The organism is Mesorhizobium sp. CA7 (assembly GCF_020165015.1).
Taxonomy (GTDB): domain Bacteria; phylum Pseudomonadota; class Alphaproteobacteria; order Rhizobiales; family Rhizobiaceae; genus Mesorhizobium.
On sequence record NZ_JAIUHH010000012.1, the window covers coordinates 112,693 to 167,423 of the forward strand.

Here is a 54,731-nt window from a genome sequence, read left to right on the forward strand (position 1 = left end):
CGAGAAGCTGATCCATCAATGGTACATCCAGCGTTTCATGCGGCTGCGCGAAACCGCCTTCCGCAATCCGGATTCCTTCTTCCACCGCTATTCGCAGCTCTCCGAGGATGCCGCGCGGGCCATCGCCGAGGGGCTGTGGGCCAACATCAACCTGAAGAACCTGCGCGAGAACATCCTGCCGACCAGGGCGCGGGCCGACCTCATCCTGCGCAAGGGCACCAACCACCTCATCGAGGAAGTGGCGTTAAGGAAATTGTGACCCCTTAACGACGCCTTAGGCAATCCCGACTAGCGTTGCCAGCCAAACTCCAGCGGGTGTCGGGAGGCAACCGGTGATCAATGCGGGCAATGCCGCGGGACGCGAGCCCCGGTCTATTCACTGGTCATTTCGGGCTTCAATGCAGAGGCGGCGCTGCCGCTATTTGTCCGGCGGGATGAGCCTAACTCGACAAGCTCGACGCCAGCGCCGGAGCAGCGTTTTCCTATTGCGGGCATCGCTGCGTGACGTTCATGCCTGACGGTGCGCTTGGCGTCGAAATCTTCCGCTTCGCCTGTGCAACCGGGGCCGGATTCCTCCTCTCCGTTGGGCTGGCCGCAATTCTCACCGATCTTGCCGGATACCTGTCATCGGCGCCGGTGGCGCTGGCTTCCATTCTAGCGCCGGTTCTGAACTTCGCAGTCTTACGCAAGTTTGTCTTCGGCGCTCCCATAGGCGCCAACGGCCCCCTCTGCCCCGAAGGAGAGAGCCGATGACCGCCGTGCTCGACAGACCGACAGCAGACGCGCCGATCGGCGAAGCGCGCAATACGTGGGCATGGACCGTGATCCTTTGCCTGCTGGTCCTGGCGGCCGCCATTCCCTGGCAGATGCGATGGGGCGTCATACCAGACACGAGTTGGGTGATCACCCTGTGCGAGAAGATCCTTGCCGGATCACGGCTCTATGTCGATATTTTCGAAGTCAATCCGCCTTTCACGCCTTGGATGTTCATGCCGGTCGTGGCACTGGCGCACAAGGTCGGCATGTCGCCGGAGGTGGCGGTTCATGCCTACAGCTATGCGATTTGCCTGGCAGGATTGGCGTTTGCCGGGCTGATCGCCAAGCAGGCCGGTCTTGCCGAGAACCGCGCTCTGTTTCCAATGTTGCCGCTGTTCCTGGCCCTGCTTGTCATCTTCCCGGGCAATGCTTTCACCGAACGGGAACAACTGGGGATCGCGTTGTTTTCGCCGATGTTGGTGCTGACGGCGTGGCGCGCGGCACCTATCGAAGGACGCGTGCCAAGTATCCTGACGGCGGTTCTTGCCGGGCTTAGCGGCAGCGTGCTGGTTCTGGTGAAGCCCTATTATGCACTGGTCGTGCTCGTTCCGGCGCTCTACGCGGCCTGGAGCCGCCGGTCGATCCGGATGCTTTTCGCCGTCGAGAACTGGGCGATCGGCCTGGTTTGCCTCGCCTATGTCGTTGCCGTCCAGTATTTCCATCCGGAATTCCTGAGCGTCGTCTATCCGATGCTGGCCGACACCTATATGCGGATGCAGAAGATGCAGGCGCTGCTGGAAACCTATGTGCCGATCTATGTGGTCGCTCTTGCCGCGCTGTATTTTCTTAGACCGGGATTGCCTTTGTCGCCACTGGTCACCGTGTTCACGCTTGCTTCGCTGGCTGCGACCGTGCCGCTGATCTACCAGGCAAAAGGCTGGCCCTATCACGCGTTTCCGGCCTTCAGTCTGATTCTGGCGGCCCTCCTGCTGAGGATGGCGCAAGCTGCCCCGGCGACACACAAGTCGCCGGGCACGGCAATGGAACTGGTGCGCAAGGTGCTGCTGGCTGTCATCATTGCCGCCGCCGCAATCCCGTTCATGCAGACACAGAAGCTCAGTGCAGAGTTTGTCGCCAAGCTTAAGGCCGCTGCTCCTCAGCCGACCGTCGCGCTAGTCGGCGCCGACATCTCGGGGGGCCATCCACTTACCCGCATGCTCGGCGGGACATGGATTTCACGCCATTGCAACGACTGGCTGGGTGAATCGGCGCGTTATCTTTCGGGCATCGCAAGCCGGGACGGCGACCAGGAGGCGGCGTCCCACTACCGGCAGATCGCCGATCGCTACATCGAGAGCAAGATCGCCGAACTCGAGACCCAGAAGCCTGCCATGATAATCGTCGAGAAAAAGGACAGGGACTGGAATGCGGAGCTTGCCCAGTGGCAAGACTACACCAACTTCCTGCGACGCTATCAGCAGATTGCCGAGGATGACGAAGTGCAGGTGTTGCTGCGCAATGCAGGAACTGCCCAGGCAGAGTGATCCGCAGCCGTCCTTTCGGGAGAGGTCGCGAGGAAATTTTGAACGGTGGCTGCCGGTTAAAGCGCGCTTAACTGCCGGTCCGTTAGAAACTAAGCCACAAACGCTGTACTGCTATTGAGGCTCCCGGCATGGATGCGCCATTGGTTGCTTCAGGCGAGCAGGCCGATCTGCGGCCCCGTCAGGCCGGAACTGCATTTCGCCTTGGCCTGCCGGCTGCCGCAACATTGTTGATCGCTCTCTATGCGATCGTCGTCTCGCGCCTCTTGCCGGGCAATGTCGACGTATCGTGGCTGCTGACCGTCGGCGACCGCGTGCTGAGCGGCGAACGCCTCTATGTCGACGTCGCCGAGGCCAATCCGCCCTTTTCGACCTGGCTCTATCTGCCATTCCTGATTCTTGAGCGGTTGACCGGGCTTTCGGCGGAGCTCTGGGTGGGGCTCGGCATGCTGGCAATCGGTTCGGTCTGGCTTTCAGCTCGAATCCTTGTACGTGCCGACCAAACGCTGACGCGATTCGTCTGGGCAGTTCCGGTCCTGGTGTTTCTTCTGATTGCGCTGTCGCCGGCGGATTTCGGCCAGCGCGAACAAATCGCAGTCATCTGCCTTTTGCCTTGGCTGGCGCTGCTTGCGGCACGCGACCGGACAGCGGATTTCCGCGCCGGCAGCACGGCCGAGCGGCTTGCCGCCGGGATTGGCGCCGCGATTTTCGTCATGATCAAACCGCCCTTCAGCGTGCTGGCGCTGGCTGCGCCGGTGCTGGTCCTTGCCGCGCAGCGACGCTCGGCGCGGCCTCTGCTGACAACCGAGAATGTCTTCGGCGCTGTGTTGACCGTCGCCTATCTGGTCGTGCTTGTGGTTTTCATGCAGCCCTTCATCACCGATGTCCTGCCTTTGCTGCGCGAGGTCTATTTGCCGATGCGCTTGCCGGTCGTCGACATGTTGAAGCTCTTGCCGGTGAAGATTTTCGTGGCCATGGCCGCGGCAACGTTGGCCATGGCCTACCCTGACCGGCCCGATCGCGATGCGAAGATTCTGCTGCTGGCAGGTGTTGGCTATGTCCCTGGGTTTGTCGTCTTGGGCAAAGGCTGGACCTATCAGGCGATGCCGTTCCTGACGCTCGGCATGTTGGCCTTTGTGCTCCAGTTTATCCGGTTGCGGCCACAGCGCGACCTGCCTGTGCTGGCAAAGGCGGGTGTCGGGTTCGGGCTGCTTTTGCTCGTAACGAGCGTCGCGCCACGGCAAGGCCTGGCATTCGTCGAACCGCGTGGCGATCTCGACGCGGCGACGGCCGCCATCAACCGGATCGCCGATCACCCGACCTTTATATCGATCGGCTCGGCGCTGCAGATCGGCAATCCGCTCGTCCGGATGACCGGCGCTCGCATGGTTGGGCGCCACCCGTCCGGCTGGATGGTCAATGATGCCCAGGTCCTGATCGAGTCTGGGCCGGATATCGCGACCCGCCTCAGGCTCGAAGCCTTGCGCGCGGATTACACGCAGGCGATCGCCAGTGAGTTGGCCACGAAACGGCCGGATATCGTTGCCGATGACGGAACCGCAGGACCGGACGTACCGATAAAGCTCCGTCTGACGCAGCCGCACGCAACGGCGCCGTTGCGTGACAGCCCTTTGATCGCAAAGGCTTTGCAGGACTATCGTCTGCTCTATCAGAACGCCTCCGTAACCCTGTTCATCCGCAGCGATATCGCCGAACGCAATTAGGACGGCACTGGCTGATCGAAAACAATTGGCGCTTAAAGGATGTCTCCTTTCTGGCTGCCCTGGCGGGACTGATGCTGGCCGCCGCGGGGGTGCACCGCCCGTTTCAGGGAAGGACCGGCGCTTCTCGCGCTTGCCCCCGCCGCCTATGCGATGCCGGCGCTGTTTCCCGGCAATGTTTCAGCGAGCGTGAGCATATCGGCGTCGCGCTTTTCCTGCCGCTGATGTCATTGATGGCGTGGTGCGCGCGGGGCGAGGTACGGGTGCTACAGCGCAACGCCCGAATTAGCAGGCACGAGGACCCGCGACCGCCTCAAATTGACATGGCCGTCATTCTTCATACTTCCAGCGGCGAACGGAAGGCTGCGGCAAAGCCGCCGAGCCTATCGCTGCGCACGTATCCTGGAATTGCTTCAGGCTAGGGACGGTTCTCCCGAGAGTTCAGCCTTCCGGCCTCTCGTCCATATCGAATGCAGCATCCACGCGGCAAGAAACAGCGGGATCAGGACAGCGACGCAATATCCGCCCCAGGTGAAAAAATGCACGACGAAAGGCGCGAGCCAGCAAATCGCCAGGATCAGCCGAGGCGGCCTGGAAACCATCGCGGCGAGCATCGCCACCGCTACGGCCACACCGATCGCGTCGTAGGTGTAGCCATAGGGCGTGGCAAGGATTGCGAGGACAGCGGTAAGCACCACGCGTTCCTGATGGGAGACCACGCGGCCCGGCCGCCAGAGCCAGATCGCCGCGGCGATGGAAGCGATGGCTGCGACCGCCTGCACACCATAGGCGGAGGTCACCCCGGCGCCGAAAGCTCTCGCCGTGAAGAACACCGTTATCGCGTTGTACTGATAAGGCTGCGGATAAGGCACCTCCATGATCGCCGTCATCAAGGGGCGGGTTTCGGTCAGGAACAGGCGCCAAACATCGAAGCCAAAGAACAGGCCGGTAGCGAGGGCGATCACGACGCTGGTGCCGATCGCCGCGAGAATGGCGCGCCAGTTGCCGCTGGCGAGCAGGCAGAAGGGCACGAGAATGCCGAGATGCGGTTTGATCGTCAGCAGGCCGAACAGGATTCCGGCCAGCAGCGGACGCCTTGGCGCCACGGCGAGGCCTCCGATCAACAGCGCGGCGGTCAGCGCGCCGTTCTGGCCGAACAAGGAGTTCCAGATAACCGCCGGGCTCAAGACAATCGCCAGTTCCACGGCCGCTCCGAGCTTCAGCGGCCGGACAGCTAGCCACAGGCACAGCACGGTCCCGAACGTCCAGATCAGATAGGCGGGCAGAATCGGCAAGGTGGCAAGCGGAACGCCGAGCAGGAGGATGTTCGGCGGATAGCTCCATTCCTGATTTGGAAGGTCGGGTGAGAACATCGCGCGCAGCGCCGCGCGGTAGGCCTCCACGTCGAAGAGAACGGCAACGTGGCCCTCGATGGCCATGCGCGAACCTGCCCAGAGGTTGGTGAAATCCCAGTAGGGGAGCCTGTGCGACAGCGCGGAAAAGCCTCGGCTGTCCAAGGTCCACAGAAAGCTCAGGTAGAACCAAGTCATCCATGCGGCGATGATCGACACGACCGTGACAATGGCCACGTCCAAAAGGCTTCTGGTCCTGATCCAATCCGGTTGCATGGCGATCTCGGTTATAGCAACCGCGATTGTAGCCCAGGTGTCCTTAAGATCGTCTTGCCCCAATATGCTCAGCCAGGCACCGTCACCCGCCGCAGCGTCAGATTGATGCGGCCGCCGTTCTTCAGCAGCGCCGATGTCGCCGGATAGATGCGGTCGACACCGTGGAAGGCGAGGCGGCCTTCGCCGCCAAGCACGACGACGTCGCCGCTCTTCAGCCTGAACGACTTGGTGCCGCCATCGCGCCTGTCCTGGCCGACCCGGAACAGGCAGTCGTCGCCTAGCGAGACCGACACCACGGGCGCGGCGAAATCCTGTTCGTCGCGGTCCTGATGCAGGCCCATTTTGGCATCCGCCGAATAGAAGTTGACCAGGCATGCCTCGGGCGGATGCGGATAGGCCGAGACCTCGCGCCATAATTCCAGCAGGGCTTCCGGGATCGCCGGCCAGGGCTCGCCGGTCACCGGATGCGTCGGCTGATAACGATAGCCGCGCTCCTTGTCGGTCACCCAGCCAAGCGCGCCGCAATTGGTCATGCGCACGCTCATCTCCTTGCCGGTGCGCGGCATGGCCGGCACGTAGAGGGGTGCGGCCTGCACGACGCGCCTGATCTCCTCGACCAGCGCTTCCTGGGCCGGGCGCGGGAGGTAGCCCGGCATATGGCGGACGCCTTTGGGCAGAACGAGCATGAATCGATCCGTTGCTCCCTAGAGCCGGATGGTTTCGGGTCTGTTCGACATGAAATCTGAATCCGTCTCTAAAATCAGAGAGATAGGGCATGATGTCCCGAAAACCGCTTCACACTGTTCGGCATCATGCTCCAAGCCATGCCATCCTTCAAAGAAGGCGGCGACCCGAAACCAGCGGCTTTGGCCGGATCAGTCGCTTTCCACCCGACCGCGCAGCTTCTTCACCGTCGACCGGCCTGCCTTGCTCTTCAGGCGCCGCTCCACGGCGCCTTTGGACGGCCTGGTCTTCTTGCGCGGCGGAGGCGGCGGCTCGGCCGCCTTGGCGATCAATGCAGTCAGCCGCGCCCGCGCGTCGGCGCGGTTCTGCTCCTGGGTGCGAAAGCGGCCTGCCTCGATGACGATGACGCCGTCCTTGGTGGCGCGCTGGCCGGCCAGCTTGATGGCGCGCTCGCGCACGCGCTCGGACAGGCCGGACGCGTTCGCCGCGTCGAAGCGCAGCTGCACGGCGGTGGCCACCTTGTTGACGTTCTGGCCGCCCGGACCGGACGAGCGGATGAAGTCCTCATGCAGGTCGCCAGGACGGATGACCGCTTCACCGGAGATGGTGATATCGTCGTCGCTTGCCATGCACGCACTCATGACGCGACGGCGGCAAAAAGAAAAGGCCCGGCGCGAGCCAGGCCCTGGAGGAAGACATTGGCAGTGACTGCTATTCAGCCGCTTCCTGCATCCGCGGCGCCGCGCCGAGGATGGTCGCGTCGACATGGCGTTCGAACTTCTCGAAATTGACGGCGAACATGTTGACCAGCTTCGCTGCCTGGCGGTCGTAACCGGCCTTGTCCGCCCAGGTCGAGCGCGGGTCGAGAATGGCGCCGTCGACACCCGGGACCGCCACCGGCACCTCGAAGCCGAAATTGGCGTCGGTACGGAACTCGGCCGACTTCAGCGAACCGTCGAGCGCGGCGCCCAGCAAGGCGCGCGTCACCTTGATCGGCATGCGGCGCCCGGTGCCGTAGGCGCCGCCGGTCCAGCCGGTGTTGACCAGCCAGCAGTCGACGCCATGGCCGGCGATCAGCTCGCGCAGCAGATTGCCGTATTCGGATGGATGGCGCGGCATGAACGGGGCGCCGAAGCAGGTCGAGAACGTCGCCTCCGGCTCGGTGACGCCCTTTTCCGTGCCGGCAACCTTGGCGGTATAGCCCGACAGGAAATGGTACATCGCCTGCGCCGGCGTCAGCCTGGCGATCGGCGGCATGACGCCGAAGGCGTCTGCGGTCAGCATGATGATGTTCTTCGGATGCCCGGCGCGGCCGGTCTTCGAGGCATTGGGGATGAAATCCAGCGGATAGGCGCAGCGCGTGTTCTCGGTCAGGCTGCCATCGTTGAAATCCGGAACGCGGCCGGCGTCGAGCACCACGTTCTCCAGCACCGTGCCGAAGCGCTGCGTGGTGGCGAAGATCTCCGGTTCGGCCTCCGCCGACAGCCTGATCGTCTTGGCGTAGCAGCCGCCCTCGAAATTGAAGATGCCGTGCGGGCCCCAGCCATGCTCGTCGTCGCCGATCAGCGTGCGCGACGGGTCGGCCGACAGCGTCGTCTTGCCAGTGCCGGACAGGCCGAAGAAGACGGCCGCGTCGCCGTCTGCACCTTCATTGGCGGAACAGTGCATCGGCATCACGCCTCTTGCCGGCAGCAGATAGTTCAGCATGGTGAAAACCGACTTCTTCATCTCGCCGGCATAGGAGGTACCACCGATCAGAACGATCTTGCGGGTGAGGTCGACCGCGATCACCGTTTCGGTGCGGGTGCCGTGACGCGCCGGATCGGCGCGGAAGGAGGGCAGGTCGATGATCGTCAGCTGCGGCACGAAACGCTCGATCTCCGCGGCTTCGGGACGGATCAAAAGATTGCGGATGAACAGCGAATGCCAGGCGAATTCGGTGATGACCCGGGTCGGCAGCTTCAGATTGGCGTCGGCGCCGCCGACGAGGTCCTGCACGTAGAGGTCCTTGCCGGCTGCATGTGCCTTGAAATCCGCCAGCAGCGCTTCGAACTCACCCGGCGAGATCGCCTTGTTGTTGTCCCACCACACCTGGCCGCCGGTCGCCTCGTCGCGCACGACGAATTTATCCTTCGGCGAACGCCCGGTGTGCTGGCCGGTCTCGGCGACCAGCGCGCCCTGCGCGGTCAACCTCGCCTCGCCGCGCCGGATCGCTTCCTCGTAGAGTTCGGCCGCGCCAAAATTATAGCGTACCATGCCCATTGTCTTCAGGCCGATCGCGTCGATGGCGCAGTCGGGGTTGCGTTTGCCGGCTTCCGACATCAAATTTCCTCTCTGGATTTGGCCGCATCTGACGGGTTACTTCCCGGAGCCCGCGCTGGGGCCGTCAGGTTCAGAACCAGAAAAGCCGAATGATATCAAATCATTAATCGATTTAAAAAATTTGAAAGTTGTTTAAATCGTTTATATGTGCAAAAAACCGTAGAGGTTGCCCAAAGGATTGGCAGGCTCGGTTCGTCCAATCCCACTATGGGTGCGATGGCGTGTGACGGCAGGCCGCCCGTGACTTCGGACAAGGCCCGTGCCACATTTTGTACCCAATTTGTCCTGCAAAAGCCCCTTCTCGACGACAGAAGGGACAGCTCATGAGGGAGCCGCTTGAAATGGCAACAATCGCGCTTGTCGACGACGACCGCAACATTCTGACCTCGGTGTCGATCGCGCTCGAATCCGAGGGCTATCGGGTCGAAACCTACACCGATGGCGCGTCGGCGCTGGAAGGCCTTGCGGCGCGGCCGCCGAACCTCGCCATCCTCGACATCAAGATGCCGCGCATGGACGGCATGGAGCTGTTGCGCCGCATGCGCCAGAAGTCGGATCTCCCGGTCATCTTCCTGACGTCGAAGGACGACGAGATCGACGAGTTGTTCGGCCTCAAGATGGGCGCCGACGACTTCATCCGCAAACCGTTCTCGCAGCGCCTGCTTGTCGAGCGCGTGCGCGCAGTGCTGCGCCGCACCAGCGCCCGCGAGGCGGCGGCCAAGGCGCCCAGCCAGCAGGCCCGCTCGCTCGAACGCGGCCAGTTGGTGATGGACCAGGAGCGGCACACCTGCACCTGGAAGGGCGAGCCGGTGACGCTGACAGTGACCGAATTCCTCATCCTGCATTCGCTGGCGCAGCGCCCCGGTGTGGTAAAAAGCCGTGATGCGCTGATGGATTCAGCCTATGATGAACAGGTCTATGTCGACGACCGCACCATCGACAGCCACATCAAGCGGCTGCGCAAGAAGTTCAAGGCCGTCGACGACGACTTCGAGATGATCGAAACCCTTTACGGAGTCGGGTACCGGTTCCGCGAAGCGTAAGATAGGCAGTAGGGAATAGTCAGTAGTCAGTTTTGAATGATGCGGGCGGCCACCCATGGCCGAAGTCAGCCAACCACTTCCCTACTGCCTACTCACTACTCACTAACTAAACAGGGCCTGCTATTCGATGGCAGTGGAAGTAGAGCGAGGCAGACGGGCGGGCGCGGCAAGGCGTCCGCCGCGGATCGTGCCTGCCTTCGTTTCGAAAATCACGGTGCCGATGCGCCGGTTTCTCGGCCATCACATCTTCTCCAGTCTGACGCGGCGCATCCTGTTCCTTAACCTGGCCGGCCTCGCCGTGCTGGTCACCGGCATCCTTTACCTGAACACCTTTCGCGACGGGCTGATCGACGCGCGCGTCGAAAGCCTGATGACGCAGGGCGAGATCATCGCCGGCGCCATCGCGGCTTCGGCGACCGTCGAGACCGATTCGATCAGCATCGATCCGGAAAAGCTGCTGGAGCTGCAGGCGGGCGAAAGCCTGGGGCCGGGGTCGGACCAGCTCGACAACCTCGATTTCCCGATCAATCCCGAGCGCGTCGCGCCGGTGCTACGACGCTTGATCTCGCCGACGCGCACCCGCGCCCGCATCTATGACCGCGACGCCAACCTGCTGCTCGATTCGCGGCATCTTTATTCGCGCGGCCAGATCCTGCGCTACGACCTGCCGCCCGTCGACGAGGAGCAGCCGGGCGTCGTGGAGCGAGTGGAGAAGTTCATCTTCGACTTCTTCCGCAACAAGGACCTGCCGGTCTACCACGAGCAGCCCGGCGGCAACGGCGCGGCCTTTCCCGAAGTGGTCAAGGCGCTGACCGGCAGCCCTTCGACCATCGTGCGGGTGAGCGAGCAGGGCGAACAGATCGTCTCCGTCGCGGTGCCGATCCAGCGCTTCCGCGCCGTGCTCGGCGTCTTGATGCTGTCCACCGAAGGCGGCGACATCGACAAGATCGTCGCGGCCGAGCGCAAGGCGATCCTGCGCGTGTTCGGGGTGGCGGCGCTCGTCACCGCGATCCTGTCGATGCTGCTCGCCTCCACCATCGCCAATCCGTTGCGCCGGCTTTCAGCCGCCGCCGTCAGGGTGCGGCGCGGCGTCAAGAGCCGCGAGGAAATCCCCGACTTTTCCGATCGTCAGGACGAGATCGGCAATTTGTCCATTGCCGTGCGCGATATGACGAATGCGCTGTATGCGAGAATCGAAGCGATCGAAAGTTTCGCGGCCGACGTGTCGCATGAGTTGAAGAACCCGCTGACGTCGCTGCGCAGCGCCGTGGAAACACTGCCTTTGGCGAAAAACGATGCTTCTCGCGCGCGCCTGATGGAGATCATCCAGCACGACGTGAGGCGGCTCGACCGCTTGATCACCGATATCTCGGATGCGTCCCGCCTCGATGCCGAGCTGGCGCGCGACGATGCCGCGACCGTCGACCTGAAGAAGTTCATCACCGACCTCATCGCCGTCTCGCGCGAGACGACGCGCAACAAGAAGGCCGTCGAGATCGACCTCAAGGTCGCCAAGCTGCCGGCCGGCGCCAAAGGCTATTTCGTCGTCGGCCATGACCTCAGGATCGGCCAGGTCATCACCAACCTGATCGAGAACGCGCGTTCCTTCGTGCCCGACGAGCATGGCCACATCGCGATCTCGTTGGCGCGCGCGGGCAAGTTCAACATCATCACTGTCGACGACAACGGCCCGGGTATCCGCGCCGAGAAGATCGACCGCATCTTCGAGCGCTTCTATACCGACCGGCCGGCCGGCGAGGCGTTCGGCCAGAACTCCGGCCTCGGGCTGTCGATCAGCCGCCAAATCGTCGAGGCACATGGCGGCACGCTGACGGCCGAGAACATCCCAGGCACCAAGCCCGGCGAGATCAAGGGCGCGCGTTTCGTGGTGACGCTGCCGGCGGAAGGCTGATCGCCGAATCGACATGCCAAGCGCCGCCGCAAAGCCCCGCAACATTCATGGGACGGCCATACTGGTCGGCGAGCGCGGCGTGCTGATCACCGGGCCGTCGGGCGCCGGCAAGACGACGCTGGCGCTGGCGCTTGTCGATCATTGCCGCGCGCAGGGCCTTTTTGCCCGGCTGGTCGGCGACGACCAGTTGTTTGCGGCCGCGCACAGCGGCCGGCTGGTTTGCCGCGCGCCGGCGAGCATCGCCGGCCTCGCCGAGGTGCACGGCATCGGACCGCGGCCGCTGGCTTTCGAACCGGCCGCCGTGATCGACCTTGTGGCGCGGCTTGTCGAACCGGCGGACATGGCGCGTCTGCAGGACGAGACCACGGAGACGATCGGCGGATGCCGGCTGCCCCGCGTCGATGTCGCCCGGCAAAATGTCACCGCCGCGTTGCCCATGCTGATGGCGCGGCTGTCGATCCAGCCTTTTTCATGATCCGGCCCGGGTTTTTTGCTGCGATGCGTCAAAATGGCCCGGGCCGCCGCAATTTTGGGCTTGTCAACCGGCCGTGCGTCGACAAGATAGCGCTCCCGCCGCCTGGAATGGCCGGCGAACATAAGATACGCCTGTGAAGCGGCGATGACGGGAGCCACCAGAGAATGATCGGACTCGTGCTCGTGACGCACGGTCAACTCGCCACCGAGTTCCGACATGCCGTAGAGCATGTCGTCGGGCCGCAAGACAATTTCGAAACCGTGGCGATCGGCGCCGACGACGACATGGAGCAGCGCCGGGCTGACATCGTCGACGCAGTCGCGCGCGTCGACACCGGCGCAGGCGTCATCGTGCTCACCGACATGTTCGGCGGCACGCCTTCCAACCTCGCCATCTCGGTGATGGAATCCGGCCGCACGGAGGTCATCGCCGGCATGAACCTGCCGATGCTGATCAAGCTCTCCTCGATCCGCAAGGGCGACAACATGGCCGCCGCGCTCGACGAAGCGCAAGCGGCCGGCCGTAAATACATCAACGTCGCCAGCCAGCTCCTGAGCAGCAAATGAACGCATCGGCGCCGCGGACGGATGAGGTGGTGCGGGAGTTCCCGATCATCAATCAGCGCGGCCTACATGCGCGCGCTTCGGCCAAGTTCGTCCAGGTCGCCAGCGGCTTCGACGCCATCATCCATGTCGAGAAGGACGGCGTGAAGGTCGGCGGCACCTCGATCATGGGCCTGATGATGCTGGCGGCGAGCCCAGGCTATTCGATCCGCGTCATCGCCAGCGGCCCGGAAGCCGTGCCGGCCATGGACGCGTTGGAGCAGCTGATCGCCTCACGTTTCGGCGAGGAAATCTAGTTCCCCAGCACAGAGATTTTTACCGGTCGGCTCTGTTTGCGTTGGCAGGCGGCATGCCTTGGAGATTGGCCGAAACGCCATCGCGTCGTCGCGGCGGCTTCAACCAATCCCCGGCGTTTGCGCCGATTTCACGGAACATCTCGCTTTTCCGAAGACATGCGCGCATAAAGATTTCTTTATGTCCCATTGTCGCGCGGCGACCGATCTGGTAGTCAAGCCGGCAACCGCGCCCTCCCATGCGCCTCCCGGCGTCGGCGCGCCTTGAGAAAAAATCACACCGGAGCACTGCCATGACGGGTAGCAAGGACTATGTGGTCGCCGACATCTCGCTTGCCGGCTGGGGCCGCAAGGAGATCGAGATCGCCGAAACCGAAATGCCGGGCCTGATGGCCTGCCGCGAGGAGTTCGGCGCCAAGAAGCCGCTGAAAGGCGCGCGCATAACCGGCTCGCTGCACATGACCATCCAGACGGCGGTGCTGATCGAGACGCTGAAGGCGCTGGGCGCCGACATCCGCTGGGCTTCCTGCAACATCTTCTCGACCCAAGACCACGCGGCCGCGGCCATAGCCGAGGCCGGCATTCCGGTCTTCGCCATCAAGGGCGAGTCGCTGGAAGACTATTGGGACTTCACCGACCGGATCTTCCAGTGGACCGATGGCGGTACCTCCAACATGATCCTGGATGATGGCGGCGACGCCACCATGTACATCCTGCTCGGCGCGCGCGCCGAGGCCGGCGAGGACGTGCTGTCCAATCCCGGCAGCGAGGAGGAAGAGATCCTGTTCGCCCAGATCAAGAAGCGCCTGAAGGCTTCGCCAGGCTTCTTCACCAAGCAGCGGGAAGCGATCCGCGGGGTCACCGAGGAGACCACCACCGGTGTCAACCGTCTTTACCAGCTGCAGAAGAAGGGCCTGCTGCCCTTCCCGGCGATCAACGTCAACGATTCCGTCACCAAGTCGAAATTCGACAACAAATACGGCTGCAAGGAATCGCTGGTCGACGGCATCCGCCGCGGCACCGATACCATGATGGCCGGCAAGGTCGCGGTGGTCTGCGGCTATGGCGATGTCGGCAAGGGCTCGTCGGCCTCGCTGCGCGGCGCCGGCGCGCGTGTGAAAGTCACCGAGGTCGACCCGATCTGCGCGCTGCAGGCGGCGATGGACGGCTATGAGGTGGTGACGCTGGAAGACGCCGCGCCCACCGCCGACATCGTCATCACCACCACCGGCAACAAGGACGTCGTCACGCTCGACCATATGCGGTCGATGAAGGACATGGTGATCGTCGGCAATATCGGCCACTTCGACAACGAGATCCAGGTGGCGGCGCTGCGCAACCTGAAATGGACCAACATCAAGCCGCAGGTGGATTTGATCACCTTCCCGGACGGCAAGCGTATGATCCTTCTGTCCGAGGGCCGCCTGCTCAACCTCGGCAACGCCACCGGTCATCCGAGCTTTGTCATGTCGGCCTCGTTCACGAACCAGGTGCTGGCGCAGATCGAGCTTTTCAGCAAGCACGGCCAGTACGAGAACCAGGTCTATGTGCTGCCCAAGCACCTCGACGAGAAGGTGGCGCGGCTGCATCTCGACAAGCTCGGCGCCAAGCTGACGGAGCTGTCCGGCGAACAGGCCGCCTATATCGGCGTGACGCCGCAGGGCCCGTACAAGCCTGAACACTACCGCTATTAACCAAAGCGAAATTATCTACCATATATTGAAGCCGGGTGGTTGACTTTCCATCCGGCTTTATTTTTTGCGCCAATGATTCTTCACGCCGATTCCAGCAAGCGTTATTGTTGTGATTCGCGGTCTGGGGACATGTTGGGCCGGGGACGCATCAGGGCGGTCTTGCATTCAAGCGGCGAAGAGGACCAAGACATGCCGGGGGATTACCCGCCACGCGCGGGAAAGGCCGTTTCCGGCGGCCATGAGGATTCGAATGATGCCGGCCCCGGCGTGAGCCGCGGCGGTTTTCGTGCCGGCTCGCGGCTGGCCTTGCTGCTTGCGACCTCGACGCTTGCCGGCCCGCTGCTCGCCTTTGCCGCCCACGCCGAGACGGCCATTCCGGCAAAGGCCGCGGCGCCGGTCAGCACGCTCGAGGTCATGCAGCTCGCCATGTTCGTGGGCGTCATGGGCGCGGCGCTGGTTTCGGCCATCTTCCTTATCCGCGAGCGCGCACGCACCGCCTCGCAGAACCTGCAGCTCAGGGCCCGCATCGCGGACGTCAACGCTGCGCTGCAGCGTTCCGAGGCGCTGCTCAATCTGCGCGACCAGCGCCTGATCGTGTGGACCACGGACAACAAGAAACCCGAGCTTATCGGCAGCCTGCCGCTGGAAAGCGGCGCGCCTGACGACAGGTCCGCCTTCCTCGCTTTCGGCCGTTGGCTGATGCCGCGCTCCGCGGCGGCATTGGAGCACGCGGTTGCCGCGTTGCGCGAACAGGCGAAGACCTTCGACCTGGTCATCGAAACGCAGGCCGGCGTGCCGCTGGAGGTGCATGGGCGCAAGAGCGCGGCGCATGTGCTGGTGCGTTTCGTCTCGCTGTCGGAGACGTTGCGCAACCAGGCCAGGCTGAAGATCGAGAACCAGCGGCTCAGCGCCGACTACGACACCTTGATCGGCCTGCTCGACGCGTTGAAGATGCCGGCATGGCTGCGCGGCGCGGACGGGCGATTGCAATGGGTCAACCGCGCCTACGCCGAGGCCGTGGAAGCAGGAAGCGCCGCCGCGGCCGTGCGCGACGCGACGGAATTCCTTGGCGGCCAGGCGCGCGATCAAATCGCCGAGCAGCATAAGTCGCACCCGGTCTTCGAACAGACGCTATCCACCGTGATCGAAGGCGATCGCCGCATGTTCGCGGTCACCGACTTCGCCGGCGCCGACGGTTCGGCGGGGCTCGCCTGCGACACCAGCGCGGCCGAGACGATCCGCGCCGAATACGAGCGGACCGTGCGCAGCCATGCCGACACGCTCGACCAGTTGAACACCGCCGTGGCGATCTTCGACACCGAGGAAAAGCTGCGCTTCTTCAACCAGGCCTTCCAGAAGCTGTGGGGTCTCGACTCGGGCTTCCTGCTCAGCGCTCCCTCCAACACGCTGCTGCTCGACAGGCTGCGCAGCGAAGGCAGGATCGCCGAGCAGCCGGAATGGCGGCGCTGGAAGGAAAACCTGCTCAGCGCCTATCGCGCCGTCGAATCGCAGGAACACTGGTGGCACCTGCCGGACGGCAAGACGATCCGCGTCGTGGCGAACCCGCAGCCGAAGGGCGGCGTCACCTGGGTGTTCGAGAACCTGACCGAGAAGATGGACCTCGAAAGCCGCTACCAGACCGCCGTGCGGGTGCAGGGCGAGACGCTGGACAATCTCGCCGAAGGCGTGGTCGTATTCGGTCCGGACGGGCGGCTGCGCCTGTCCAATCCGGCCTTCGTCGCGCTGTGGGGGCTGACGGTGGAAGCGGTCAAGCCGAACGTTCATGTTTCGGCGATCCGCGATCTGTGCGACCAGCGCGCCGCGAACAGCCCCTGGGGCGGCTTCGTCGCCGCGGTCACCGGCTTCGACGACGAGCGCCGCGACCGCCGCGGCCAGATCGAGCTCGTCGACGGGACGGTGCTGAGCTACGCGGTGATCCACCTGCCCAACGGCCAGGTGATGATCACCTTCGTCGACGTCACCGACACCGTCAATGTCGAGCGGGCGCTGAAGGACAGGAACGAGGCGCTGGAGAAATCCGACCAGCTGAAGAACGAATTCGTGCAGCACGTTTCCTATGAGCTGCGCTCGCCGCTGACCAACATTATCGGCTTCACCGAGCTTCTGTCGCTGCCCGCGACCGGGCCGCTGACGCCCAAGCAGCGCGAATATGTCGAGCATGTCGGCTCGTCGTCATCGGTGCTGCTCACCATCGTCAACGATATCCTCGACCTGGCGACCGTCGATGCCGGCATCATGCAGCTCGACATCTCCGAAATGAACATCGACCGGACGATCGCCGCGGCCGCCGAGCTGGTCGCCGATCGGCTGGACGAGCATCAAATCAAGCTCGAGATCGATGCGGCGGAGGCGCCGGCGAGCTTCCATGGCGACGAGACCCGCATCCGCCAGATCCTCTACAACCTGCTCAGCAACGCGGCGAATTATGCGCCGGAGGCAAGCACGATCCGGCTTACCTGCCGCCGGCTGGCCGACGGCGTCGAGTTCTCGGTGCATGATGATGGCCCTGGCATGCCGCCGGATGTGCTGGAATCGGTCTTCCGCCGCTTCGAGCCGCGCGCCAACGGCGGGCGGCGGCGCGGCGCCGGGCTGGGGCTCTCGATCGTCAAGAGCTTCGTCGAACTGCATGGCGGAACCGTGCGCATCGAGACCGGCCAGGACAGGGGCACCACGGTAATCTGCACCTTCCCGGACAAGCCTTCCGGAATCCCCGATACGCCGGCGGGCATCCGCGACGCGGCCGAGTAGCGCGGACTATATGGCTGAACCAGTGTTGGAACGTTTTCTCGCCGACGAGGCGGCCACGGCAAGGCTTGGCGAGGACCTCGCCATGGCGTTGCGCGCGGGCGACGCGATCGCGCTGAAAGGCGATCTCGGCGCCGGCAAGTCGACGTTGGCCCGCGCGCTGATACGGGCGCTTGCCGACGACGCCAATCTCGAAGTGCCGAGCCCGACCTTCACCCTGGTGCAGAGCTACGAGACGCGCGTTCCGCTGCATCATTTCGATCTCTATCGGCTGTCCGCTCCGGACGAGCTCGACGAGCTCGGCCTCGACGACGCGCTAAGCCAAGGCGCGGCGCTCATCGAATGGCCGGAACGGGCCGGAGACCGTTTGCCGGCAAACGCGCTGTGGGTCGAGCTCGCCGAGCAGGGCGAAGGCCGCGTGGCGAGGCTTTCCAGGCAGGGACCGGCTTTCGAGCGCGTGGCGCGATCGCTGGCGATGCGCGATTTCCTGGCCTCCGCCGGATGGGGCGAAGCCAGCCGCCGTCATTTCGTCGGCGACGCCTCCGCCCGCTCCTATGAGATCGTCTCGCTGCCCGGCCAAGCGCCGCGCGTGCTGATGAATTCGCCGCGCCTGGTGCTCGGGCCGCCGGTTCGCTACGGCAAGCCCTATGCGGTGATCGCCCACACGGCGCAATCCGTCGCCGCCTTCGTCGCTATCGACCGGGCGCTGCTTGGGGCCGGCGTCAGCGTGCCGGCGATCCATGCCCAGGATCTCGACCAGGGTTTTCTGCTCATCGAGCATCTCGGCTCCGAAGGCTTCCTCGGTCGCGACGGTCAGCCCGTCGCCAAACGCTACGAGGCGGCGGCCGAATTGCTGGCTATGATGCATGGCAAGACTTGGCCTACGCGCTTGGAAGCGGCGCCCGGCGTATTTCACGACGTGCCGCCTTTCGACCGGGAAGCCATGCTGATCGAGGCCGACCTTCTGGTCGACTGGTATGTGCCCTGGATCACCGGCGAACCGGCAAACGACGCGTTGCGGGCAGGCTACCACGAGGTATGGAACGCGCTCCTCGATCGCCTGGCAGGCAGCGAATACACGCTGATGCTGCGCGACTTCCATTCGCCCAACATCATCTGGCGGGCCGAGCGCGCCGGCCTCGACCGGCTGGGCATCGTCGATGTACAGGACGCGCTGATCGGGCCTGCCGCCTATGACGTCGCTTCTTTGGCCATGGATGCGCGCGTCACCGTCTCGCCCGAGATCGAGCGGCGCACCGTCGCGGCTTATGTCGCAGCGCGGCGCGCCGCCGACGCTTTCGACGAGGCCGGCTTCGCCGAGGCCTATGCGATCATGGCCGCGCAGCGCAATTCGAAGATCCTCGGCATCTTCGTGCGGCTCGAAAAGCGCGACGGCAAGCCTTACTATCTGAAACACCTGCCGCGCATCCGCGATTATCTGAGGCGGGCGCTGGCGCATCCGGCGCTGGCCGGCCTGAAGGATTTCTACATGGCCCACGGCCTGCTCGAGGAACGGGTCCCATGAAGCCGACGACTGCGATGGTGCTGGCGGCCGGGCTCGGCAAGCGCATGCGGCCGATCACCGACACGATGCCCAAGCCGCTGGTGAAGATCGCCGGCAAGACCTTGCTCGATTGGGGGCTGGACAGCCTGGAAGCCGCCGGCGTCGCCAAGGCCGTCGTCAACGTGCACTATCTGCCCGAGCAGATCGTCGCGCATGTCGCCCATAGGCGCGCACCGAAGATCGTCATCTCCGACGAGCGCGAGGCGCTGCTGGAATCGGCTGGCGGTATCGTCAAAGCGCTGCCGCTTCTGGGGGGCGAGCCCTTCTACATCGTCAATGCCGACACATTCTGGATCGACAGCGGCCAGCCCAGCCTCGAGCGTCTTGCCCTTGCATGGGACGCCGCGAGAATGGATATTCTGCTGATGCTTACCGATCTCGACTCAGCGACCGGGCATTGCGTCGGCACGGATTTCCTTGTTGCCCCTGATGGAGCCCTACGGCGCTCGAAGGGTGATCCGGCGGGCCTGATCTATGCCGGCGCCGCCATCATCCATCGGCGCATCTTCAAGGACGCGCCCATGGGCTCGCATTCGCTCAATGTCTATTTCGACAAGGCGATCGCCGCAGGGCGCCTGTTCGGCATGAAGATGAACGGACGCTGGATCACTGTCGGCACGCCGGACGCCATTTCGGCGGCCGAGGCAGCCGTGGCCGGTGCCCTAGCGAAGGCGGTATGAGCGGCACGCGCCGCGTCTTTTCCATTCCGCCCGGAGCGCCGTTCCTGCCGACGCTGGCGGGGGCGTTGCTCGACGGGCGCCTGATCCCCGGCTTCCGCTTCGACGGCGACCCGCTGGCGCTTGCCGACGCCACCATCTATGTGCCGACGCGGCGCGCGGCGCGTGCGCTGCGCGGCGCCTTCGTCGATGTTTTAGGGAAACGCTCCGCCATCCTGCCAACGGTGCGGCCGCTCGGCGAATTCGACGAGGACGAGGCGGCCTTCGACGCCGAAGCCGCGCCGGCGATAGATCTGGCGCCGCCGATCGCCGCGCAGGAGCGGTTGCTGTTGCTGGCACCGCTGGTGCGCGCCTGGAAGGAAAGCCTGCCGGACCATGTCAGGGCACGGTTCAACGAGGAATTCGTCGTGCCGAGCTCGGCCGCCGACGCCATCTGGCTGGCGCGCGACCTTGCCCGGCTGATGGATGAGATCGAGACCGAGGGCACGGATTGGGCGAAGCTTGCGACGCTGGTCACCGGCAATCTCGCCGGCTGGTGGCAAGTGACGCTCGATTTCCTCGGCATCGTCACCGACAACTGGCCGGAACTGCTCAAGGAGCGCGACCGCTCCAATCCAGCCGCGCATCGCAGCGCGCTGATCCGGCTGGAGGCGGCGCGGCGGAAGCGCACTCCGCCGGTCGGACCGGTGATTGCCGCCGGTTCGACCGGCTCCATCCCCGCCACCGCCGAACTGCTTGCAGTGATCGCCGGCCTGCCCAACGGCGCCGTCGTGCTGCCCGGGCTCGACCGCAACCTGGACGACGCATCCTTCGCGGCGATCACGGCGCCTGGCGCGCGCCCGGCAACGCTCGGCCACCCGCAATACGGCCTCGCCAAGCTGATCGGCGGCATCGGCATTCCGCGCCGCGACGTCGAGGACCTTGTTGCGGCGCCATCGCCGCTTGCGTTGCGCGCGGCCCTGGTCGGCGAGGCGCTGCGGCCGGCCGAAACCACCGAATACTGGACCGAGACGCGGCCGCGCTTCACGGCATATGACATCGAACAGGCACTGGCCGGCGTGACGCTGGTGGAAGCGGCGAACGAACGCGACGAGGCGGCGGCAATCGCCATCGCGCTGAAGCGCGCCGTGGAGGCCCCAGGCAAGCGCGCGGCGCTCGTCACCGGTGACCGCGCGCTGGCCCGGCGGGTTTCGGCCGAGCTTTTGCGTTTCGGCGTCGTCGCCGACGATTCCGGCGGCGCGCCTTTAATCAACACACCGGCCGCCAGCCTGCTCAGGCTCGCGCTGAGCGCTGCGTTCCGACCCGGCGACCCCGTAGGCCTGCTTGCCTTGCTCAAGCATCCGCTACTCGCGCTCGGTCTCGAACGCCAGGCCATGCGCAAGGCTGCCGAGCTCGTCGAGCTGGTGGCGCTGCGCGGCGGCACGGGCCGGCCCGATGTCGCATCGCTCGGTGCGCTGTTCGAGACACGGCTGGCGGAACTGAGCGGCGACACAAGGCAGCCTTTCTGGTTCTCGCGCTTGACCGTGCGCGGCATCGAGCAGGCCCAAGATATGCTTAGCCGCCTTACCAAGTCGCTGTTGCCGCTCACCGCGATGCGCGACGAGAAAGGCGCCGATATTGCGACGCTGACGCGCGCGAGCGTGGTCGCGCTGGAAAGTCTCGGTCGCGCCGTCGAGGGCGGCCTGGCGGATCTCTATGCCGGCGATGCGGGCGAGAAACTCGCCGAGCTGTTGCGCGGGCTGGTGGCGGCGTCGTCGCCCTTCACCTTCGCCGCTTTGGAGTGGCCCGACGTGATGGAGGCCCTGATCGCGCCGGAGACGGTCAAGCCGGCGCAAGGCACCGATCGCAACATCGCCATCTGGGGCGCGCTGGAGGCTCGGCTGCAGTATGTCGACATGTTGGTCATCGGCGGGCTCAATGAAGGGGTTTGGCCGCGCAAGCCCGAGAGCGACCGCTTCATGTCGCGGCTGATGAAGACCGGCATCGACCTCGAGCCGCCGGAGCGGCGCATCGGCCTTGCCGCGCATGACTTCCAGATGGCGATGGGCACAAAAGAGGTCGTGCTGACGCGTTCGGCGCGCTCCGGCGACGCGCCGGCGGTGCCGTCGCGCTGGCTGCAGCGCATCCTGACCTTCCTCGGCAAGGAGCCGGCGTCAGCACTTCGCGGCCGCGGCGACGCGCTGCTTGCCTGGGCGCGCGCGCTCGATGCCGGCGAGAAGAAGGATTTTGCCTCCCGCCCGCAGCCGAAGCCGCCGCTCAGCCTGCGCCCGCAGCATTTCTCGGTCACCGAGATCGAGACGCTGCGCCGCGACCCCTATGCGGTCTATGCGCGGCGCATCCTCGGCCTAATGCCGCTCGAGCCGCTGATCCGCGATCCGGGCGCCGCCGAACGCGGCACGCTGTTCCACGAGATCCTGCATTTGTTCTCACGCCGGGTCGAGGATCCAAGGGCGCCGAACGCGCTGGCCAGCCTCATTGAATCGGGCCGTACCTGCTTTGCCGACGCAAAGCTTCCGCCTGATATCGAGGCTATCTGGTGGCCGCGTTTCGAAAAGCTCGCCGAGAACATCATCGAATGGGAGCATGGCCGCGCCGATGCCGTCGCAAGGCGCTACGCCGAGGAGCGCGCTGAGAAGACGGTGGTCGGCCGCACCGGGGTGACGCTTTCCGGCTATGCCGACCGCGTCGACTTGCTTGCCGGCGGCATGGCCGACATCCTCGACTACAAGACAGGATCCTCGCCCTCGAAAGCGCAGGCGCACACGCTGCTGTCGCCGCAGCTCGCGCTGGAGGGCGCGTTGCTCAGGCGCGGCGCCTTCAAGAACCTCGGCATCCGCGAACCCTCGCAGCTCGCCTTCGTGCGGCTGAAGCCGAATGGCGAGGTATTCGAGGAATCGATCCTCGACTACAACCGCAAGTTCCGCACCGCCAACGATCTTTCCGAGGAGGCCTGGGCGCGGCTGGAACGGCTGCTCTTCCACTATGCCGAGCCGACCACCGGCTATCTGTCGCGCGCGCTGCCCTTCCGCGAGGGCGAGGCCGACGGCGACTACGATCATCTGGCGCGGGTGCTCGAATGGTCGGCCGGCGGCGCCAGCGAGGACGAGGCGGAAGGATGAAATATCCGATCCCCTCCGATACCGCCGCCAGCCAGGCGCGCGCCTCTGATCCCGCCTACTCCGCCTGGGTGTCGGCCAATGCCGGTTCGGGCAAGACGCATGTGCTGGCGCAGCGCGTCATCAGGCTCCTGCTCAACGGCACCGACCCGTCGAAGATCCTGTGCCTCACCTACACGCGGGCTGCCGCCGCCAATATGTCGAACCGCGTGTTCTCGACCCTGTCGGAATGGACGGCGCTGCCCGATGCGGAACTGGCGATCAGGATCGCGGCGCTGGACGGCCGCGGCGCCGACCGCGACATGATGCGGCGCGCACGCCGGCTGTTTGCCGAGGCGCTCGAGACGCCGGGCGGACTGAAAATCCAGACCATTCATGCCTTCTGCGAATCCGTGCTGCACCAGTTCCCGCTCGAAGCCAACATCCCCGCGCATTTCGAGATGCTCGATCCGCAGATGGAGGCCTCGCTGTTCGCCGATGCCCGCCGCGACATGATCTCGGGCGCGGGCGCCGGCGTCGAAGGGCTGGCGGAGGCCTTTGCCACCGTGCTGGAACGCGGCGGCGAGTTCGGGCTCGATACGCTGCTTGCCGAGATCGTCGGCAAGCGCGATGAACTGCGCGGTTTCATCTCCAAGTTCGGCGAGAATCGGGACTTCCGGCCACTGTTCGCCGAATTCGGCTTCAGGCCTGGACAGACGGCCGAGGACATCGCTGCTTCGCTGTGGCCGCTGCCTGGCTTTTCGCCTGGCCAGCTCGCCGAATTTGCCCGTGCCGCCGAGGCAGCCGACGCCAAGCAAGTGTTGAACAATGTGCTGCCCTATGCGCAGAGCGCCTTTGCCGAGGCCGATCCGATCCGGCGGCTGCGCCTGCTCGCCAAAGCATTCCTGCGTGCGGACGGCGACCCCTACGATCCGCCCAAAATCTTCAGGAAGGCGCTGATCGACCGCCTGCCCGACCTGCCGGACCGCTATTTCGTGGTGGCGAAGGCAATCCTCGACGTAACCGACCGGCTGGCGCTGTTCCGCATGCTGGAAGGGACAGCGGCAGCACTGACCGTCGCCGGCTGGCTGATCGCGCGCTACGAGCAGTTGAAGCGCGGGCGGGGTTTCCTCGACTTCAACGACCTCATCACCCGCACGGTCAGTCTCTTGTCGCGACCGGACGCCGGCCCCTGGGTGCAGTTCAAGCTCGACCAAGGCATCGACCACATCCTGCTCGACGAGGCACAGGACACCAGCCCGGACCAGTGGGAAGTGGTGAAGAAGCTGACGGAAGAGTTCTTTGCCGGGCTTGGCCAACGCGAAGCGGTGCGCCGAACTGTCTTTGCCGTCGGCGACGAGAAGCAGTCGATCTATTCCTTCCAAGGCGCGGCGCCTGATTCCTTTGCCGAAAGCCGGCTGTTGTTCGCCGGCCGCGTGCGCGACGCGGAGGCCGCCTTCGCCAATCTCAAGCTCACCTGGTCGTTCCGGTCGAGCGACGACGTGCTGGCTGCGGTTGACCGCGTCTTCGCCGAACCCGGTGTCAGGCGCGGCATCAGCCACGATCCTGATCCGCTGAGCCACAAGGCTATCCGCAATGATGCGCCGGGCTATGTCGAGGTGTGGCCGTCGGTCGGCGCCGAAATGGTCGAGGAGCCCGACGACTGGACCTTGCCGGTCAACCATGCCAGCGCGCCCGCGGTACGCGTCGCCGAGCATGTGGCCACCACCATCCAGACCTGGCTGCGCAACGGCGAGGTCATCGAAGGCCAGGGCAGGAAGCTGACCGCCGGCGACATCCTGGTGCTGGTGCGCAAACGCGACCGTTTCGTCCATGCGCTGTCGCGCAGCCTCAAGAACCGGCAGATCCCGGTCGCCGGCGCCGACCGGCTGAGCCTGCCCGGCCATATCGCGGTGCAGGACCTGATCGCGCTTGGACATTTCCTGATCCAGCCGGAAGACGACCTTTCCTTGGCCGCGGTGCTGCGCAGCCCGATCTTCGAGGTTTCGGAGGAGACCTTGCTGACGCTCGCTGGCTCGAGGCCGAAGGGCCAGCCGCTGGTCGCCTCGCTCAGGCAACATGCGGCCGAGGATGTTTCCCTCGCCGCTGTCGTTAGCCGGCTCGATGGCTGGGCAACCGAAGTGGCCTTCAAGCCGGTTTTCGAATTCTACGCCGCCGCGCTGGCGCGCGACGGCCTGCGCCGCAAGATGACGGCGCGGCTGGGACCCGAAGCCGGCGATATCCTCGACGAGTTCCTGAGCTTTTGCCTGACCGAGGAACGCACCGGCCTGCCGGGGCTGGAGTCCTTCCTGTCGACGCTGGAAAATGCCGGCCCCGAGATCAAGCGCGAGATGGACCAGACGCGCGACGAGGTGCGGGTCATGACCGTGCATGCCGCCAAGGGTCTCGAAGCCCCGGTGGTCTTCCTGGTCGATGGCGGCTCGGCGCCGTTCAGCGACCAGCATCTGCCGCGGCTGATGCCGTTCGAGAGCTCCGGCACGCAATGGAAAGGCAAGGGCTATCTGTGGCGCTCGGCCAGCGACGTCGCCAATGGCGTCTCGAAGGCGGCCTCGGTCCGGGCGCGCGAGCTTGCCGACGACGAATACCGGCGGCTGCTCTATGTCGGCATGACGCGTGCCGAGGACCGGCTGGTCGTCTGCGGCTATCACGGCAAGCGGCAGCCCAGCCCCGGCACGTGGCATTCGATCGTCAGCCGCGCGTTGCTCGGCGCGCCCGAGAGCTCCGAGCGCCGGCATCCGGCGACGGCCGAGGTGGCGGTACATCGCTTCCACATGACCAGGCTGCCCCCGGTGGCATTGACCGGCATCGACGAGGCAGGGCCGTTCGAGCACACAGCGCTGTTGCCTGAAAACCTGTTCCGGCCGCTCCCGCCCTATGAGGAGCTGCCGCGGCCGCTTTCGCCTTCCGGCGCTTCGGCGTTGATCGACGAGGCGAAAGAAGCCGTCCCCGACACGCGCTCGCCGGTGCTCGACGCCGCCGCCGAACCCGGCTTTGCGATCATGCGCGGCCTTGCCCTGCACAAATTGCTGCAGATGCTGCCCGGCATCGCGGAGGAGGAAAGGCGGGGCGCCGCCGAGCGCTACCTGGCGCGCGCCGGCGCGGATTGGCCGGATGGCGAGCGCGACAGGGCGCTGGATGCCGTGCTCTCCATCCTGTCCGACACCCGCTTCGGCGCGCTGTTCTCGCAATCCTCCCGAGCGGAGGTCGCCGTCATGGGCAGCCTCGAGGTGAAGGGCAGGCTGCGCTCGATCTCCGGCAAGATCGACCGGCTGGCGGTCACGCCCGAAAAGGTGTCGATCATCGACTACAAGACCAACCGACCGGCGCCTGGGAACCTGGCGGAGGTGCCGCCGGCCTATGTGCTGCAGCTTGCGCTCTACCGCGCTCTGCTCCAGCCGCTCTATCCGGGCCGCGAGGTGACGGCGGCGCTGCTCTTCACCGAGGCGCCGCGACTGATCGAGCTGCCCGCCCCCGCCATGGATGACGCCCTTGCCCGACTCACGGCAGCGTGACACAAGAACTGCTTGAACATCGCCGCCACAACCACCACATTTGGTGCAACCCGAATTTTCGAAAGGATTTCAGCATGGCCACCGTCAAGGTCGACAAGGGCAATTTCCAGGCCGATGTGCTCAACGCCAAGGAGCCGGTCGTGGTGGATTTCTGGGCTGAATGGTGCGGCCCGTGCAAGATGATCGCTCCGGCGCTGGAAGACATCGCCAACGAACTCGGCGCGAAGATCAAGGTGGCCAAGCTCAACATCGACGAGAACCCGGAGCTTGCCGCGCAGTACGGCGTGCGCTCGATCCCGACGCTGATGATTTTCAAGGGCGGCGAAGTGGCCGACATGAAAGTGGGCGCCGCGCCGAAGACCGCGCTGTCGCACTGGATCAACGGCAGCCTCGCCTGAGCCAATCTGAAGTTTTCAAGATCCAAGCCCGGCCATCGCGCCGGGCTTTTCTTTGGCGTCATGGCTCGTCGCGCTCTGGCTCTCGCCTGCGGGCACTCCGTGTTCTCTGTTCGCAGGAAAGGGAGAGCTCCATGACCGGAACCGCCAAGGCCATAGTTCACGTCGACAATGAGCGCGTCATCGTCACCGAATACCGCTTCGCGCCGGGCGCCAACACCGGCTGGCACCGCCATGGCCACGACTATGTCGTCGTGCCGCTGATGGACGGCAAGGTGAAGCTGGTGACCAAGGACGGCGAATCCTTCGCCGAGATGAAGCAAGGCGCGCCCTATTTCCGCCGGGAAGGCGTCGAGCACGACGTCATCAATGCCAATGACGGCGAATACGCCTTCATCGAAATCGAGCTGAAGTAGGCCGGCCGTGATTGCCGGCTTGCACGTTTCCTTTCCGGCCTCGTGCGGGATGTCGTGGGTCTAACGCCTGTCCTCGCCTTTGCCGGTTTTGCGGCGGTGGCCGCTTATGTCCAGACCCTGACGGGCTTCGCCTTCGGCCTGGTGATGATGGGCGCGATTGCGCTTGTCGGCTTGCTGCCGCTGCCCGACGCAGCCGCGATGGTCGGCATGCTGACCCTGGTCAATGCCACGCAGATGCTGATCCAGGGCGGCTGGCGCGAGATTGCGCGCCGGGAGCTGCGGCTTATCCTGGTCGCAAGCCTCCCTTCGCTGCTCTTGGGGTATGCCCTGCTGGAATGGCTGGCGGACACGCGGGCCGACCTGCTGAAAATCGGACTCGGTCTGGTCATCATGATGTCCAGCCTGCAACTGGCCATCAGGCCTGCCGGCTTGGCAAAACGGTCGTCGGACGCGAGTTTCGTCGGCTTCGGTGTCGTTTCGGGCCTGATGAGTGGGCTGTTTGCGACCGGCGGCCCACCGCTCGTTTATCATCTCTTTCGCCAGCCAATGCCGCACAAACGTGTCCGCGAAACGCTGGTCGCCGCTTTCGGCGCCGCGCAAGTGGTGCGGCTTATCCTGGTGACGGCAAGCGGCAACCTGCCGACCATGTCGCCTGTCGCGCTCGTCGTCGCCATACCGGCCGTAATGCTGATGACCTATGCGGCACGCCGCTGGCCACCGTCATTGTCGCAAGGGACAATGCGAAAGATCGTCTTTGTTCTGCTTTTCCTGTCAGGGCTCTCGCTGGCACTGCCTGCCGCGATGCACCTTGCCGTCTAACTTCAACTGCTCATGCGGGCGACGTGTCGCTCCAATTTACCAGTCGGCGACACGGTCGCCGCCGGTGAATTGCGCGCTTTTGGCGGTGTATTCGAACAGCTCGATCTTCACGCCGTTGGGGTCGGTGATCCAGGCCTGGTATGTGTCGTCGCAGGCGAGCTTCTTTGGCGTGACCGCGACGCCTTTCGACCGGATATGAAGGATCGCCGCATCGATGTCTTCCACCTCGAGGCAGAAGTGGTTGATCTGGTTTGCCTCGCTGTAGCTGGATTCACGTTTCTCGAACACCTCGACATGGCTGCGGCCGCCGCAGTCGAGGTAGAAGCCGAAGATCTTGCCGTCGCGCAGGAAATTGAACCGCGTGTCCATGCCGAGCACGTCACGATAGAAGCGACGGGTCGCCTCCAGGTCGTGCGCGAAGATGCAGACATGAGCGAGCTGCTTCACCTTGATCATGGCCGGTTCCTTTCGGCCCCCGCCGAAATCCGCAACGCTGTCCCGGTTTCGCCTCAGGTCGGCGGCGTGCCGTTCTCGGCCAGCACGGCGCCGGCGAAATAGAGCGAGCCGCCGATCAGGATGCGCGGCGCCGGGCCATCCCAAGAGTCGCGCAACAGCATCAGCGCGTTGGCGACGGAGCTGACCGGCTCGGCCGACAGGCCGGCCTCTTCGGCACGCAAGGCCAGCTCGTCGTTGGGAACGCCGGCGTCGCTGCTGGTTACCGGCACGGTGTAGACATGGCGGGCAAGCCCCTTGAAGGCGCTGAAATAGCCCGTCTGGTCCTTGGTGTTGATCATGCCGGAGATCAGGACCAGCGGCCGCGGCTTCTTTTCCTCCTGCTCGGCCAGCGCCTCGGCGACGACGATGCCGGCACCGGGGTTGTGGCCGCCGTCCAGCCAGATCTCGGCGCCCTTCGGCGCCAGGTCAACCAATTTGCCTTGGGTCAGCTTCTGCATGCGTGCCGGCCAGGCGACATGGGTCATCGCCCGCTCGGCGGCGCGGTGGCCGATCTCGAAGCCGGCCGCCTTGACGGCAGCGATCGCCGCCGCGGCGTTGGCGTATTGATGGCGCCCCGGCAGGCGCGGCGAGGGCAGGTCCATCAACCCGTCCCCGTCCTGATAGACCATGCGGCCGTTTTCCTCGAAGGCGAGGAAATCCTGGCCATAGACCACGGTCGGGCAATCCAGCCGCTCGGCCGACTCGATCAGCACCTGAAGCGCAGTGTCGCTTTCCTGGGCGCCGATCACCACCGGGCAGCCGCGCTTCATAATGCCGGCCTTCTCGGCGGCGATCAGCTCGACGCGGTCGCCGAGATAGGCTTCGTGGTCCATCGATATCGGCATGATCACCGAAACCGCCGGCTGCTTGATGACATTGGTGGCGTCGAAGCGGCCGCCGAGGCCGACCTCGATGATCGCCGCCTCCGCCGGATGCTCCGAGAACAGGATGAAGGTGACAGCGGTGAGGATCTCGAAGACAGTGATCTTCTGGCCGCCATTGGCCTCGGCGACACGCGCAATGGCCTCAGCGAAAATATCGTCCTCCACGAGCTTGCCGCCGCCTTCGGCCGCCAGCCGGTAGCGCTCATGCCAGTTTACCAGATGCGGCGAGGTGTGGACGTGGACAAGGTGGCCGGCGGCCTCCAGCAGCGCGCGCGCGAAGGCGGCGCAAGAGCCCTTGCCGTTGGTGCCGGCGATGTGGATGACCGGCGGCAGCCGATCCTGCGGATTGCCGAGGCGCTCGAGAAGCCCCGTGACGCGGTCCAGCGAAAGGTCGAAGCCTTTCGGATGCAGCGTCATCAGATGTTCGATTTCGCGTTCGGCGGAAAGCGTTGTCATGATGGAATCCTAGAGCGGTTCATCATCTCATGGAATGCAGAACCGCTCTCTCTTTTTTGTTGGCGCAATTCCGAACGGAAAACCGTTCCACACTTTTCCTGGAATTGCTTTGGCGGGCGGTTCCCGAAACCGGGAATCGGTTCGAACGAGCCGTGCGCAAATCAGAGGCTACAGCACGTAACAGGCGGCGCAACTCGCGGTTCGCGGCGAGCGATGTCGCGTCAAGCCGATATATCGCTTCAGGCCGACATCGCGTCAGGCTTGCGGCCGCGCCTCGGCATTGACCACCGCCGGCGGCAGGATCTCCGGCTCCAGCGGCTTCTCGGCATCCGGCATCTTGAGCAGCATCTTCAAGAGACGGGAAATGGTCCGGCGCATCTCGAGGCGCGAGACGACCATGTCGACCATGCCGTGTTCCATCAGATACTCCGCGCGCTGGAAACCGTCGGGCAGTTTTTCGCGGATGGTCTGCTCGATGACGCGCGGGCCAGCAAAGCCGATCAGCGCCCCGGGCTCGGCGATGTGGACGTCGCCCAGCATGGCGTAGGAGGCGGTGACGCCGCCGGTGGTCGGGTTGGTCAGCACCACGATATAGGGCAGGCCGGCTTCCTTCAGCCGGTCGACGCCGATCGTGGTGCGCGGCAATTGCATCAGCGACAGGATGCCTTCCTGCATGCGGGCGCCGCCGGAAGCGGCGAACAGGATCAGCGGCCGCTTGCGCTGCAGCGCGACCTCGAAAGCATGCACGATGGCTTCGCCGGCGGCCATGCCGAGCGAGCCGCCCATGAAGGCGAAGTCCTGCACGGTGACGATGACCGGCAGCCCGTCGATGGTGCCGGCCCCGTTGAGGATCGCATCCTCGAGGCTGGTCTTGGCCTTGGCCTCCTTCAGGCGGTCGGTGTAGCGCTTCTCGTCGCGGAACTTCAGCGGGTCCTGGACGACCTTGGGGTTTTCCAGCACCTCGTATTTGCCGTCGTCGAAGAAATATTTCAGCCGCTCCTTAGCCGAGATCTTCATGTGGTGGCCGGAAGCCGGGATGACGAACTGGTTGGATTCGAGATCCTTGTGAAAAACCATCTCGCCGGTCTCGGGATCCTTGATCCAGAGGTTTTCCGGCATGTCGGTGCGCCGGCCGAGCATCGAATTGATCTTCGGGCGGACGTAATTGGTGATCCAGTTCATGGCTTCGGCTCCTGTCCTGGAAAGGACTTCAAGCAATTCCAGGGAAAGTCTGTGGGGTTTTCCGGCCGGAATTGCTCAAGAACAAATAGTCGGGCTATTCGGCTGCAGCAAGGCGGGCCGAGCGGACGCCCTGGGCAAGACCGCTGACCAAGGTGGCGACGGCTTCCGCCGGATCGGCTGTTTTCTCGCCCTTGGGGCCGAGCACATTGGCGACCGCATTGACAATCGCGGTGCCGACGACGACGCCGTCGGCATTGGCGCCGATCACACGCGCCTGCTCGGCGGTCTTGACGCCGAAGCCGACGCAGACCGGCAGGTCGGTGTGGCCCTTGATGCGGTTGACAGCCGCGGCCACCTTGCCCGTGTCGGCCAACGCCGAGCCGGTGATGCCGGTCATCGAGACGTAATAGACGAAGCCGGAGGTGTTTTCCAAAACCTTGGGCAGGCGCTTGTCGTCGGTGGTCGGCGTCGCCAGGCGGATGAAGTTGACGCCGGCTTTCAGCGCCGGAATGCAAAGCTCCTCGTCCATCTCCGGCGGCAGATCGACGACGATCAGTCCGTCGATGCCGCTCGCCTTAGCGTCCGTGAGGAAGCGGTCGACGCCATAGATGTAGATCGGATTGTAGTAGCCCATCAGCACGATCGGCGTGTCATTGTCCCCGGCGCGGAAGTCGGCCGCCAGCTTCAACGTCTTGACCAGGGTTTGGCCGCCCTTCAGCGCGCGCAAGCCGGCGGCCTGGATCGCCGGGCCGTCGGCCATCGGGTCGGAGAAGGGCATTCCCATCTCGATAATGTCGGCGCCGGCGATCGGCAGCGCCTTCATGATCGACAGCGAGCTGTCGTAATCGGGGTCGCCGCCCATGAAATAGGTGACCAGAGCCGGGCGGCCCTCGGCCTTGAGCTTGGCCATGCGGCGATCGATGCGGGTGGTCATTGTCAGATCTCCATGCCCAGCATGTTGGCCACCGTATGCACGTCCTTGTCGCCGCGGCCGGACAGATTGACGATGACGATCTGGTCCTTGTCCATCTTTGGCACGATCTTCATCGCATGGGCGATGGCATGCGCCGATTCCAGCGCCGGGATGATGCCTTCGACGCGGGTGGTGAGCTGGAAGGCTTCCAGCGCCTCGTCGTCGAGGATCGGCTCGTACTGGACGCGGCCGGAGTCGCGCAGCCAGGAATGCTCGGGGCCGACGCCGGGATAATCGAGGCCGGCCGAGATCGAATGCCCGTCGAGGATCTGGCCGTCCGCGTTCTGCAGCAGATAAGTGCGGTTGCCGTGCAGCACGCCGGGCTTGCCGGCATTCATCGAGGCGCAATGCTCGACGCCGTCGAGGCCGCGCCCGCCGGCCTCGATGCCGATGATGCGAACATCCTTGTCGTCGAGGAAAGGATGGAAGAGGCCGATGGCGTTGGAGCCGCCGCCGACGGCGGCGATGATGACATCCGGCAGCCGGCCCTCCTGCTCCAGCATCTGGGCGCGGGCTTCCGTGCCGATCACCGACTGGAAGTCGCGCACCAGCTCCGGATAGGGGTGCGGGCCGGCGGCGGTACCGATCAGGTAGTAGGTGTCCTCGACATTGGTGACCCAGTCGCGCAGGGCCTCGTTCATGGCGTCTTTCAGCGTGCCGTGACCGGCGGTGACCGGCCGCACCTCGGCGCCGAGCAGCTTCATGCGGAAGACATTCGGGCTCTGGCGGGCGACATCGGTGGCGCCCATGTAGACGACGCAAGGATAGCCGAAGCGCGCCGCGACGGTGGCCGAGGCGACGCCATGCTGGCCGGCGCCGGTCTCGGCGATGATGCGCTTCTTGCCCATGCGCTTGGCGAGCAGGATCTGGCCGAGGCAATTGTTGATCTTGTGCGAGCCGGTGTGGTTGAGGTCCTCGCGCTTGAAATAGACTTTTGCGCCGCCCCCGAGGCCCTTGGCCGAGGAAACCTCACGAAGATGCTTTGTGAGGCCCTCGGCGAAATACAGCTTCGACGGCCGCCCGGCATAGTGGGTCGACAGGTTCTGCAGCTCGGCCTTGAACTCGGGATCGGTCTTGGCCTTGTTCCAGTGCTCTTCCAGATCGAGGATCAGCGGCATCAGCGTCTCGGCGACGAAGCGGCCGCCGAAAATGCCGAACATGCCCTGCTCGTCGGGTCCGGTGCGGAAGGAATTGGGCATTGCCGGCTTGTTCATCGCCGATCTCCTGATGTGAATTGTATTCAGGCGGCGCGGTCGTCGCGCGCGGCCCTGACGGCCCGGAAAAACTGCTCGATCAGCGCCGGATCCTTGACGCCCGGAGCGCTTTCCACACCGGACGAAACGTCTATTCCGGGCGGGTCGGCCTGTCTCAGGGCATCGCCGATATTGGCGGCGTTGAGCCCTCCGGAAAGCATGTAATCGAGCCCGGCGTCAAGGCCGGCAAGGATGCGCCAGTCGAAGGAAACGCCATTGCCGCCCGGCAGTTGCGAGCCCTTCGGCGGCTTGGAATCCAGAAGGAATCGATCGGCGATGCCGATAAAGGATTTTATGCGGTCGAGATCCGCCGCCTCGCTGATGGGCAGCGCCTTCATCACCGGCAGGCCGTAACGCCCCTTGATCTCGGCCACGCGCTCGGGCGTCTCCGAACCATGCAATTGCAGCATGTCGGGCTGCATTTTCGCGACGATCTCATCGAGAAAGCCATCATTGGCATCGACGCTGACGGCTGCCGCCAGGGCCTTGCCGCGCGCCGCCTGACGCAAACGGCCGGCCTCGGCGGGCTCGACATAACGCGGGCTCTTGGCGAAGAAAATAAAGCCGACATGCCTGGCGCCGCCGGCGAGCGCGGCGGCCATCGCGGCGTCGGTCTTCAATCCGCAGATCTTGATGTCGAGCGTCATGGCGCGGGCTTGGCACGAAACGGGAAAAGAGTCGAGAAAAAGCATGCTGTTGCCGGTCCGGCGGAAAACACTACCTTCATATAGGAACCACAGGCGGGAGCAGAATAATCATGGCCGACCGGACCGTCGCCGAACTGAAGCAGAAGATCGCGCAGGCGCGCGAGGTGATCGCGCATCTGATGGACAAGGCCGCCTTCAACGGCGCCGAGGCGCATCGGGCTCTGGATTATTTCGGAAGCGATACGTTCGACCGGGATTTTTTGCCGTGGCCGCATACTGAGGAAGGACTGCGGCCGGAAGAGCTGAACGCGGCGAATGACGATTGATGGGCAGTAGTAGGGCGCCACCTCTCCTTCGTCATCCTAGGGCGGAGCGACGCGAAGCGGCGCGCAGACCCTAGGATCCATGCCGTTACATCGGCCCAAGAGTGCAGCGATAGAGAATAAAACGCCTTTCCGGGACGCCTCCCGCCAAAGGCAAAGCAATTTCTGAACCGCTACGGCGTTCGCACGTCACGGCATGGATCCTAGGGTCTGCGCGCGTCGCTTCGCTCCTTGCTTCGCCCTAGGATGACGAAGCTGAGATGGCTCGGCTATCTCCAGCGTTTGCACTAGCAGTGACGGCGTTCTCTGCATTGCCATCCGCTGGAGCTACTCAAACACAATCGCCTGCAAGGCGCCGCCGTTGCGCTTCAGCCAGTCCTTGCAGCGGTCGGTATCCGGGCAGAGTTTTTCGCACAGCTTCCAGAATTTCGGGCCGTGGTTCATCTCCTTGAGATGCGCCACCTCATGCGCCACAAGGTAGTTTATCACCGCCGGCGGCGCCATCATGATGCGCCACGAGAAGGAGAGATTGCCCTCCGAGGTGCATGACCCCCAGCGGCTGGAGGTATCCTTGTACCTTATCGCCTTGGCGCGCTTGCCGACCGTTTCGGTGTGCTTGACCACCAGCCTCTCGATCTCCTTCTTGGCCTCGCGCTTCAGATAGTCGGCGATGCGGCGCGGCAAATGGATGCGCTCGCCATGGATGATCAGGAGCGGGCCGCGATCGTCGCGCGCGACGGTGACGGTGCCGCGCCTCGAAGGCTCGTGCACGATGCGGTGCGGCACGCCGCGGATCGGGATCCGGATGCCCGGGCGCACCTGCGGCCTCGTCGGCACCTTGGCCAGCCGCTGCTCCAGCCAGTCCTGATGGCGGTCGAGGAATTTCTCCACCTCGCCGCGGCGCAGGCCGGGCGGCACGGTGACGCGCAGGCCTTGGCCGCCGGAATCGATGCGCAGCGTAAGCCGCCGAGCCCTGGCGCTCTCAACGATCTTGAGCGGCAGCGTGCGGCCGGCGACGCAATGCTCGCGCTCGACGACAGGCGTGGGCTTTGGCTTGGTCAGGTTGCGAAGGAAGCCGAGGGTCATGGCTGGACGATACGCGATTCGAAAAAAACGGCCAGTGGAGGGAAGCTACATAGAGAACAAAAAAGAAACGGCGCCGCTGAACGCGACGCCGCATATCATACCGAGACGTGTCGCCGGATCTCAGTCGTCGAACAGGTTGGTGCCTTTGCCGCCCTCCGGACCCGCCTTGTCGCTCGAGCCGGTCGAGCTCGGCGCGGTCGACTTGTTGCGGTTGGCCATGAAGCGGTCGAACTCTTCCTGGTCCTTGGCGCGGCGCAGTTCGCGGGCGTACTCGTCGAACTCGGAGAGCATCTCGTCGAGCTTGCGGCGCTCCTCGGCGAGGCGCTCGAGCTCCTTCTCGCGCCAATCGTCGAAGGCGACGTTGCCGGTGCGGGCCGAGCCGTGGCCCCAGCGGGCCGCCTTCTCGGAGCGACGACGGCAACCGGCGAAGATGCCGTCCGTGGCGCGGTTGACGTCGCGCTTGAAGCCTTCCAACCGATCGCCCCAGATGATGTAGGCGAGCATGGCGAAGCCGAGCGGCCAGAACACCATGAAGCCGATGACCATCAGCGCGATGGTGGCCGGCGTCCAGGCCGGACGGATCAATGCACTTGTGTTCATTTTCTCCCAATCCTTCCATTGGAGACAGCCAAACCGGCTGCATGGAATCGAAATGGGAAGGCGAAATCGGCGATTCAAGACAAACCCCGCCAAAACCGGCGAAGCACCTGAAATGATTATCGCTTTTTGAGCTTCTCGAGGAAAAGCACCGCCATTCCGGCGACCAGCCCCCAAAATGCCGCGCCGACGCCGAAGAGCGTGAGTCCCGAAGCCGTCGCGGCGAAGGTGACGGTGGCCGGCATGCGTTCGGCCTCGTCCTTCAGCGCGATCGACAGCGCGTTGGCCAAGGGCGCTGTCAAGGCGAGCCCCGCGACCAGCACGATCAGGCTTTGCGGCAGGACGGCGAAGATCGCCACCAGCGAGGCGCCGAAGATCGCGAAGATGAGATAGGCGAGCGCGTAGAACGGGCCGGTCTTCCAGCGTTCGGCCGGGTCGGGATGGACATCGGGGCCGGTGCAGATAGCGGCCGAGATCGCCGCGAGATTGGTGGTCGCGGCGCCGAACGGCGCCGAGAGCAGCGAAAACAGACCGGTGACGCCGATCAGCGGACCAGGCTCCGGATGGTAGCCCGCTGCGCGCAGCACCGCGAGACCGGAAAGGTTCTGCGAGGCCATGGTGACCAGATAGAGCGGCAGGGCAAGCCCGATGATCGCCGATGCGGTGAATTGCGGCGCAATCAATGTCAATGTCGACAGTTCCGGCGCCGGCAGGCTGCCGACGCGGCCGGTGAGGAAAGCGGCGAGGCCGCCGCCGATCAGCACCACCAGCACCGACAGAGCCGGATTGAACAGGCGGATGACGAAGAAGGCGGCGATCAGCGGCAGGATCAACCAAGGGTCGGCCGGAATGGCCTTCACCGCATTGACGGCGAAGCTGACTAGGATGCCGGCCAGCATGCCGGACGCGACGGAGGCCGGGATTTTCGCGATTAGCCTAGTCAACGGCTTGAACAGGCCGGTGGCGACCAGAAGGACGCCGGTGACCATGAAGGCGCCGACGGCCTGCGGCATCGTAAATCCGCTGGAGGCCGCGATCAGCGCCAAGCCGGGCGTCGACCAAGCGGTGATGACCGGCATCTTGGTGCGCCAGGACAACCACAGACACTCAACGACCATGGCCAGGCATATCGCCGTCACGCCGCTGGCGGTCTCGATCTGGGTGGCGCCGACCGCCTTGGCGGCGGCAATGACCAGGGCCAGAGTGCCGCCGAAGCCGACGATCGCCGCGACGAAGGCGGATATCGGGATGGAGATGCGCATTATCCGGCCGCCCGCTTGACCATGTCGCCGACGGCCCGCTTGAGCATGTCAAGATCCTCGGGGCGGGACAGGCGATGATCGCCGTCCGGGATCAGCGACAGCGTCACATCGTCGGCGGGCAGCATGGATGCGAGCTTCAAGGCATGGCCGGACGGCACGTCCGGATCGGCCAGGCCTTGCAGGATGTGCACCGGGCAATGGGTGTCGATCGGCCCGGTCATCACCCGATTGGCGCGGCCGTCCTCGATCAGCGCGCGCGTGTAGATATAAGGCTCGTCCGAATAGTCGGACGGCTCGGCGAAGAAGCCTTTTTCCCTCAGATCCTGCCGCTGCGCGTCGGTCAGCACCGGCTCGATCAGCTCGATGGTGAAATCAGGCGCCGGGGCGAGCAGCACCAGGCCGGCAACCCTAGTGTCGCCCGCCTTGCGCAGTTCCTGCGCCATGCGCAACGCGATCCACGCCCCCATCGAGGAGCCGACCAATACCTGCTTGCCCTTGCTGAACCGGCGAAAGACGGCGAGGCTCTCGGCCAACCACTTCGAGATCGTGCCGTCGGCGAATTCGCCGCCCGACTCGCCATGGCCAGAATAGTCGTGGCGCAGACAGGCGTGGCCTTCGCTCGCAGCCCAGGCGGCAAGCGTCTGCGCCTTCGTGCCCTGCATGTCGGACTTGTAGCCGCCGAGCCAGACCACGCCGGGCGCCGCGCCCGGCATCTGCCTGACGGCGATGCCCGACCCGTCTACATCGATGAAAACCGGAGCGCTGGCGGTCATGAGCTTGTCCTTCCCGCCGGTCTTTTGGCACAGGCGGTGGTTCAACGAAAAGTGCTCGCGGCGTTTCTTTGCTTGGTGCAGACAATTACCAGGCAGCAGGTGATTTTGCGGCGCGGCTATGCTATTGACTCACGCCCCGCGCTTCCCACATAGGCGCGTCCACCTACTTTTGTCTAAAGAACCCAGAACGAAACGGCCGAGGAGACCACGACCATTCGCAGACCTTTCAAAGCAGCGGCACCCACCAAGGACGGGCCGCGCTCCAACCGAGACATCCGGGTGCCCCGGGTCCAGCTTATCGACGCCGACGGCCAGAACCGAGGCGATGTTTCCATCAACGACGCGTTGCTGCTGGCCGAAGAGGCCGGGCTCGATCTCGTCGAGATTTCGCCCAATGCGGTGCCGCCCGTCGTCAAGATCCTCGATCTCGGCAAGCTGAAATACGCCAACCAGAAGAAGGCGGCCGAAGCGCGCAAGAACCAGAAGGTCATCGAGATCAAGGAGATCAAGATGCGCCCGAACATCGACAGCCATGACTACGAGACCAAGATGAAGGCCGTGCGGCGCTTCTTCGAGGAAGGCGACAAGGTCAAGCTGACGCTGCGCTTCCGCGGCCGCGAGATGGCGCATATGGAACTTGGCATGCAGCTTCTGAACAAGGTGCGCGAGGAAGTTGCGACGATCGCCAAGGTCGAGGCGGAGCCGAAGCTCGAAGGCCGCCAGATGATGATGGTTCTGGCGCCGCGCTGACCAGGGATGGCGCGGCCGCCAAAGCGTCGCGTCCATCACGGTTTCGAGAGTTGCCGGGCTCTTTGTATCCCGCTCTAAAATCCGCCCGAATTGCCGGGCACGGCGTCCCGACGATCGGCGGGGCGCCTGTTTTCAACCCGATCGCCAGCCACCTCGACGATCCCTTCGCGATCGCGAGCAATCGACGATCGGCTTTTGCCGATCGCGAATCAATCGACGATCGGATGGGTCATGGTCGATGAAGTGAAGGTCTCAGCCGACAACCAGACTGAGGGGTTGGGCGGCTACCAGCACATGCGCCGGATCGTGCTGGCGGTGCTGATCGTGGTGCTGTTCTGCGCGCTTCTGTTCGGCCAGTCTTCCTTTCCCCCGGACACGTCCGTGCACGAGTCGATCGAGATGTTCGGCGTGCTTTTGATCTTTCTCGGCATTGTCGGGCGGCTGTGGTCGACGCTTTATATCGGCGGGCGCAAATCGGCCGAGGTGGTCACCGGCGGTCCCTATTCGATCACCCGCAACCCGCTCTATTTGTTTTCGACCTTGGCTGCCGCCGGGGTCGGGGCGCAGATCGGCTCGTTCAGCGGCATCATCCTGTTCTCGCTGCTCTGCGCCGGCGCCTTCCACATCGTCATCCTGCGCGAGGAGCGTTACCTGAAGGAACTGCTCGGCGCGCCCTACCAGGCCTATCTGGCCAAAGTGCCGCGGTTCTTCCCGAATCTTGCGCTCTACCAGGAAGGCGATACCGGCAGCTTCAGGCCGCGCCTGCTCTTGAACACGCTGCTCGACGGCCTGGTGTTTCTGGTGGCGCTGCCCGCCTTTGAGCTGATCGACGGCATGCAGCAGTCGGGGGTGCTGCCGGTGTGGTTCACGCTGCCCTAAGAGTTGACGGACAGAAGCACTATCGAATTGCCGGGCTAACTTCCGAACATATTAATAGTCTGGCTACACGAATGGTGTAGCGATGATCGTGGCAAATAAAGCGCCGGGGGTGCACTGTGTCGAGCATCAGGTCGGCACCACCACATTTGCGAATGTTTTCCACACGGAGCAAAGCTTAGGATGAGGACTGCCGTTGCCGCCGTCGGCGGGCTCATTCTCCTGGCTTTGGCTTGGGTGACGGCGACCGCCAACCGCGAACACGCGACCGAGCAATTGTCCTTTACAAAGGACGCCTATGTCGATCACGGAACCTACTTCCGTCTGAAGGTGGACTTTGACTATAAGGGCGAACAACAACACTATGACATTGTTGTTGGCTGCAACGTCCTCAACATTCACTACAAGGATAGTTCCTCGACTTATGAAGCCGGTCTGATCCCAACAGTTTGGGGGCAGCGCATGGGCGACGGTAAGGCGGTGGTGGTTCGTGCGCCCGATGCCTGCCGTGGCGACACGACAGAAAACGGCGGCGTGCCCGCGGATTTTCTACCGGTGATGGTCGTCTATGAGAATGCCGACACCATGGCCTTCGGCACGGGCTATATGACTGACGACGCCTACCGAAGCCCGACATCGGTGCTGAGGTTCGACAAAGCGACGGTCGAGCGCGCTACGCGCGCCGAGTTCGATTCTTTCCGCGCCAATGGCCCACAGAACATCATCACGCGCAGCCAGTATCATTCTGCACAAAATGACTACCAGCTCGCACTTCTGGGCCTCCCGAGGAGCTATCTGGCGTTCGGAAGAAGTTGCTCCGCCTTTTCCCGCTGGAGACTGTCCGGGCCGGAGCGGGAGATCGTGCGCAAGTACCGGCCATCGACCGCTGCCCGCTACTGGACTATCTCCCAGACACTCTTGGACACGACCACCCAAGCCTCCCTTACGAGCGAAATTCGCGAAGCGCGAAAAAAGGCGAAAAAACAGACCCGCGACGATGGGCTGGCCCTAGGGGTAAATGGAGGCTTCTGGCAACCGGACTTCGGGGCACTGCGCCGCGATGGTACACAATTGGTGGGGCTGAAAGCCAGCAGCAAAGGTAGCAGCACCACAAAAGCTGCTGCGTTCTATCCGGCGGACACTTCGATGAGGCAAGACAAATGGCCTGTGGAGCGTACCGCGAGGATTGCCGCGTATGAAACCCTACAGTCGGTAAATACAACAAATATCGATGTCGACGACGGGCGGAACCGAGGCTTCGCTTATTGCTACCTAGGCGACCGGCCGCCAACAAAGGAATTGGGAGACAAGGTGTGGGCCTTGCCTGCGACCACGACCATCGATGGGAAAGATGTGGTAGCGGGTGCTCCGGAGCACTGGGGCTATGGATTTTATCGCGCCGAGCTCGTCTTCGACGGCGATGAATATGTATTGGAACGAGTTCTTTTCAACCTCGAGTCCACAAGAGGTGACGTGTGACTGATAAGCGCTGCGTTAGCACACTCCGATCTTCGGGAACCTGAGGCGGGCGCGCAGCTTCGGTGCGTGTAGCTTCAGGTGTATCGGCTTCAGGTGTTGCACGCCGGCCATCTTTGATCTATAGGACCGCCGTTCCAAGAAAACCGCCCGGCAGGGCATGCCGTGGCGGTTTCATTTGCTTTTCGGGCTTTGGTCGGCCCGAAGCGAGACAAGAAGCGCGATGGTGCGCCACCAATACGGAGTAGCAAAATGCCCAAGATGAAGACCAAATCGGCCGCCAAGAAGCGGTTCAAGATTACTGCCACCGGCAAGGTGCTGTCGGCTGCCGCCGGCAAGCGCCACGGCATGATCAAGCGTTCCAACAAGTTCATTCGCGATGCCCGCGGCACGATGGTTCTGGCTGAACCGGACGGCAAGAAGGTCATCAAGAATTTTCTGCCGAACGGCCTCTAATCCCTCGGCTTGGACAACGTTTTTAAGGAGATCATGACATGGCACGCGTAAAGAGAGGCGTTACCGCCCACGCCAAGCACAAGAAGGTTTTGAAGGCCGCCAAGGGTTTCTACGGCCGCCGCAAGAACACCATCCGCATCGCCAAGCAGGCGGTGGAGAAGTCGCTGCAATACGCCTACCGCGACCGCAAGAACCGCAAGCGCTCGTTCCGCGCGCTGTGGATCCAGCGCATCAACGCCGCGACCCACGAGCATGGCCTGACCTATGGCCGTTTCATCGACGGCCTCAACAAGGCCGGCATCGAAATCGATCGCAAGGTCCTTTCGGACATGGCCATCCACGAGCCGCAGGCTTTCGCCGCGCTGGTCGCCAAGGCCAAGGTCGCGCTCGAATATCTGAAGAACACCACGCCGAATGCTTTTGAGAGCGCTGTCGCCTAAGCCAGCGCTTCCCAAGCATACGCAATTCTGATTTGGGGAACCCGCGCTGGCACGGCTGGCGCGGGTTTTTCTATGCCTGATGTAACCAAAATGGCGACGACGAAACCAAAATGGTGACAGTCGCCCGACCGAGAGAGCTTCGCCGTGAACGCCACTGCTGGAAATCTTGAAGCCCTGGAAGGCTCGTTGCTCGCCGAAATCGCGGCGGCGGCGGACGAGGCCGCGATCGAGGCGGTGCGCGTCTCGGCGCTGGGCAAGAAGGGTTCCGTCTCCGAAATGCTGAAGACGCTGGGCGCAATGAGCGCCGAGGAACGCCAGGTGAAGGGGCCGGCGATCAACGGCCTGAAGAACCGCGTCACCGAAGCGCTCACCCAGCGCAAGGCGGAACTGAAGGATGTGGCGATCGCGGCCCGGCTCGCGGCTGAGAAGGTCGACGTCACGCTCCCCGTTCGCCAATCGCCGGCCGAGCGCGGCCGCATTCATCCGATCAGCCAGGTGATCGACGAGATCGCGGCGATCTTCGGCGATCTCGGCTTCGCCATCGCCGAAGGCCCCGATATCGAGACCGACTATTACAATTTCACCGCGCTGAATTTTCCCGAGGGACATCCGGCGCGCGAGATGCACGACACCTTCTTCTTCCAGCCGGACGAGAAGGGTGAGCGCAAGCTGTTGCGCACCCACACCTCGCCCGTGCAGATCCGCACCATGGAGAAGCAGAAGCCGCCGATCCGCATCGTCATCCCCGGCAAGACCTACCGGCAGGATTCCGACGCCACGCACTCGCCGATGTTCCATCAGGTCGAGGGGTTGGTGGTCGACAAATCAGCCAACGTCGCCAACATGAAGTGGGTGCTGGAGGAGTTCTGCAAGGCCTTCTTCGAGGTGCCGTCGGTCAAGATGCGCTTCCGTCCGTCCTTCTTCCCGTTCACCGAGCCCAGTCTCGAGGTCGATATCCAGTGCGATCGCTCGCGTCCGGGTGAAGTGCGCTTCGGCGAAGGCTCCGACTGGATGGAGATACTGGGCTGCGGCATGGTGCATCCCAACGTGCTGCGCGCCGGCGGGCTCGATCCCGACGAATATCAGGGCTTTGCCTGGGGCATGGGCATCGACCGCATCGCGATGCTGAAATACGGCATGCCGGACCTGCGCGCCTTCTTCGACGCCGACGTGCGCTGGCTCGCGCATTACGGCTTCCGGCCGCTCGACCTGCCGACGCTGTTCGGGGGGCTGTCGACATGACCGCACCCCACACCGGGGGCTGTCGCTGCGGCGCGGTGCGGTTCGAGGCCTCGGCCGAGCCGCATCACATCAGCTATTGCCATTGCGGCGATTGCCGGCGCGCCAGCGGCGCGCCGGTGTCGGCCTTTGTCGGCTTCATGGCCGATCAGGTCGCGCTCAACGGCAAATCGCTGAAAAGCTATCGCAACGGCCCGGTGGAGCGCACGTTCTGCGGCAGCTGCGGCTCGCCGATCGCCTATACCGACCAGCGGCTCGACAACCAGATCTATTTCATGCTCGGCGCCATGGACATGCCGGCCTATTTCAGGCCGACAGTGCATGCGCATGTGCGCGAGCAACTGCCCTTCCTGCACATGCCCGACGCGCTGCCGCGCGAGCTGAAGACCAGCGTGCCCAGACCTGATGGGCAAGGACCGAACGGAACAGAAGCATGAAATTCACCCTCTCCTGGCTCAAGGACCATCTCGAGACCGACGCCTCGCTTGCCGAGATCGTCGAGCGGCTGACCGCGATCGGCCTCGAGGTCGAACACGTCGACGACAAGGCTGGCCTGAAACCCTTCGTCATCGCCAAAGTGCTGACGGCGGTGCAGCATCCGGACGCCGACCGGCTGCGCGTGCTGACAGTCGACACCGGCGATGGCAAGCCGCCGGTGCAGGTGGTCTGCGGCGCGCCCAACGCCCGCGCCGGCATGATCGGCGCTTTCGCCGCGCCCGGCACCTATGTTCCCGGCATCGACGTGACGCTCTCGGTCGGCAAGATCCGCGGCGTCGAGAGCCATGGCATGATGTGCTCGGAGCGTGAGCTGGAAATCTCCGACGAGCACAACGGCATCATCGATTTGCCTGAGGATGCGCCGGTCGGCACCAGCTTCGCCGCCTACGCGCATCTCGACGATCCGGTCATCGAGATCAACCTGACGCCGAACCGGCCGGACGCGACCAGCGTCTACGGTATCGCGCGCGACCTCGCGGCGAGCGGGCTTGGCCGGCTCACCGGCGGCGGGATCATGCCGCATGCCGGCGAAGGCCTGTGCCCGGTCAAGGTGAAGATCGAGGCGCCGGAACTCTGCCCCGGCTTCGCGCTGGCGCTGGTGGAGGGCGTCAAGAACGGCCCGTCGCCGAAATGGCTGCAGCAGCGGCTGATCGCCATCGGGCTCAGGCCGATCAGCGCGCTTGTCGACATCACCAACTATGTCACCTTCGACCGCGGGCGGCCTCTGCATGTCTTCGATGCCGGCAAGGTCGCCGGCAATCTCGTGGTGCGCCGCGCCAAGGACGGCGAGAAGGTGCTGGCGCTGGACGGCCGCGAATACACGCTGACGCCGGAGATGTGCGTGATCGCCGACGACAATGGCGTGGAATCGATCGCCGGGATCATGGGCGGCGAGCGTTCGGGCTGCGACGAGAACACCACCGATGTGCTGATCGAATCGGCGCTCTGGGATCCGATCGCCACGGCCCGCACCGGCCGCGCGCTCGGCATCATCACCGACGCGCGCTACCGCTTCGAGCGCGGCGTCGATCCCGAATTCATGGTGCCGGGCGTCGAGCTGGCGATCAAGCTGGTGCTCGATTTCTGCGGCGGCACGCCTTCTGAAATCGAGGTTGCCGGCTATGCCGGCCACAAGCCGAAAATCGTCTCCTTCCCGCTGTCGGAAGTGAAGCGGCTGACCGGCATAGAGGTGCCTAGGGAAGAAGCCCTTGGCATCCTGACCCGGCTCGGCTTCGAGCCGAAAGGATTGAGCGACGTCGTCAAGGTGGAGGTGCCGTCCTGGCGGCCGGATGTCGACGGCAAGGCCGACCTGGTCGAGGAGGTGATGCGCATACATGGCGTCGACAACATCTTGGCCCAGCCGCTTACCTCGCATGACGCGGTCAACGGCAAGATCCTGACCACGCTGCAGGTGCGCACCCGCGCCGCCAAGCGCGCGCTCGCCGTGCGCGGCATGATGGAGGCCGTCACCTGGTCGTTCATTCCCGCCAGACATGCAGAGCTGTTCGGCGGCGGCCAGACGGCGCTCAAGCTCGCCAACCCGATCGCCGCGGATATGTCCGACATGCGGCCGTCGCTGCTGCCGGGGCTGATCGCGGCCGCGCAGCGCAATGCCGACAAGGGCATCGGCGATGTGGCGCTGTTCGAGGTTTCGGGCACCTATGAAGGCGATGGCGCCGACCAGCAGCGGCGCGTCGCCGCCGGCGTGCGGCGCGGCACGGCCAAGCTCGACGGCTCGGGCCGCAGCTGGTCCGGCAATGCCGGGCCGGTGGGCGTGTTCGACGCCAAGGCGGACGCGCTCGCGGCGCTCGAGGCCTGCGGCGCGCCGGTCGACCGGCTGCAGATCGAGCCCGGCGGCCCGGCTTGGTATCATCCGGGACGCTCCGGCACGATCAAACTCGGGCCGAAGACGGTGCTCGGCACGTTCGGCGAGTTCCATCCGAGGACGCTGGACGGCCTGGACGCGTCGGGTCCGATCTGCGGCTTCGAGGTTTTTGTCGACGCCGTGCCGGAGCCGAAGGCCAAGCCGACACGCACCAAGCCGAAGCTGGAGCTGTCGCCCTTCCAGGCGGTGAAGCGCGACTTCGCCTTCGTCGTCGACAAGACGGTCGAGGCCGGCACGCTGGTGCGGGCAGCTTTGGCCGCCGACAAGAAGCTGGTCACCGGCGTTTCGGTGTTCGACGTCTTCGAAGGCGCCTCGCTGGGGGCGGCCAAGAAGTCGATCGCCATCGAGGTGTCGATCCAGCCTGTTGAAAAGACGCTGACCGACGAGGATTTCGAGGCGCTCGCAAGACGCATCGTCGAGAACGTCAACAAGCAGACGGGCGGCGTGCTGAGGGCGTAAGGCATTGCGCAGAGATGGCGAATCGCTCTCCAAAGGGCGATGCACCATCTCCGCTATTCCGGCCTCCCCTTCGAGGAACAGCGCGCTGCCTTCCTGGCCATCATCGCGGCCGATCCGCTGCTGGATGAAACGCTGGCGCGTGTGCGCCAACTCGCGCTGCCAGATTGGCTGGTGGTCTCCGGCGCGCTCTACAACAGCGTCTGGAACCATCTGACCGGCAAGCCGCCGGGCTATGGCATCAAGGATGTTGATCTCTTCTATTTCGACGACGCCGACTTGTCCTACGAGGCCGAGGATGCGGTGATCCGCCGGGCGGCAGAGCATTTCGCGGGGATGGCGCTGCCGGTCGAGGTGCGCAACCAGGCGCGGGTGCATCTATGGTATCCGGTGAAGTTCGGACAGGAGTGCCCGCGTTATGCGAGCGCGAGCGAGTCGGTGAGCTATTTCGCCTCGAAGACGCATGCGGTCGGGGTGCGGTACGACGCCGACGGAGCTTTGGAGCTGGTGGCACCGTTCGGGCTCGACGATCTTTTTTCGTTTCGCATCACGCCGAACCGGGTGCTGGACAATCAGCGGACACACGAGGCGAAGGGGAGAAGGGCGCAGGAGTATTGGCCGGAGATCGAGGTGGTGCCGTGGTAGGGAGGCGCCGAAGCGCCCCTTCCATTGTCGCTCACCCGTTCACCAGCGCCAGCAGTTCCTCCGTATAGCGCTTGCCGACCACCTTGTCGGGCGACAGCGCGTCACCGATCGCCGCGACCTCCGCCGCGCTCAACTCGATCCCGGCCGCCGCCGTGTTCTGCTCAAGGTGGCGTATCTTCCTTGCGCCGGGGATCGGGACGATGAAATCGCCCTGGTGCAGCACCCAGGCGAGCGCCAGCTGCGCCGCTGTCACGCCCTTCTGCGCCGCCATCTTCTCCAGCACTGCGATGACCGCCTTGTTGGCTTCCATCGCCTCGGCCTGGAAGCGCGGCAGAGTGAGGCGCCAGTCGCCGGCGCCGAGCGCGTCCGGCTTGGCGATCGCGCCGGTGAGCAGGCCGCGGCCGAGCGGGCTGTAGGGGACGAAGCCGATGCCGAGCTCGCGGCAGACGTCGAACACCTCATGCTCGGGATCGCGGCTCCACAGCGAATATTCGCTCTGCACCGCGGCGATCGGGTGCACGGCATGCGCTCGGCGCAGCGTCGCGCCGCTCACCTCCGACAGGCCCAGCGCCCGGACCTTGCCTTCGCGCACCAATTCCGCCATGGCGCCGACCGTGTCCTCGATCGGCACGTTCGGATCGACGCGGTGCTGGTAATAGAGGTCGATCACGTCGGTGTTCAGCCGCTTCAACGAAGCCTCGGCCACTGCCTTGACGTGCTCGGGGCGGCTGTCGACGCCGACCATGCGGTCGGTGCCCTCGCCGTGCTCGGAAATCTTGAAGCCGAATTTGGTGGCGATCGTCACCTTGTCGCGCACCGGCTTCAGCGCCTTGCCGAGCAGGATCTCGTTCTCGTATGGACCATAGACTTCGGCCGTATCGAAGAAGGTCACGCCGATCTCGACGGCGCGGCGCAGCGTGGCGATCGCTTCCGCCTCCGGCTGGCCGCCATAGCCGAAGCTCATGCCCATGCAGCCGAGGCCAACGGGGAAGACTTCGAGTTCAGTTCCAAGTTTGCGGGTTTTCATGGCGCATCTCCTTGTTTCGGTTGGGGGAGAGATAGCGCCTCGCGATGCGTTCGATAATTATTTCTCTTTAGTACGGCTTGCTCTATAAAATAGAACAATGAACCGGACGAACCTCTCGCAGCTCGCCGTGCTGGCCGCGGTCGCCCAATGCGCCAGCTTCCGCGGCGCCGCCCGCGAGCTCGGCATCGCGCCTTCCGCCGTCAGCCATGCGGTGTCGAGCCTGGAAGCGCGGCTTGGCGTGCGGCTGCTTGCGCGCAGCACGCGCAGCGTCGCGCCGACCGAGGAAGGCGCGCAGCTTCTGGAACGGCTGCGTCCGGCCCTGTCCGAGATCGATCTCGCGCTGGAAACGGCGGTCGAGGCGCGCGACCGGCCGGCCGGCAATCTCAGGCTCAGCGTGCCGCGCACCGCTGCCCATCTGGTGCTGACGCCGCGGCTCGGCGCCTTTGCCACCGCCTATCCCGACATCGTGCTGGAGATCGTCATCGAGGATCGCTTCACCGATGTCGTCGAGGGCGGCTTCGACGCCGGCGTCAGGCTCGGCGAAAGCCTGCAGCGCGACATGATCGCGGTGCGGATCGGGCCCGACATCCGCGGCGCGGTGGTCGCAGCGCCGTCCTATTTCGCTTCCATGCCCAAGCCCGACCATCCGCGCGATCTCGCAGGCCATCGCTGCATCCGCTTCCGTTTTTCCAGCGGCATTCTCTATCGCTGGGAGTTCGAGAAGGACGGCGAGGAAATCGAGATCGCGGTGGAAGGACCGCTGATCCTCGACGAGGACCATCTTATCGCCCAGGCGGCAGTCGACGGCGCCGGGCTTGCCTTCGTCTTCGAGGATTATGTCAAGGCGCCGCTCGCCGATGGCAGGCTGATCCGCGTGCTCGAGGACTGGTGCCCGTCCTTCGACGGCTTCTTCGCCTATTATCCGAGCCGCCGGCAAATGCGCCCGGCGCTCAGGGCATTCGTGGATTTCTTCAAGGTGAGCGGATAGCACCCCTAAGTGGGCAGGGTAAATCGCATATGGCAGCGCCAGCCCCCCCACTGCGGCCGCTACGCGTTTACCTCTCACCCATGTTCATGGCGGAGAGGAAAGCCAGGCTTTTCAAGGCCGCAATCTCGGCGGTTGGCGTTTCCTCCCTCCAGAATGTGGCTACGCTATGCACACATCTTCTGTGACTGGCGCGACTGCAGGCCAAGGCTTGATTGCCACGTTGTTCCCCCAATCCGTCGCTGCTTCGCAGCGCCACCTTTCCCCCTCTGGAGGGAAAGGAAAGGAGCGTTGCTGGACGGGCGTTGACGGCAAAAAGCTTGGCGCCTTTCCTCTACCCCGTCGATCGGGGGAGAGGTGGCTCGGCGAAGCCGAGACGGAGTGGGGGTCGACCAGCGCTACATAAGACAATGCATGCGCCAAGCACCAATCAAACGGCCGGTAGCGCAAACAACCGGCCGCCGGCGGGCACGACGTCATCGATGCCGGCAAGCCGCAGGCAGTGCCAGGCCATGGCGTGGTTGGAGGAGGTGACGGGAATGCCGATGCGCCGCTCCAGCTCGGCGACCGCTTCCGCCACGCGCAGGCTGGTGCAGGAGATGAAGATCGCTTCCACCCCCGGCACGGCGGCCATGGTCTCGGCCGCCGCCTCGATCGAGGCAAGCGAGATGCGAGCCGCCTCGCGGTCGTCGCGCCGGTCGAAAGTGGCGACGGCTGATATGTCGAGGCCGCGGCCGGTGAAATAGCGGACCAGGCCCTGGTTGATCTCGGGTGCATAAGGGGTCAGCAGGCCGATGCCCCTGGCGCCGAGCGCCTTGAAGGCGGCCAAAGCGCCGGTGACCGGGGTGGTGCAGGCGACGCCCGGCCGCGCCTTGCGGATCTCGGCGAAGACGGCTTCCTCGCCGAGCGTCATGGTGGCCGAGGTGCAGCCGAAGCCTACGACGTCGAGCGGGATGCTGGGCAGGATCAGATCGACGGTCGGCGCGATGCGCGGGCCGATGGCGCGCAAAGTGTCGGGCGTGATGTCGTTGTCGTTGAACAGGCGCGCCTCGTAGAAGGCGACGCCCGGAATGCGGATCAGGGCGCGGAACTCATGCTCCAGCGTCTGGTCGGTGGCGAGGATCGCCAAGCCGATCGCCGCGCGCGAGGCGAGGCCGCCGTCGATCTCCGACGGAAGCACGCCCAGATCGACTGGCTTGGGGTCGACCGGCCCTGGCGATTGCGGGCGGGTAGCGGCCGCGCTGACAGACATGGCATTCCCTTTCCTGCTCGATCCCCTCCGGGATCATGCTCTCAGTTCAAAATTCCGTCCATCGAGATCGCCGGCTTGCGGCCGGCGATCAGGTCGGCGGTAATGCGGGCCGAGCCATGCGACATGGTCCAGCCGATATGGCCGTGTCCGGTATTGAGATAGAGGTTGCTGAGGCGGCGCCGGCCGAATTCGGGCAGATTGTTGGGCGTCATCGGCCGCAGGCCCGCCCACATCTTGGCGCGGTCGTAGTCGGCGCCTTCGGGATAGAGTTCCTCGGTCACCCCTTTCATGAAAGCGAAATCGGCCGGTTTGTGACTGGTGTCGTAACCGGCGAACTCGGCCGTAGCGGTGACGCGCAGCCGGTCGCCGAAGCGCGATACGGCGACCAGGTTGTGCTCGTCGATCGCGGCGATGGTCGGCGGCCGCGGACGGTTGCCGATCGGAATGGTCAGCGAATAGCCCTTGATCGGATAGATCGGCAAGCTGATGCCGACGGTGCTCGCGACCAGCGGGCTGTAGGAGCCGAGCGCCAGCACATAGGCGTCGCCCTTGACGCTTCCCTTGTCGGTCAGCACCTGAGCGACATCGTCGCCGGACGTCTCGATGCCGGTGATGGTCGTGCCGGTGCGGATCTCGCCGCCGCGCGCGACCACTTTTGCCGCCAGCGCGCGGGTGAATTTCGCCGGGTCGCCGGTCTCGTCGGTCGGGCAATGGATGCCGCCGGCGATTTTTTCCTTGGCGGAAGCCAGCGCCGGATCGAGGGCGACGATGGCGTCGCGGTCGAGCACCTTGATCAGCTGGCCGTCGGATTCCAGCAGCTTCATATGCTCGACGCCTTTGTCGAGCGCCTGCTGGCTGCGATAGAAATAGAGAATGCCGCGATCGTTGCGGTCATAGTCTATCGCCTCGTCGGCGACGACCTCGTGCAGCACGGATTGCGAATAGACGGCCAGCCGATGCTTGAGCAGCGTGTTGCGCCTGGCCTTCCCGGCCGTGCATTCCATCAGGAACAGCCAGGACCAGCTGTAGAGCCGCGGATCGGCCGAGAGCTTGAAGCGCAGCGCCTGGTCTTTCAGCACCAGTGATTTCAAGAGGATCATCGGCGCCTTGGGCGACGACCAGACGAAGGAATGCCCCGGCGCGATCATGCCGGCATTGCCCCAGCTGGTTTCGGCGGCGACTTCGGCGCGCCGCTCGAGGATGACGACCTCGTGTCCGTCCTTCTGCAGCTGATAGGCCGTGGTGACACCGACCACGCCGCCACCCAACACGATCACGCGCATGGCGCCTCCGGAGATCGCAAGTTGGCTCACTGTAAGGTGTAAGCTGCAGCCTGCAATGGCACACATGGAGAGATGTCGGCGGGACAGCGCGCCTCGTAGTCAGGGCGATTGCAAATGGCGCTTCGTCATTCTAGGGCGGAGCAAGGAGCGAAGCGACGCGCGTAGACCCTAGAATCCATGCCGTGACATTGGCCATAGAATGCAATGGTCCAGAATAGCGGGTGGTAATGGCGTCAGCTAAGATCGCCACATGACAGGCTACGTCTACATGAACGCAAGCCAGAAAGGCGGCACGATCTATATCGGCGTCACCAATGATCTTGCTCGTCGAATGCCCGAGCATAAGTCCGGCCAAGGCGCCGGCTTTACCAGCCGCTACGGTGTGCAGCGTCTCGTCTGGTACGAGGAATATTTCGACATCGCCGATGCCATTCAGCGTGAGACGTCACTGAAACGCTGGCCTCGCCGATGGAAGGTCGAGCTGATCGAGAATGCCAATCCGGAATGGTTCGAGCTGTTTCGCGGGATCGGCTGGTGAGCGTTCTGAACCGTGGTAGCTCTCAACCGTCACGGCATGGATTCTAGGGTCTTCGCGCGTCGCTTCGCTCCTTGCTCCGCCCTAGAATGACGAAGGACAGGGGCTGGCAGGCCAGAGGGGGCGCGAAGGATTACCACGATGACGTGGTATCTACGAGTTCTCAGGTCTGCAACGCCTGCTCCAGATCCGCGATCAGATCATCGCCGTCCTCGATCCCACACGACAGCCGCACGAGCGAATCCGATATCCCGATCGCACCGCGCTTTTCCGCCGGGATCGAGCCGTGGGTCATCAGCGCCGGGTGCTCGATCAGGCTTTCGACGCCGCCGAGGCTTTCGGCGAGCGTGAAGAGCTGGGTGCGTTCGAGGAAGCGTTTTGTTCCCGCCAGGTCGCGGTCGAGATCGACGGAGATCATGCCGCCGAAGGCGTGCATCTGCTGGACGGCGATCGAATGCTGCGGGTGGCTGGCGAGGCCGGGATAGATGACCCGGCGGACATCTTTTCGCGTTTGCAGCCATTGCGCTATTTTCAGGCCGTTGGCCGAGTGACGCTCCATCCTGAGCGCCAGGGTTTTTATGCCGCGCAGCGCCAGAAAACTGTCGAACGGGCCGGAGATGGCGCCGATGGCGTTCTGCAGAAATTTCAGCTGGGCGGCGAGGTCCTTGTTGTCGCCGACGACCGCCACGCCGCCGACCATGTCGGAATGGCCGTTGAGATATTTCGTCGTCGAGTGCACGACGATGTCGATGCCGAGCTCCAGCGGGCGCTGGATATAGGGGCTGCAAAAGGTGTTGTCGGCGACGGTGAGCAGCCCCTTGCGCCTGGCAAGCGCGGCGACGCCTTCGAGATCGACGATGCGCAGCAGCGGGTTGGTCGGCGTTTCGACCCAGAGCAGTTTAGTCTCCGGCCGGATCGCCGCCTCGACCGCGGCGAGGTCGGTGAAGTCGGCAAAACTCACCTGGAGGCCTGCCGAGCGCTTGCGCACCCGCTCCATCAAGCGGAACGAGCCGCCATAGATGTCGTCGGTGGCGACGATATGGGCGCCGGAATCGAGCAGCTCGAGCACCGTGCCGATCGCCGCCAGGCCGGAGGCGAAGGCGAAGGCGGCCGAGCCGCTTTCGAGGTCCGCGACCGCGCGCTCGAAGGCGAAGCGCGTCGGGTTCTGGCTGCGGGCGTACTCAAAGCCCTTGTGCACGCCGGGCGACTGCTGGCCGTAGGTGGAGGTGGCGTAGATGGGCACCATCACGGCGCCCGTCAGCGGATCGTGGCTCTGGCCGCCATGGATGGTGCGGGTGGAAAAGGCCAGGCGGTTCTTGCCGTTCGAAGTCATTTGGCGCGGCGCCTCAGATGGTTGATCAGGTCGATACGGGTTATCAGGCCGATGAACTCTTCGCCATCGAAGACGATGGCGACCTCGTTGCGATCGAAGACAGGCAGCAGCGCGTCGAGCGTCTGATTGGCCTGCAGCGTGTGCAGGTTGGAGGTCATGGCCGTGCGCACCGGCGCGTTGAAACGGTCCCAGCGGCCGTCATAGGGTCCATCGACCTTGGCTAAAATATCGCTTTCGTCGACGATGCCGACCAGCCTGCCTTCGTCCAGCACCGGCAGCTGCGAAACGTCGGAGCGGCGCATGCGGCCATAGGCGTTGAGCAAGGTTTCCTCCGGGCCAACGGTCACAATGTCGCCGGTACGCGGCGAGCGCATGACCAGGTCGCGCAAATCGCCATGCTGTTCCTGGTCGGCGAGGCCCTGCTCGGCCAGCCAGATGTCGTCGAAGACTTTCGACAGATATTTGTTGCCGCTGTCGCAGACCAAGGTCACGACGCGCTTCGGCACCGTCTGCTCGCGGCAATAGCGAAGTGCCGCCGACAGCAGCGTGCCGGAGGATGAGCCGGCCAGGATGCCTTCCCTGGACAACAGATCGCGCACCGCCAGCATGCTCTGCTTGTCGGGAATGGAATAGGCCTTTTTCACCAGCGACAGATCGGCATTGGGCGGCACGAAATCCTCGCCGATGCCTTCGACGGTCCAGCTGCCGGCCTCCTCCATCTTGCCGGTCTTGATCAGCGGCGCCAGCACCGAGCCGACCGGATCGGCCAGCACCATCTCGGTCTTGGGCGAGTGTTTCGCAAAAAAGCGGCCGAGGCCGGTGAGCGTGCCGCCGGAGCCGACGCCGACCACCGCGGCGTCGACATCGCCTTCGAGCTGCGAAAATATCTCCGGCCCGGTCGTCGTCTCATGCGCGAGTGGGTTCGCCGGGTTGGCAAACTGGTTGGCATAGAAGGCGCCGGGGGTCTCGGCGGCGATCTTCTCGGCCATGTCCTGGTAATATTCGGAATGGCCCTTGCCGACATCGGATCGCGTCATGCGCACCTCGGCGCCCAAAGCGCGCAGATGCTGGATCTTTTCGCGCGACATCTTGTCGGGCACGACGAGGATGATGCGGTAGCCTTTCGGGATGCCGACCTGGGCGAGGCCGAGGCCGGTGTTGCCGGCGGTGGCCTCGACGATGGTGCCGCCGCGCTTCAGCCGCCCCTCCTTCTCCGCCGCCGCGATCATCGAGAGCGCGATGCGGTCCTTGATCGAGCCGCCGGGATTCTGGCTTTCAAGCTTGATGAACAGGCGGCATTTGCCGGTGTCGAATTTGGTCAGCTCGACGACCGGCGTCTGGCCGATCAGGTCGAGCACCGAAGCGTAAGGCGGACGAAGTCTCGACAGGCTGATGTTCGCGCCCTTCGGTGCCGCTTTTGTCTGCTCGCTCATCTTGAGTGCTCCATCGAAGCAGTTCGAGGCGGATGTCGGCAATCTCGCGCGTGGAGCCGCGGGAATCCATTCCGGTTTCGCGGATCGCGCGCCCTGTCTTTTCCAGCCCTTTTCATCAGGAAAGAAGATAGATCGTGCCAATCCGGCGGCGAGTGGAGGAATGGAATTTCACGGACGGGCCTGACGAGAAGGGTGATTGGGGATCGATTATCTATGTCGAGTTCCTTCACACCCCTCTCTGTCCTGCCGGACATCTCCCCCACAAGGGGCCTGTTGCGTAATTGGCTGGTTGTGATTCTCTGAGAGGAAGCTCGGAGGGAATCGCGATGGCTGT

Annotated in this window: 48 protein-coding genes and 1 pseudogene (1 of these 49 running past the window's edge); 30 read left to right on the top strand and 19 right to left on the bottom strand. The window is 64.4% G+C overall.

Going from position 1 to position 54,731, the window contains the following annotated elements; translation table 11 throughout:
• The 4 genes and pseudogenes from coaA to LB552_RS20400 form a co-directional block, all read left to right on the top strand.
• On the top strand, positions 1 to 259 hold the 3' portion of the coding sequence (coaA, locus tag LB552_RS20385; RefSeq protein ID WP_140843531.1) for a type I pantothenate kinase. The gene continues 701 nt to the left of window position 1, outside the view; only the last 259 of its 960 coding nucleotides appear in the window; its start codon lies off the left edge, out of view; its stop codon occupies positions 257 to 259.
• A gap of 218 nt (positions 260 to 477) precedes the next feature.
• Positions 478 to 753, top strand: a pseudogene (locus LB552_RS20390) (GtrA family protein); the annotation flags it as partial.
• Complete coding sequence (locus tag LB552_RS20395) at positions 750 to 2,300, top strand: hypothetical protein (protein WP_224609763.1); 1,551 nt, start codon at positions 750 to 752, stop codon at positions 2,298 to 2,300. The pseudogene LB552_RS20390 and the gene LB552_RS20395, both read left to right, overlap by 4 nt.
• Before the next feature lie 128 nt (positions 2,301 to 2,428).
• Complete coding sequence (locus LB552_RS20400) at positions 2,429 to 4,021, top strand: hypothetical protein (RefSeq protein ID WP_224609766.1); 1,593 nt, start codon at positions 2,429 to 2,431, stop codon at positions 4,019 to 4,021.
• Positions 4,022 to 4,431: 410 nt separating this feature from the next.
• Here the strand turns inward: LB552_RS20400 and LB552_RS20405 are convergent, their stop codons facing one another.
• From LB552_RS20405 to LB552_RS20420, 4 genes are all read right to left on the bottom strand, one after another.
• Entirely contained in the window at positions 4,432 to 5,457 is a 1,026-nt protein-coding gene (locus LB552_RS20405; RefSeq protein ID WP_224609768.1) for a glycosyltransferase family 87 protein, read from the bottom strand.
• A 257-nt stretch (positions 5,458 to 5,714) separates the two neighbouring features.
• Positions 5,715 to 6,332: an alpha-ketoglutarate-dependent dioxygenase AlkB gene (locus LB552_RS20410; protein WP_224609769.1), complete on the bottom strand. Its 618-nt coding sequence runs from the start codon at positions 6,330 to 6,332 to the stop codon at positions 5,715 to 5,717.
• 189 nt (positions 6,333 to 6,521) lie between these two features.
• Positions 6,522 to 6,959 carry an alternative ribosome rescue aminoacyl-tRNA hydrolase ArfB gene (gene arfB, locus LB552_RS20415; protein WP_140843521.1) on the bottom strand — a complete coding sequence of 146 codons (438 nt, stop codon included), beginning with the start codon at positions 6,957 to 6,959 and terminating at the stop codon, positions 6,522 to 6,524.
• 82 nt (positions 6,960 to 7,041) lie between these two features.
• Positions 7,042 to 8,652, bottom strand: coding sequence for a phosphoenolpyruvate carboxykinase (locus LB552_RS20420; protein WP_224609771.1), 1,611 nt, complete (start codon positions 8,650 to 8,652; stop codon positions 7,042 to 7,044).
• Positions 8,653 to 8,993: 341 nt separating this feature from the next.
• Between LB552_RS20420 and LB552_RS20425 the strand changes: the two genes are divergently transcribed.
• From LB552_RS20425 to LB552_RS20490, 14 genes are all read left to right on the top strand, one after another.
• Complete coding sequence (locus tag LB552_RS20425; protein WP_006201274.1) at positions 8,994 to 9,695, top strand: response regulator transcription factor; 702 nt, start codon at positions 8,994 to 8,996, stop codon at positions 9,693 to 9,695.
• A 127-nt stretch (positions 9,696 to 9,822) separates the two neighbouring features.
• On the top strand, positions 9,823 to 11,607 hold the full coding sequence (locus tag LB552_RS20430) for a sensor histidine kinase (protein ID WP_095767999.1): 1,785 nt from the start codon (positions 9,823 to 9,825) through the stop codon (positions 11,605 to 11,607).
• Positions 11,608 to 11,620: 13 nt separating this feature from the next.
• The gene (locus LB552_RS20435; protein ID WP_224609773.1) at positions 11,621 to 12,082 is read left to right on the top strand and encodes an HPr kinase/phosphorylase; all 462 of its coding nucleotides are present in this window, start codon (positions 11,621 to 11,623) and stop codon (positions 12,080 to 12,082) included.
• Positions 12,083 to 12,246: 164 nt separating this feature from the next.
• On the top strand, positions 12,247 to 12,648 hold the full coding sequence (locus LB552_RS20440; RefSeq protein ID WP_027166957.1) for a PTS sugar transporter subunit IIA: 402 nt from the start codon (positions 12,247 to 12,249) through the stop codon (positions 12,646 to 12,648).
• Entirely contained in the window at positions 12,645 to 12,941 is a 297-nt protein-coding gene (locus LB552_RS20445; protein WP_140843515.1) for an HPr family phosphocarrier protein, read from the top strand. The genes LB552_RS20440 and LB552_RS20445 overlap by 4 nt, the downstream gene beginning before the upstream one ends.
• A 290-nt stretch (positions 12,942 to 13,231) precedes the next feature.
• Positions 13,232 to 14,632: an adenosylhomocysteinase gene (ahcY, locus tag LB552_RS20450; protein WP_224609775.1), complete on the top strand. Its 1,401-nt coding sequence runs from the start codon at positions 13,232 to 13,234 to the stop codon at positions 14,630 to 14,632.
• A 189-nt stretch (positions 14,633 to 14,821) separates the two neighbouring features.
• Positions 14,822 to 17,401, top strand: a complete 2,580-nt coding sequence (locus tag LB552_RS20455) for a sensor histidine kinase (RefSeq protein WP_224609777.1) — start codon at positions 14,822 to 14,824, stop codon at positions 17,399 to 17,401.
• Between the two features lie 10 nt (positions 17,402 to 17,411).
• Positions 17,412 to 18,923, top strand: a complete 1,512-nt coding sequence (gene tsaE, locus LB552_RS20460) for a tRNA (adenosine(37)-N6)-threonylcarbamoyltransferase complex ATPase subunit type 1 TsaE (RefSeq protein ID WP_224609778.1) — start codon at positions 17,412 to 17,414, stop codon at positions 18,921 to 18,923.
• A complete protein-coding gene (locus tag LB552_RS20465; RefSeq protein ID WP_224609780.1) occupies positions 18,920 to 19,642 on the top strand; it encodes a nucleotidyltransferase family protein in 723 nt (240 codons plus the stop codon). The genes tsaE and LB552_RS20465 overlap by 4 nt, the downstream gene beginning before the upstream one ends.
• A complete protein-coding gene (addB, locus tag LB552_RS20470) occupies positions 19,639 to 22,758 on the top strand; it encodes a double-strand break repair protein AddB (protein ID WP_224609782.1) in 3,120 nt (1,039 codons plus the stop codon). The genes LB552_RS20465 and addB overlap by 4 nt, the downstream gene beginning before the upstream one ends.
• A complete protein-coding gene (gene addA, locus LB552_RS20475) occupies positions 22,755 to 26,267 on the top strand; it encodes a double-strand break repair helicase AddA (protein WP_224609784.1) in 3,513 nt (1,170 codons plus the stop codon). Before addB ends, addA begins: the two co-directional genes overlap by 4 nt.
• A 74-nt stretch (positions 26,268 to 26,341) precedes the next feature.
• On the top strand, positions 26,342 to 26,665 hold the full coding sequence (gene trxA / locus LB552_RS20480; protein WP_095767992.1) for a thioredoxin: 324 nt from the start codon (positions 26,342 to 26,344) through the stop codon (positions 26,663 to 26,665).
• Between the two features lie 131 nt (positions 26,666 to 26,796).
• The gene (locus tag LB552_RS20485; RefSeq protein WP_140546375.1) at positions 26,797 to 27,078 is read left to right on the top strand and encodes a cupin domain-containing protein; all 282 of its coding nucleotides are present in this window, start codon (positions 26,797 to 26,799) and stop codon (positions 27,076 to 27,078) included.
• Positions 27,079 to 27,132: 54 nt separating this feature from the next.
• On the top strand, positions 27,133 to 27,897 hold the full coding sequence (locus LB552_RS20490) for a TSUP family transporter (RefSeq protein WP_224609786.1): 765 nt from the start codon (positions 27,133 to 27,135) through the stop codon (positions 27,895 to 27,897).
• Positions 27,898 to 27,933: 36 nt separating this feature from the next.
• On the opposite strand, the gene LB552_RS20495 is transcribed toward LB552_RS20490, so the two are convergent.
• The 6 genes from LB552_RS20495 to LB552_RS20520 all read right to left on the bottom strand — a co-directional run bounded on the left by LB552_RS20495 (position 27,934) and on the right by LB552_RS20520 (position 33,787).
• Positions 27,934 to 28,353: a VOC family protein gene (locus tag LB552_RS20495; RefSeq protein WP_224609788.1), complete on the bottom strand. Its 420-nt coding sequence runs from the start codon at positions 28,351 to 28,353 to the stop codon at positions 27,934 to 27,936.
• Positions 28,354 to 28,406: 53 nt separating this feature from the next.
• Complete coding sequence (locus LB552_RS20500) at positions 28,407 to 29,732, bottom strand: bifunctional folylpolyglutamate synthase/dihydrofolate synthase (RefSeq protein WP_224609790.1); 1,326 nt, start codon at positions 29,730 to 29,732, stop codon at positions 28,407 to 28,409.
• A gap of 255 nt (positions 29,733 to 29,987) precedes the next feature.
• Positions 29,988 to 30,914, bottom strand: coding sequence for an acetyl-CoA carboxylase, carboxyltransferase subunit beta (gene accD / locus LB552_RS20505; RefSeq protein WP_224609792.1), 927 nt, complete (start codon positions 30,912 to 30,914; stop codon positions 29,988 to 29,990).
• 94 nt (positions 30,915 to 31,008) lie between these two features.
• Positions 31,009 to 31,848 carry a tryptophan synthase subunit alpha gene (trpA, locus tag LB552_RS20510; protein WP_224609794.1) on the bottom strand — a complete coding sequence of 280 codons (840 nt, stop codon included), beginning with the start codon at positions 31,846 to 31,848 and terminating at the stop codon, positions 31,009 to 31,011.
• Positions 31,849 to 31,850: 2 nt separating this feature from the next.
• Positions 31,851 to 33,101, bottom strand: a complete 1,251-nt coding sequence (trpB, locus tag LB552_RS20515; RefSeq protein ID WP_224609796.1) for a tryptophan synthase subunit beta — start codon at positions 33,099 to 33,101, stop codon at positions 31,851 to 31,853.
• Positions 33,102 to 33,127: 26 nt separating this feature from the next.
• Positions 33,128 to 33,787, bottom strand: coding sequence for a phosphoribosylanthranilate isomerase (locus LB552_RS20520; protein ID WP_224609798.1), 660 nt, complete (start codon positions 33,785 to 33,787; stop codon positions 33,128 to 33,130).
• A gap of 110 nt (positions 33,788 to 33,897) precedes the next feature.
• On the opposite strand from LB552_RS20520, the gene LB552_RS20525 reads away from it, so the two are divergent.
• Positions 33,898 to 34,113: a hypothetical protein gene (locus LB552_RS20525; RefSeq protein ID WP_140686825.1), complete on the top strand. Its 216-nt coding sequence runs from the start codon at positions 33,898 to 33,900 to the stop codon at positions 34,111 to 34,113.
• Between the two features lie 324 nt (positions 34,114 to 34,437).
• Here LB552_RS20525 and LB552_RS20530 read toward each other — a convergent pair whose 3' ends face one another.
• The 4 genes from LB552_RS20530 to LB552_RS20545 form a co-directional block, all read right to left on the bottom strand.
• Positions 34,438 to 35,196, bottom strand: a complete 759-nt coding sequence (locus LB552_RS20530; protein ID WP_224609800.1) for a M48 family metallopeptidase — start codon at positions 35,194 to 35,196, stop codon at positions 34,438 to 34,440.
• 120 nt (positions 35,197 to 35,316) lie between these two features.
• Positions 35,317 to 35,796, bottom strand: a complete 480-nt coding sequence (locus LB552_RS20535) for a DUF2852 domain-containing protein (protein WP_224609802.1) — start codon at positions 35,794 to 35,796, stop codon at positions 35,317 to 35,319.
• Positions 35,797 to 35,912: 116 nt separating this feature from the next.
• Positions 35,913 to 37,055 carry a benzoate/H(+) symporter BenE family transporter gene (locus LB552_RS20540; RefSeq protein WP_224609804.1) on the bottom strand — a complete coding sequence of 381 codons (1,143 nt, stop codon included), beginning with the start codon at positions 37,053 to 37,055 and terminating at the stop codon, positions 35,913 to 35,915.
• Positions 37,055 to 37,828 carry an alpha/beta hydrolase gene (locus LB552_RS20545; protein WP_224609805.1) on the bottom strand — a complete coding sequence of 258 codons (774 nt, stop codon included), beginning with the start codon at positions 37,826 to 37,828 and terminating at the stop codon, positions 37,055 to 37,057. The genes LB552_RS20540 and LB552_RS20545 overlap by 1 nt, the downstream gene beginning before the upstream one ends.
• Before the next feature lie 213 nt (positions 37,829 to 38,041).
• Between LB552_RS20545 and infC the strand changes: the two genes are divergently transcribed.
• The 9 genes from infC (at position 38,042) to LB552_RS20590 (ending at position 46,549) form a co-directional block, all read left to right on the top strand.
• Positions 38,042 to 38,578, top strand: coding sequence for a translation initiation factor IF-3 (infC, locus tag LB552_RS20550; protein ID WP_095767981.1), 537 nt, complete (start codon positions 38,042 to 38,044; stop codon positions 38,576 to 38,578).
• 231 nt (positions 38,579 to 38,809) lie between these two features.
• Positions 38,810 to 39,457, top strand: a complete 648-nt coding sequence (locus LB552_RS20555) for a methyltransferase family protein (protein ID WP_224526022.1) — start codon at positions 38,810 to 38,812, stop codon at positions 39,455 to 39,457.
• A gap of 180 nt (positions 39,458 to 39,637) precedes the next feature.
• On the top strand, positions 39,638 to 40,933 hold the full coding sequence (locus tag LB552_RS20560; RefSeq protein WP_224609807.1) for a hypothetical protein: 1,296 nt from the start codon (positions 39,638 to 39,640) through the stop codon (positions 40,931 to 40,933).
• A 249-nt stretch (positions 40,934 to 41,182) separates the two neighbouring features.
• Positions 41,183 to 41,386: a 50S ribosomal protein L35 gene (rpmI, locus tag LB552_RS20565; protein ID WP_027166935.1), complete on the top strand. Its 204-nt coding sequence runs from the start codon at positions 41,183 to 41,185 to the stop codon at positions 41,384 to 41,386.
• Positions 41,387 to 41,424: 38 nt separating this feature from the next.
• Positions 41,425 to 41,826 (top strand): 50S ribosomal protein L20, encoded by a 402-nt coding sequence (gene rplT / locus LB552_RS20570; RefSeq protein ID WP_042637600.1) that lies wholly within the window; start codon positions 41,425 to 41,427, stop codon positions 41,824 to 41,826.
• A gap of 144 nt (positions 41,827 to 41,970) precedes the next feature.
• Positions 41,971 to 43,068 (top strand): phenylalanine--tRNA ligase subunit alpha, encoded by a 1,098-nt coding sequence (pheS, locus tag LB552_RS20575; RefSeq protein WP_140843481.1) that lies wholly within the window; start codon positions 41,971 to 41,973, stop codon positions 43,066 to 43,068.
• Entirely contained in the window at positions 43,065 to 43,502 is a 438-nt protein-coding gene (locus LB552_RS20580) for a GFA family protein (protein ID WP_140843479.1), read from the top strand. The genes pheS and LB552_RS20580 overlap by 4 nt, the downstream gene beginning before the upstream one ends.
• The gene (gene pheT / locus LB552_RS20585; RefSeq protein WP_224609809.1) at positions 43,499 to 45,907 is read left to right on the top strand and encodes a phenylalanine--tRNA ligase subunit beta; all 2,409 of its coding nucleotides are present in this window, start codon (positions 43,499 to 43,501) and stop codon (positions 45,905 to 45,907) included. The genes LB552_RS20580 and pheT overlap by 4 nt, the downstream gene beginning before the upstream one ends.
• A gap of 39 nt (positions 45,908 to 45,946) precedes the next feature.
• On the top strand, positions 45,947 to 46,549 hold the full coding sequence (locus LB552_RS20590) for a nucleotidyltransferase family protein (RefSeq protein ID WP_224609811.1): 603 nt from the start codon (positions 45,947 to 45,949) through the stop codon (positions 46,547 to 46,549).
• 31 nt (positions 46,550 to 46,580) lie between these two features.
• Here the strand turns inward: LB552_RS20590 and LB552_RS20595 are convergent, their stop codons facing one another.
• Positions 46,581 to 47,576: an aldo/keto reductase gene (locus tag LB552_RS20595; protein ID WP_224609812.1), complete on the bottom strand. Its 996-nt coding sequence runs from the start codon at positions 47,574 to 47,576 to the stop codon at positions 46,581 to 46,583.
• A 97-nt stretch (positions 47,577 to 47,673) separates the two neighbouring features.
• Here LB552_RS20595 and LB552_RS20600 point away from each other — a divergent pair, with 97 nt between their 5' ends.
• Positions 47,674 to 48,564, top strand: coding sequence for a LysR family transcriptional regulator (locus tag LB552_RS20600; protein ID WP_224609814.1), 891 nt, complete (start codon positions 47,674 to 47,676; stop codon positions 48,562 to 48,564).
• Positions 48,565 to 48,991: 427 nt separating this feature from the next.
• Here the strand turns inward: LB552_RS20600 and LB552_RS20605 are convergent, their stop codons facing one another.
• Together LB552_RS20605 and LB552_RS20610 are read right to left on the bottom strand one after the other, a co-directional pair.
• Entirely contained in the window at positions 48,992 to 49,813 is an 822-nt protein-coding gene (locus tag LB552_RS20605) for an aspartate/glutamate racemase family protein (RefSeq protein ID WP_224609816.1), read from the bottom strand.
• A 41-nt stretch (positions 49,814 to 49,854) separates the two neighbouring features.
• Entirely contained in the window at positions 49,855 to 51,096 is a 1,242-nt protein-coding gene (locus tag LB552_RS20610) for a D-amino acid dehydrogenase (RefSeq protein ID WP_224609818.1), read from the bottom strand.
• Between the two features lie 250 nt (positions 51,097 to 51,346).
• Between LB552_RS20610 and LB552_RS20615 the strand changes: the two genes are divergently transcribed.
• Complete coding sequence (locus tag LB552_RS20615) at positions 51,347 to 51,634, top strand: GIY-YIG nuclease family protein (protein WP_224609820.1); 288 nt, start codon at positions 51,347 to 51,349, stop codon at positions 51,632 to 51,634.
• A 160-nt stretch (positions 51,635 to 51,794) separates the two neighbouring features.
• Here LB552_RS20615 and LB552_RS20620 read toward each other — a convergent pair whose 3' ends face one another.
• Entirely contained in the window at positions 51,795 to 52,964 is a 1,170-nt protein-coding gene (locus LB552_RS20620) for a trans-sulfuration enzyme family protein (protein WP_224609823.1), read from the bottom strand.
• Positions 52,961 to 54,397 carry a pyridoxal-phosphate dependent enzyme gene (locus LB552_RS20625; protein ID WP_224609825.1) on the bottom strand — a complete coding sequence of 479 codons (1,437 nt, stop codon included), beginning with the start codon at positions 54,395 to 54,397 and terminating at the stop codon, positions 52,961 to 52,963. Before LB552_RS20625 ends, LB552_RS20620 begins: the two co-directional genes overlap by 4 nt.
• Between the last annotated feature and the right edge of the window lie 334 nt (positions 54,398 to 54,731).

What these genes read in the sequence shown, in the direction of transcription:
- LB552_RS20535 (WP_224609802.1), bottom strand. Translation starts at nt 35,796, where the DNA reads ATGAACACAAGTGCATTGATCCGTCCGGCCTGGACGCCGGCCACCATC.
- LB552_RS20395 (WP_224609763.1), top strand. Translation starts at nt 750, where the DNA reads ATGACCGCCGTGCTCGACAGACCGACAGCAGACGCGCCGATCGGCGAA.
- LB552_RS20595 (WP_224609812.1), bottom strand. Translation starts at nt 47,576, where the DNA reads ATGAAAACCCGCAAACTTGGAACTGAACTCGAAGTCTTCCCCGTTGGC.
- LB552_RS20405 (WP_224609768.1), bottom strand. Translation starts at nt 5,457, where the DNA reads ATGGCCATCGAGGGCCACGTTGCCGTTCTCTTCGACGTGGAGGCCTAC.
- LB552_RS20545 (WP_224609805.1), bottom strand. Translation starts at nt 37,828, where the DNA reads ATGACCGCCAGCGCTCCGGTTTTCATCGATGTAGACGGGTCGGGCATC.
- LB552_RS20500 (WP_224609790.1), bottom strand. Translation starts at nt 29,732, where the DNA reads ATGACAACGCTTTCCGCCGAACGCGAAATCGAACATCTGATGACGCTG.
- LB552_RS20530 (WP_224609800.1), bottom strand. Translation starts at nt 35,196, where the DNA reads ATGACCCTCGGCTTCCTTCGCAACCTGACCAAGCCAAAGCCCACGCCT.
- LB552_RS20525 (WP_140686825.1), top strand. Translation starts at nt 33,898, where the DNA reads ATGGCCGACCGGACCGTCGCCGAACTGAAGCAGAAGATCGCGCAGGCG.
- LB552_RS20400 (WP_224609766.1), top strand. Translation starts at nt 2,429, where the DNA reads ATGGATGCGCCATTGGTTGCTTCAGGCGAGCAGGCCGATCTGCGGCCC.
- accD (WP_224609792.1), bottom strand. Translation starts at nt 30,914, where the DNA reads ATGAACTGGATCACCAATTACGTCCGCCCGAAGATCAATTCGATGCTC.
- LB552_RS20580 (WP_140843479.1), top strand. Translation starts at nt 43,065, where the DNA reads ATGACCGCACCCCACACCGGGGGCTGTCGCTGCGGCGCGGTGCGGTTC.
- LB552_RS20620 (WP_224609823.1), bottom strand. Translation starts at nt 52,964, where the DNA reads ATGACTTCGAACGGCAAGAACCGCCTGGCCTTTTCCACCCGCACCATC.
- trpB (WP_224609796.1), bottom strand. Translation starts at nt 33,101, where the DNA reads ATGAACAAGCCGGCAATGCCCAATTCCTTCCGCACCGGACCCGACGAG.
- LB552_RS20560 (WP_224609807.1), top strand. Translation starts at nt 39,638, where the DNA reads ATGAGGACTGCCGTTGCCGCCGTCGGCGGGCTCATTCTCCTGGCTTTG.
- LB552_RS20425 (WP_006201274.1), top strand. Translation starts at nt 8,994, where the DNA reads ATGGCAACAATCGCGCTTGTCGACGACGACCGCAACATTCTGACCTCG.
- addB (WP_224609782.1), top strand. Translation starts at nt 19,639, where the DNA reads ATGAGCGGCACGCGCCGCGTCTTTTCCATTCCGCCCGGAGCGCCGTTC.
- ahcY (WP_224609775.1), top strand. Translation starts at nt 13,232, where the DNA reads ATGACGGGTAGCAAGGACTATGTGGTCGCCGACATCTCGCTTGCCGGC.
- LB552_RS20410 (WP_224609769.1), bottom strand. Translation starts at nt 6,332, where the DNA reads ATGCTCGTTCTGCCCAAAGGCGTCCGCCATATGCCGGGCTACCTCCCG.
- LB552_RS20590 (WP_224609811.1), top strand. Translation starts at nt 45,947, where the DNA reads ATGCACCATCTCCGCTATTCCGGCCTCCCCTTCGAGGAACAGCGCGCT.
- LB552_RS20435 (WP_224609773.1), top strand. Translation starts at nt 11,621, where the DNA reads ATGCCAAGCGCCGCCGCAAAGCCCCGCAACATTCATGGGACGGCCATA.
- LB552_RS20610 (WP_224609818.1), bottom strand. Translation starts at nt 51,096, where the DNA reads ATGCGCGTGATCGTGTTGGGTGGCGGCGTGGTCGGTGTCACCACGGCC.
- addA (WP_224609784.1), top strand. Translation starts at nt 22,755, where the DNA reads ATGAAATATCCGATCCCCTCCGATACCGCCGCCAGCCAGGCGCGCGCC.
- tsaE (WP_224609778.1), top strand. Translation starts at nt 17,412, where the DNA reads ATGGCTGAACCAGTGTTGGAACGTTTTCTCGCCGACGAGGCGGCCACG.
- LB552_RS20495 (WP_224609788.1), bottom strand. Translation starts at nt 28,353, where the DNA reads ATGATCAAGGTGAAGCAGCTCGCTCATGTCTGCATCTTCGCGCACGAC.
- trpA (WP_224609794.1), bottom strand. Translation starts at nt 31,848, where the DNA reads ATGACCACCCGCATCGATCGCCGCATGGCCAAGCTCAAGGCCGAGGGC.
- LB552_RS20555 (WP_224526022.1), top strand. Translation starts at nt 38,810, where the DNA reads ATGGTCGATGAAGTGAAGGTCTCAGCCGACAACCAGACTGAGGGGTTG.
- LB552_RS20605 (WP_224609816.1), bottom strand. Translation starts at nt 49,813, where the DNA reads ATGTCTGTCAGCGCGGCCGCTACCCGCCCGCAATCGCCAGGGCCGGTC.
- LB552_RS20455 (WP_224609777.1), top strand. Translation starts at nt 14,822, where the DNA reads ATGCCGGGGGATTACCCGCCACGCGCGGGAAAGGCCGTTTCCGGCGGC.
- LB552_RS20485 (WP_140546375.1), top strand. Translation starts at nt 26,797, where the DNA reads ATGACCGGAACCGCCAAGGCCATAGTTCACGTCGACAATGAGCGCGTC.
- LB552_RS20440 (WP_027166957.1), top strand. Translation starts at nt 12,247, where the DNA reads ATGATCGGACTCGTGCTCGTGACGCACGGTCAACTCGCCACCGAGTTC.
- LB552_RS20540 (WP_224609804.1), bottom strand. Translation starts at nt 37,055, where the DNA reads ATGCGCATCTCCATCCCGATATCCGCCTTCGTCGCGGCGATCGTCGGC.
- arfB (WP_140843521.1), bottom strand. Translation starts at nt 6,959, where the DNA reads ATGGCAAGCGACGACGATATCACCATCTCCGGTGAAGCGGTCATCCGT.
- pheT (WP_224609809.1), top strand. Translation starts at nt 43,499, where the DNA reads ATGAAATTCACCCTCTCCTGGCTCAAGGACCATCTCGAGACCGACGCC.
- LB552_RS20615 (WP_224609820.1), top strand. Translation starts at nt 51,347, where the DNA reads ATGACAGGCTACGTCTACATGAACGCAAGCCAGAAAGGCGGCACGATC.
- LB552_RS20420 (WP_224609771.1), bottom strand. Translation starts at nt 8,652, where the DNA reads ATGTCGGAAGCCGGCAAACGCAACCCCGACTGCGCCATCGACGCGATC.
- rplT (WP_042637600.1), top strand. Translation starts at nt 41,425, where the DNA reads ATGGCACGCGTAAAGAGAGGCGTTACCGCCCACGCCAAGCACAAGAAG.
- LB552_RS20520 (WP_224609798.1), bottom strand. Translation starts at nt 33,787, where the DNA reads ATGACGCTCGACATCAAGATCTGCGGATTGAAGACCGACGCCGCGATG.
- LB552_RS20430 (WP_095767999.1), top strand. Translation starts at nt 9,823, where the DNA reads ATGGCAGTGGAAGTAGAGCGAGGCAGACGGGCGGGCGCGGCAAGGCGT.
- LB552_RS20625 (WP_224609825.1), bottom strand. Translation starts at nt 54,397, where the DNA reads ATGAGCGAGCAGACAAAAGCGGCACCGAAGGGCGCGAACATCAGCCTG.
- LB552_RS20600 (WP_224609814.1), top strand. Translation starts at nt 47,674, where the DNA reads ATGAACCGGACGAACCTCTCGCAGCTCGCCGTGCTGGCCGCGGTCGCC.
- LB552_RS20445 (WP_140843515.1), top strand. Translation starts at nt 12,645, where the DNA reads ATGAACGCATCGGCGCCGCGGACGGATGAGGTGGTGCGGGAGTTCCCG.
- LB552_RS20465 (WP_224609780.1), top strand. Translation starts at nt 18,920, where the DNA reads ATGAAGCCGACGACTGCGATGGTGCTGGCGGCCGGGCTCGGCAAGCGC.
- trxA (WP_095767992.1), top strand. Translation starts at nt 26,342, where the DNA reads ATGGCCACCGTCAAGGTCGACAAGGGCAATTTCCAGGCCGATGTGCTC.
- rpmI (WP_027166935.1), top strand. Translation starts at nt 41,183, where the DNA reads ATGCCCAAGATGAAGACCAAATCGGCCGCCAAGAAGCGGTTCAAGATT.